Raw genomic sequence first — 55,097 nt, 5'->3', positions numbered from 1 at the left:
CACAGTTTTTATCCCACCTAGAGTAACTGGCAAACCCCCACTTGTCCCTTTGTGGGGTGGGGCACGGGGGAAGCGGCCGCTTGCTACTTGCGCAGGCGGGGAAGGAAGCCGACCTTTTCATAAACGGCGTCGACAAGCGGCTGCGCAATCTCTTGCGCCGTCTCCGCGCCCTGCGCCAGGATGCGCTCGAGCTCGCCGCGGTCCGCCATCAACTCGTCATAGCGCGCCTTGAGCGGAGTGGTAAATTCCTGCAGCGCGTCGGCGGTATCGACCTTGAGGTGGCCGTAGCCCTGGCCGGCGTACTTTTCCACCAAGGAATCGATGGATTCACCGGTGAGCGCAGACTGGATGACCAGCAAATTGGAGACACCCGGCTGCTTGTTGCGGTCGAAGGCCACCGAGCCCAAGTCATCCGTCACGGCGGACTTGATGCGCTTAGCCGAGGTCTTCGGCGCATCAAGCAGGTTGACCAGGCCCTTCGGGTTGGCGCCGGACTTAGACATCTTGGAGGTCGGCTCCTGCAGGTCATAAATCTTTGCCGCACCTTCCGGGATGAACGGCTCCGGTACCTTGAAGGTCTCGCCGTACTTATTGTTGAAGCGCTCGGCCAGATTACGGGTCAGCTCCAGGTGCTGGCGCTGATCCTCACCCACCGGCACATAATCCGGCGAGTAGAGCAAGATATCGGAGGCCATGAGGATCGGGTAGGTAAATAGGCCCACCGAGGTGCGATCCGAGCCCTGCTTGGCGGACTTATCCTTGAACTGGGTCATGCGGGAGGCCTCGCCAAAACCGGTGAGGCACTGCAGTACCCAGGTCAGCTCCGCGTGGGCGGGCACGTGCGACTGCACGAAGAGCGTGGACTTTTCCGGATCAATGCCCAAGGCAATGAGCTGTGCGGCACCCGCGATGGTGCGGTTGCGCAGCTCCTCCGGATTTTGCTCCACGGTGATCGCGTGCAGGTCAGGGATGAAGTAGAAGGCGTCATAGCCGTCCTGCAGGTCAATCCACTGCTTGAGCGCTCCTAGGTAATTACCCAGGTGATAGGAATCAGCGGTGGGTTGGATACCGGACAGGACGCGGGAAACGGTGGAATTGTCTGCAGTCATGGTGCCTTATCCTACCCCCTAGCCTCGCCGCGCGGTTCACATCCTTCCCCGGCGCCGCCTGAGCGAGGGATCGAAAAAATCCCCTACCCGTAGGGCAGGGGAAGCGGCGCAAGAACTTAAATCTTGCGGGAGGTGGGGCTGACAACATCCATAAAGATGGCAAAGCCCGCAACCATCAGCGCGCCGCCCACGCCCATCAGCACGATGGGGCCGAGGAAAGCGAAGGACGGACCAACAACGGTCCACCACCAGATGCTCAGGCCGAGGATTACAGCGCCGAGGACGAAAGAAATAATTGCGCGAGCCATGAACTTTCTCCGTTGCAGATTACTGAATTTTTTGACTTACCTATACTAGCACTACTGCTTGTGTTTGGGTGCCTTGCGCTTGCCGACGTCCCCCTTATTGAAGCTCCACTGCTGCTCCACGTTTACTCCCCGTGCCCCTGGCGAGTGCCGGCCGCTCGGCCGCGTAATCGACTGCTGCTTCGGCCGGCGCGCGATGCGGTTGCTCGACATATCGCTGTAGTCCGTTCCTTCGGTCGCGGTAAAAAACGCTCGAGACTTTTTCCTAAACGTCCGGCTCAAGGGGCGGCTTAGCGGCCGAGTCAGCGGGCGCGTGATCGGGCTGGCATAGCGCGTGGCCGCACCCGCCTTGCGCTTGGCCTTGCGGGCGCCATCGCGCACGATGCGCGCGGACAAACGCAGTCGCGGGTCCATCTGCTGCTCGGCATCGCGATATTCAAAGACGGGCAGGCCTTTCTTGAAGTAGATCGCGGCCAAGCGGGCAATAAAGCACACGGAGGCGGTGATAATCGCGGTCGGTTCCTCGGCCAGGCCACTGTGGTACAGCGCCATAAATAGCGCCGCGGCGAGCACCGAAATCGCGGCGTAAAACTCGCCGGAAAAGACCAGCGGGATGCGATCCGAAAGCAGGTCACGCAGCACGCCGCCAAAGACGCCAGAAATCACCGCGGAAACCGAGGCAATGATGAACCCGTGACCTAAATGGACCGCAATTTGGGTGCCGAGCACCGAAAAGACCGCAAGCCCCAGGGCATCCAAGATGAGGAAGAGGTGGCGGAAATAGTGCATGAGGAAGGACATGCCCACCGTCACCACGGCCGCCACGATGACGATCACCAAATAGATGGGGTGCTCAACCCAGGTAAAGGGAGGATCATCGAGGATCATATCGCGCACCGTGCCGCCGCCCAGCGCCGTCATGGAGGCGATCATGGTGACGCCAAAAAGGTCGAGCTTTTGGCGGCCGGCGGACAATGCGGCGGTCATGGACTCAGCCGTAATACCAACTACATACAGGACGCTAAATAGCGGCGTCATCAGCGGTACTCCACCAGCAGTGGGGAATGGTCGGACCAACGCTGCTCCACGGTAGGGGCCTTATCCACCCAGGTGCGCTGCGCGCGCTCCAGCATCGGGCGGGTGGCCGCCTGGTAATCAATGCGCCACCCAGCGTTGTTATTAAACGCCTGACCACGGTAAGTCCACCAGGTATAAGGACCATCTTCGTCCGGGTGCAGGCGGCGGGCGACGTCGAACCACTGCGGATCCGCGGCCGGGGACCACGGCTCGCCGCCGGCGTACTCGACAACACCCTGCCACTGCCCCAGGTTCTTCTTCTCCTGCGGCTCATCATCCGGGAACGAACCAAAGACGTGGTCCATGAAGGCGCGCTCCTCCGGCAGGTGGCCGGCCTTCTTTTCATTGGCCTTATTATTTTTCAGGTCCTGGGCGCGGTGGCAGATATTCCAGTCGCCGCCGATGACCATATCGGCCGGGCTGCCATCAGAATTCTTGCGCGCCGCGTTCTCCGCCAGCACCTCCTGGAACTCATCCAAGAAGCGGTACTTTTCATCCAACTTCGGCGAACCGGTATCGCCGGAAGGCAGGTATAGGGAGGCGACGCGAATGTCGCGGGTGGTAGCGGCGATCCATCGGCCGGCGTCGGTAAAGGAGCCGAAGCCCACTTCGACGTCGGCAAGCGGGGTGCGGGACAAGATGCCGACGCCGGCGCGGCCCTTTGCGGCGGCGTCGGCAAGAGCTAAGTGCCAGCCCGCCTCGAGGGCTGGGGCCAGGGCCTTTTCGGCTTGCTCCGGGGTTGCGCGCACTTCTTGCATGAGCACGATATCGGCCGGAGTCTCCTCTAGCCAGGCGTTCATTCCGGGGTTATTTTCATTGCGCTGCTTGCACGCAGCGCGGATTCCATTGACGTTTACGCTCGCGATGGTAAGGGTCATGCCAACAGCATATCGGTATGCCTAGGCGCGGCGAGCAAGGCGCTTTTTATCCCACATCGTCGCAGCCCATACCAGGCACCCCGCCGCCGCCAGGCCGGCACCCGCCAGCGCCGGAGCGGAGTAGCCCAAGCCGGCACCCACCACGGCGCCGCCAATGGTCGCACCGGCCGCGTTTGCGATGTTCAACGCGGACTGGTTAAGGGCTGCGGCCAAAGTCTGGGCGTCGCCGGCCACATGCACCAAGCGCAGCTGCAGCGAAGGCACCAGGGTAGAGCCCATAAACGCCACGCAGCCAAAGCACAAGGTAGCGGGGATGGCATGGCCGGAGAGGAAGTAGAAGGCCGTCAAGATAACGATGAGACAGGCCAAGGCAAAGATAATGCCAAACTCCAGGTTGCGATCAGCCAGCCAGCCGCCAAAGGCATTGCCGATGGTCATGCCGATGCCATAGGCCATGAGCACCACCCAGATGAGGCTCTGGTCCATGCCGGCGACCTCGGTCATGGTCCACGAAATATAGGTATAGACGGAGAACATGCCGCCAAAGCCGACCACGCCCATGATGACGGTGAACCACACCTGGCTGTTTTTGAACGCACCGAATTCGGTGCGAATATCGGTCTGCTTCATCTCCGTCATGTGCGGCATCAGGAAGAACAACGCAATGGCGGTGACAATACCCAAAGCCACGACCACTAGGTAGGCCGCCTGCCAACCCAGCGCGGAGCCGAGGGCTTGGGCGGCCGGCACACCAATAACCGTGGCGATGGCTAGGCCCATGCCCACATAAGCCATGGCCTTGCCGCGGCCGCCTGGGGGCGCCATGGATGCGGCAGAAAGGTTAGCCACGGAGAAATAAGCACCGTGGGGCATGCCCGCGATGAAGCGCGCAATCATGAGGATGGCGTAATTCGGGGCCAAGACCGAGAGGAGGTTGCCCACCACGAGGAAGCCGATGAGCAGCAGGATTAGCCGGCGGCGCGGCAGCTTGCCGGTAAAAGCCGCAATCAACGGGGCACCGACCACCACGCCCATGGCATAGATGGTGATGAGCGTGGAGGCGTTTTCTTCCGAAACGCCAAAATCATCCGCGATAAGCGGCAGCAGGCCCATAGACACGAACTCCGTCGTGCCGATGGCAAACGCGCCCAGGGCCATGGCCACCATGACGATGGCGCGGCGGCGGGCAGTAATCTCCGTTTGCAACGGCAGCGGGCGGCGGCGAACGCGGTGCTCGTGCGCGCTGCGCGGGCTTAGCTCATCGATGATTTTCATGGAGAGTGAGGGTACACCCCGTCTGCGCCGGTGGCATGCCCGCAGCGGGGGCTCGTGAATATCTCCACCCCTCCCGCGCATGGGTGACAGCGGCCACGCAACCCTTTTCAAGGGGCGGCAAATGGGGGATCACTTTCAGCAAACTGGCCCACATGCCGCCCACAAAATCGGTAATCTGGGCACTTGAACAATTTTCCAACGTTAATTAGGAGAATCATGGCAAAGATTACGTGGACCCGTACCGATGAGGCGCCGCTGCTGGCGACCTACTCCCTCAAGCCCATCGTGGAGGCCTTCGCTTCCACCGCTGGCATCGACGTGGAAACCCGCGATATCTCGCTGGCCGCCCGCATCGCCGCGCAGTTCCCGGAGCGCCTGACCGAGGAGCAGAAGGTCGAAGACGCCCTGGCCGAGCTGGGCAAGATGGCCAAGACCCCGGAAGCAAATATCATCAAGCTGCCGAATATTTCCGCTTCCCTGGTGCAGCTGAAGAAGGCCATCGCCGAGCTGCAGGCCGCAGGTTACGATCTGCCTGATTACCCGGATAATCCTTCCACCGAGGAAGAAAAGGACATCGCCGCCCGCTACGACTCCGTCAAGGGCTCCGCTGTTAACCCGGTGCTGCGCGAGGGCAATTCCGACCGCCGCGCACCGGAGGCCGTGAAGAACTTTGTGAAGAAGCACCCGCACCGCATGGGCGAGTGGTCCAAGGACTCCAAGACCAACGTTGCCACCATGGCGGACAACGACTTCCGCCACAATGAGAAGTCCGTCATTCTGGAAAACGAGGACACCCTGTCCATCGTCCTCAAGACCGCCGATGGCGAGCAGACCCTGCTGCCGGAGCTTCCGGTTCTCAAGGGTGAGGTCATCGACGGCACCTTCATGTCCGCCAAGGCCCTGGATGAGTTCCTCCTCGCACAGGTCAAGCGCGCCAAGGAAGAGGGCGTGCTCTTCTCCACCCACCTGAAGGCCACCATGATGAAGGTCTCTGACCCCATCCTCTTCGGCCACGTCGTCCGCGCCTTCTTCGCCGATGTTTATGACAAGTACGGCGAGGAGCTGCTGGCTGCCGGCCTCAACGGCGAGAACGGCCTGGGTGCTATCTACGAGGGCTTGAAGAACCTGGACAAGGGCGAAGAAATCAAGGCTGCTTTCGACGCCGCGCTTTCCGACGGCCCCGACCTCGCCATGGTCAACTCCCACAAGGGCATCACCAACCTGCACGTGCCTTCTGACGTCATTATTGACGCCTCCATGCCTGCCATGATCCGCACCTCTGGCCACATGTGGAATAAGAACGACGAGGAGCAGGACACCCTCGCCGTTATCCCGGATTCCTCCTACGCCGGCGTTTACCAGGCCGTTATCGAGGATTGCAAGGAAAACGGCGCCTTCGACCCGACCACCATGGGTACCGTGCCGAACGTTGGCCTCATGGCGCAGAAGGCCGAGGAGTACGGCTCCCACAACAAGACCTTCAAGATCCCGGCTGCGGGCACCGTTGAGGTTCGCAACTCCCAGGGCGAGGTTCTCATCTCCCACGACGTGGAGGAAGGCGATATCTGGCGCGCCTGCCAGACCAAGGACGCCCCGATCCAGGACTGGGTCAAGCTCGCCGTCAACCGCGCTCGCCTGTCCGGCATGAAGACCATCTTCTGGCTCGACCCAGAGCGCGGCCACGACCGCAACATCAAGTCCTTGGTGGAGAAGTACCTTAAGGACCACGACACCGAGGGCCTGGATATCTCCATCGAGGATCCGGTCACCGCTACCAAGACCTCCATCGAGCGCATCCGCCGCGGCGAGGACACCATCTCCGTGACCGGCAACGTGCTGCGTGACTACAACACGGACCTCTTCCCCATCCTCGAGCTGGGCACCTCCGCCAAGATGCTGTCTGTGGTTCCGCTCATGGCCGGCGGCGGCCTCTTCGAGACCGGTGCAGGCGGCTCCGCCCCGAAGCACGTCCAGCAGGTCGAGGAAGAAAACCACCTGCGTTGGGATTCCCTCGGCGAGTTCCTGGCCCTGGCTGAGTCCTTCCGCCACGAGAAGCAGACCAATGGCAACGAGAAGGCCGGCGTCCTGGCCGCCACCCTGGACAAGGCCACCGAGCGTCTGCTCAATGAGGGCAAGTCCCCGTCCCGCAAGGCCGGCGAAATCGACAACCGCGGTTCCCACTTCTTCCTGGCCACCTTCTGGGCCGAGGAGCTGGCTAACCAGACCGACGATGCCGATCTCGCCGCTGCGTTCAAGGCCGTAGCTTCCCAGCTGTCCTCCCAGGCAGACGAGATTGCCCAGGCGCTTGTCGACGCCCAGGGCAACCCCGCCGACCTCGGCGGCTACTACTGGCCGAATGACGAGAAGACCTCTGCCGTCATGCGCCCAGTTGCTCAGTTCAACGAGATTATCGACGGCCTGAAGAAGTAAGTCTTCACAGGCGAATGCCGCCCCGCAGCGTTCATTGCTTCGCTGCGGGGCGGCTTTGGTGTGTCTGCATGCTTAGAAGCTGTCGAGCCAGGCGGCGTGCACGCGGTCGTCGCCGTTTTCTTCTGGGTGGAAGCTCAGCGCCGTCACGCGGCCCTGGCGCACGCCGACCACCGCGTCGCCGTCCGCGCCCGGCACCGTCGCGATGACCTCGACGCCCTCGCCCACGCGGGTGACCAGCGGGGCACGAATGAAACTCGCCGCAATGTCGAGCGTTTCCTCGCCCGCCGTCACAGGAACCGTGCGCTCTTCGGAAAAGCGCTGGTTGCCAAAGGCATTACGCCGCACGGTCACGTCTAACAGCCCCAGGGTTTGCTGCCCCGGCGCGGGGTTTTCCAGCTCGCGGGCGCAATAAATGAGCCCCGCGCAGGTCGCGAGCACCGGCAATCCTGCGGCCGCGGCATCGCGCAGCGGCTCGGCCAGCCCGAAGCTGCGCGCCAGCTTGTCGATGACACTCGACTCGCCGCCCGGAATCACCAACCCGTCGAGCCCGTCCAAGTCGCGCGGCACCCGCACCCGGCGCGTCGCCACACCGAGCACGTCCAGAATGCGCAGGTGCTCCTCGACGCCGCCCTGCAGCGCCAGCACCCCGACGGTGGCTACCATCCGCGCTCGGCCAGACGGTGCGGTGCAGGCACGTCGTTGACGTTGATGCCCACCATCGCCTCGCCCAGGCCGCGGGAAAGCTTAGCGAGCTCAGCAGGGTCGTCGTAAAGCGTGGCGGCCTTCACGATAGCCTCCGCGCGGGCCGCCGGGTTGCCGGACTTGAAGATGCCGGAGCCGACGAAGACGCCTTCGGCGCCCATCTGGCGGACAAGGGCGGCGTCGGCAGGCGTGGCCACGCCACCGGCAACGAAGAGCACAACCGGAAGCTTGCCGGTCTCCGCAACCTCTGCAACCAAATCGTACGGCGCCTGCAGCTCCTTGGCCGCGACATAGAGCTCGTCTCGGTCCAGGTGGCGCAGGCGGGCAATCTCCGCCTTAATGGTGCGCAGGTGCTTCACGGCCTCGGAGACATCGCCGGTGCCGGCCTCGCCCTTGGAGCGAATCATGGCCGCGCCCTCGGTGATGCGGCGCAACGCCTCACCCAGGTTGGTGGCACCGCACACGAACGGCACGTCGAAGTCCCACTTATTGATGTGGTTGACGTAATCGGCCGGGCTGAGCACCTCGGACTCATCAATGAAGTCCACACCCAGCTCGCCCAGGATCTGCGCCTCTACAAAGTGGCCGATGCGGGCCTTGGCCATGACCGGGATATCCACGGCCTCGACGATGCCCTCAATAAGCTCCGGGTCAGACATGCGGGCCACGCCGCCCTGCGCGCGGATATCGGCCGGCACGCGCTCCAGCGCCATCACGGCCGACGCGCCCGCGTCCTCCGCAATGCGCGCCTGCTCCGGCGTGACGACGTCCATGATGACGCCGCCCTTCAACATATCGGCTAGTCCTCGCTTCACACGCGTGGTAGCGCGTCCTTGTTCATTTACCTGTTCAGTCATAGGTGCCATAGTGGCCCACATAATTGGTACAAGACAAGAGCCATTTTCAGCGTGTTGGATTAGACCACTTATGATGGGCCCGTGCCCCTTCGCCTCGATCCCTCTGATACGCGGCCGCTGCCCGTGCAAATCGCCGCCGCCTTGCGTGCCCAGGTCGCCGCCGGCGTCCTCCTGCCCGGCGAGCGCGTTCCTTCGACCCGCCACCTGGCTTCGCAGCTCGGCATTTCCCGAGGCAGCGTGGTCACCGCCTACGACCAACTCACGGCCGAGGGCTACCTCACCGCCGCGGTTGGCTCCGGCACCGTCATCAACCCACTGCTCCCCCACGCGCGTGCCCCACGGCCGGAGCCAGCCCCCGAACCGGCCGCTGAGCCCGAACTGGTGTCGCTGACACCCGGCCTGCCCGACACCGCCGGCATCCTCACCCCTGAATGGAGGGCCGCGTGGCGTGCGGCGGCCGTCGACCCCTCCGGCGATCTGCCCCGCGAGGTCGCCGCGCACCTGCGCCACATGCGCGGGCTCACCGTGGACCCAGCCTGCGTGCTGATCACGGCCGGCGCCCGCGACGGCCTCTCCGTTCTCCTGCGCTCCCTCAGCCGCCACCTGCGTGTGGGCGTGGAATCCCCCGGCTACCCCAGCCTTCGCCGCGTACCCCAGGCTCTCGGCCACACGTTGGTGGAAATCCCCACCGACCCCGACGGCGTCACCGTGCCTGCGGCCGATCTCGACGCCCTCATCGTCACCCCCAGCCACCAATACCCCTACGGCGGCTCGCTGCCCGCAGCCCGGCGCGCCGAACTCGTCGAATGGGCCCGCGCACACGACGCCCTCCTCATCGAGGACGACTTCGACTCCGAACTGCGCTACGTCGGCCAGCCACTGCCCGCCCTAGCCGCGCTCGCCCCGGAACACACCGTGCTGCTGGGTACCTTCTCCTCGGTCATCTCCCCCTCGATTGCCTGCGGCTACCTCGTCGTTCCACCGCGCCTGCGCCCGGCCGTTGACCGCGTACGCGATATCTTCGGCCAACCCGTCGGTGCCATTCCCCAGGCCGCGCTCGCCCACTACCTTGCCAGCGGCGCTTTACGGCGCCACACCGGCCGCATGCGCCGCACCTATAAACGCCGCCGCAACCTAGTGGCCGAAACGCTCGGCACCATCGAAGGCGCACAACTCCTCCCCATCCACGGTGGCCTCCACGCGGTATTGCTGTGCGACCCGGCTGTGGTCCCCCGCGCCGCCGCCCGCGGCATTAAGCTCACCCCGCTGCGCGACTATTGGGGCGGCGCCGACGCCGAAGACGGCGTCGTCCTCGGCTTCGGCCACCTCAGCGACTCCGAGCTGCGCACGAGCCTCACCGCGGTCGCGGCCGCATTAGGCGAGTGATACCGTAGCCCCAAAGACCATAAAAGAAAGGTGATAAATGTCCCTCGGCCCGCTTGAATTTCTACTCATACTCATTCCGTTCCTCATCCTCGCCGGAATCATCGCCATCGTGGTCAAGCTCGTGCGCAATAGCAACGAAACTCGTGCAAACACCCGCCGCATTGCCGATCAGCTCGAGGAACAAAATCACCACCCGTAGAAACTCTTAGCCACGAGGCCACGTGCGCTGCCGCGAAAGCCCCGCCGTGCGCCTTCCGACGCCCACATAAAACTCGAGACTGACCGCTTAGTCTATTTTTATTCTCGCTCCTGCCAGCAGGTTTCACTAAACCCGCTCGCAAGACATACCGCTTGGTCTAGTCTTGCCAAGCATGACGACGAAATACGATAACTCCAATTCCGACTGGTCCTTCGCTACCCGCTCCGTACACGCGGGCCAAAACCTCGATGGGCACCACAATGCCCGCAACGTGCCGATTTACCAGACCACCTCCTACGTCTTTAACGACGCCGAGCACGCGGCCAACCGCTTCAATCTTTCCGACGCCGGCCCCATCTACACCCGCCTGACCAACCCCACCCAGGACGCGCTGGAAGAGCGCCTCGCTTCCCTCGAGGGCGGCGTCGCGGCCGTCGCCTTCGCTTCGGGACAAGCTGCCGAAACCGCGGCCATTTTGAACCTCGCCTCGGCCGGCGACCACATCGTGACCTCCCCGCGCCTCTACGGCGGCACCTCCACCCTCTTTACCGTCACGCTCAAGCGCCTAGGCATCGACGTCACCCTCGTCGAGGACCCGGACGACCCGCAGTCCTGGCAGGACGCCGTCCAGCCAAATACCAAGGCCTTCTACGGCGAGACCTTTGGCAACCCCGTGGCCGATGTCCTCGATATCCCGGCCATAGCCGAGGTCGCCCACAACAACCAGGTCCCGCTCATCGTGGATAACACCATCGCCACCGCCGCCCTCGCCCGGCCGCTGGACCTCGGCGCGGACATCGTCGTGGTGTCCACCACCAAGTTCTACACCGGAAATGGCTCGGCCATCGGCGGCGCGATTATCGACGGCGGCTCCTTCGACTGGACCGTCACCCGCGACGACGAGCCCGTCTTCCCCTACTTCGTCACCCCGGATGAGGCCTACCACGGCCTGAAGTACGCCGATCTTGGAGCCCCAGCCTTCGCGCTCAAGGCCCGCGCCGGCCTGCTGCGCGATACCGGCGCCGCCATCTCCCCCTTCAACGCCTGGCTGACGCTGAATGGAATCGAGACGGTGGGGCTGCGCGTCGAAAAGCACAATGCCAATGCCCAGGCCGTTGCCGAGTACCTGGAAGGCCACGCCAAGGTCACCAAGGTCAACTACGCCGGCCTGGATTCTTCGCCGTATAAGGCCACCAAGGAAAAGCTCGGCTACGCCTACACCGGCTCCGTGCTCTCCTTCGACATCGACGGCGGCCGCGAGGAAGCCTGGGCGTTTATCGACGCCCTCAAGCTCCACTCCAACCTCGCCAATATCGGCGATACCCGCTCCCTGGCCGTGCACCCGGCAACCACTACGCACTCCCAGTCCGACGAGCCTGCGCTTGCCGCGGCCGGCATCACCCAGTCCACCATCCGTCTGTCCGTTGGCATCGAGCACATCGATGACATCATCGCGGACCTCGAGCTGGGCTTTAGCGCGCTGGCATGAAGCTAGTTAGCATCGGCGACTTCCACACCGAAGCCGGCGCCACGCTTGCCGACGCCCACATTGCCTACCACCGCTTCGGCCACCTCCTCGGCGATCCCCACGGCCGCAATAACGTCATTGTGGTTGAACACGCCTTGACCGGTGATTCGAATGTGGCCGAGTGGTGGGCCGATCTGGTCGGCCCCGGCAAGGCGCTAGATACGACGAAGTGGTGCGTTATCGCCACCAACGCACTGGGCGGCTGCGGCGGCTCCACCGGCCCTGCCTCCCCGCACCCAGACGACGGCCGCGCCTGGGGCTCGCGCTTCCCCGCGCTGTCGGTGCGCGACCTCGTTGCGGCCGAGCGCGCCGCGCTCCGCGAGCTCGGCATCACCCACGTCCACGCCATCATTGGCGGTTCGATGGGCGGCGCGCGCACGCTGGAGTGGACGCTGATGTACCCCGAGGCCGTTGATGCGGCCTGCGTCATTGCCGTATCGGCCCGCGCTTCCGCCTGGCAGATTGGCATCCAGTCGGCGCAAATCGCGGCCATCGAGCAGGATTCCTTCTGGCATGGCGGAGACTACTACGCCTCCGCGCAGCGCCCGCGCGAGGGGCTGGCGGCCGCGCGTCGCATTGCACACCTGACGTATCGCGGCGAGCAGGAAATCGACGAGCGCTTCGGCGTCCAGGCCCAGACCGGCGAGAATCCGCTCGGGCCCTACCGGCGCCGCAATGAGCGCTTTGCCGTCAACTCCTACCTCGACTATCAGGGCATCAAGCTGGCCGATCGCTTTGACGCCGGCTCCTACGTCACCCTCACCGAGGCGCTCAACCGCCACGATATCGGCCGCGGCCGCGGCGGCCTCAACCGCGCGCTGGGCTCATCGGAGGTGCCGACCATGGTCGTCGGCGTGGACACGGATATCTTGTACCCGTATCACCAGCAAGAACACATCTCGCGCAACCTCGGCAACCTGCTGGCAATGGCGAAGGTTGTCTCCCCGGTAGGACACGACGCCTTCCTCACCGAGTCACGCCAGATGGATCGCATCCTCCGAAACTTCCTCACGCTTTCCCAACCGGACCCGAGCATCGATTCTGCGACAGGCGATCCCACCGAGTACTCGATTTAAAGGCTAGCTGCATCTGCGATCGCCAAAACCGCGCAGCGCGCACTAGCTATAAGCGGTGCGGCACGCTGCGCTGGTCCTATGGCCAGTCGTGGCGAGCAGAGACGGGACGGGGCTCAGCCGTCTTCGGGCGGTGAGGCCCAGGGCGGGCGCCAGACGATACCTTCGCCGGGGCGGCGCTCGAGCCGACCGCGGCGCGGCGGCGCATTGGGGTCATCATCATTGACCCCGTTGTGATACTTGCAGGCCATGGTGAGGTTCTCGGGATTCGTGTCCCCGCCGAGCAGCCACGGGGTGAGGTGGTGGACTTGGCAGTCATCCGCCGGCGTATGGCAATCGGGCCACGGACATACAGGATTTTCCGCCATTGCCATCTGGCGTTGCTTCCACGTAGCCCGGCGCCGCGATTGATAAAGGTTTACGGGGCCGGTGACGGGGTGGATGAAGGTGATAAGGCCGACGTCGGCAAGCGCGCGACGGGCAAGGTCCGCACCAGAAATCTGTGCGCCATTGGTCAGCTGCAGGGTGACGTCCTCGCCGTGGATGACCTTGACCATCTCATTGAGGGTGAGCACCACATTGGTGGTGATTGTGGAGGCGGCGGCACCCTGAGCAAAGACGCGGCGAGCATCGGCGACGGTGGAGACATGGTTGTTAATCTCTGCCACCAGTTCGGACTCGGCGGTAATGGTCAGCGTCCACAGGTCGTCGCGGCGGCGGGTTAGGCGCACGCCCTCAGAGCGCTTGGTGGTACGTTCTTCGCGCACAAGGCGACGGGCGCGCTTTTCAATCTCGCTGGTAGCAACGCGCAGGGCGCAGAGTTCCTCGCGCAGCGCCCAGGCCGCACGCTGAGTTTTCATCTTCTGGGCGTAGTGCTCGATGATTTTTAGCGCGTCGAGCGGCAGCGTGGTGCGGCGGGCGGCGCGTTGTTTGGCGCGAAAGGAGGTGCGGCCGAAGTAGGTATCGGCAAGGCGGGCGAACTCGGCGGCCTCGCGATCGCTAAAGCCCTTATCGACGAGCTCTTCTACCGACAGCCCAGCACACTCCTCGATGAGCACCATCGGGGAGTTCACGGCTGTCAGGTAGGTCGAAATCATGGCCCTGAGCCTAAGCGGGCCGCGTAACCCGACGCGCGGTGGCGGGCGCTGGCCTGTGGATAACCGCCGGAACTACACCTTTTAGGACCGAGATGGGTGATGGTTCTACAAAAAGCCTGTGGACAACTAGCTGCCGAGCGAGTCCACCGAAAAGGCCAGGAAGGCCATCACGGCGCCGAGCAGGCCGGTAAAGCAGGCATCAAAGCGGCGCGAGCGCACGGCCAGCACGCCGACGCGGCTGGAATCGCAGGTAAGGCGAACCACGGTGAGCCACAGCAGGGCGAGGCCAAGGAGGAATGTGGCCCGGCGCCAGTACTCGAATGCCGCGTAGCCGCCAGAGACGACCACGCCGGCCACGAAGATGCCGATGGCTGCCCACTGCGCGGCGGGCGGCAGCGGGGAGGGCGCGAGGCCGGCGTCGTGCGGATTGTCTAGATTCACGCCAACTTTTCCGCGCGCTCGACGATATTGCGCACCAAGAAGGCGCGGGTCAGCGGGCCGACGCCGCCCGGGTTCGGCGAGACGAATCCGGCCTTGTCCCAGCAGTCTGGGTGGATGTCGCCGGTGAGCTTGCCGTCGACGCGGGAGACTCCGACGTCGAGAAGCGCGGCGCCTTCCTTAATCATGTCCGCGGTGAGCATGTGGGGCTGGCCGGCGGCGGCGATGACGATATCGGCCTCGCGGGTCTCGGCGGCCAGGTCCTTGGTGCCGGTGTGGCACAGGGTGACGGTGGAGTTCTCGCTGCGGCGGGTAAGCATCAGGCCAATAGGGCGACCCACGGTCACGCCGCGGCCGATGACCACGGTTTTGGCGCCGTCAAGTTCAACGCCGAAGCGGCGCAGCAGGTGCAGGCAGCCGTTCGGGGTGCAGGGCAGGGGTGCATCCTCGTTGAGCACGAGCTTGCCCAGGTTGACGGGGTGCAGGCCGTCGGCATCCTTTTCGGGGTCGATGCGCTCGAGGATGGCGTTTTCATCCAGGTGCTTCGGCAGCGGGAGCTGGACGATGTAGCCGGTGCAGGCGTCATCGGCGTTGAGCTCATCGATGACGGCCTCGAGTTCTTCCTGCGTGATATCGGCCGGCAGGTCCTTGCGGATGGAATTGATGCCGAGCTTTTCGCAGTCGCGGTGCTTCATCTTCACATAGGACTGGGAACCGGGGTCCTCGCCCACAAGAACAGTGGCGAGGCCGGGCGTAATCCCCTTGTCCTTCAGCGCGGCCACGCGCTGGGCGAGGTCGGCGAAAATCTCGTCGCGGTACAGTGTGCCATCTAGTTTGGTAGCGCTCATAGCCACCATCCTAGACTGAAGGCATGAGCCAGCTGCACATTGTCTTTGATAACCCGGTCATTCCTACTAATACGGGCAACGCCATCCGTACGGCCGCGGTGACGGGCGCGAGCCTGCACCTGATTGAGCCGCTGGGCTTTAATTTCGACGATAAGCACTTAAAGCGCGCCGGACTGGATTATCACGATCTGGCCGATGTGCAGATTCACAAGGATTTTCAGGCCTGCATGGACGCGCTGCCGGGGGCGCGCGTCTTCGCGTTTACCACGCATACGGATAAGTGGTTTACGGATATCGAATACCAGGAGGGCGATGTCTTGCTCTTCGGCACGGAGCCGACTGGCCTGCCGGAGGAGCATATTAACCATCCGCGCGTGACGGATCGCGTGCGCATTCCGATGGTGCCGGCTAGGCGCTCGATGAACCTGTCGAATTCGGCGTCGACGGCCGTATTCGAGGCGTGGCGCCAGCTGGGATTTAACGGGGCGGTTTAAGCCCTGGCAGCTGGCGGGAGCGCAGGCGGGCAAGGAGTGCGGTGGCGTCGGCAAGCGTGAGGTTGCGCGCGGCCATGCGCACGGGCCCCTGGACTAGGTCGAGGTCGACGGTGGCTAGGCCGAGCGCCTGGGAAATCGGCCCGCGGCGGTAGGTGAGCTCCTGGATATGGGAGGCGTGGATGGCCTTGACCCGGCGGTTGAGCCGGCCGTTGCGCACGATGACGTAGTCGCCGATGAGCGCGACGGTTTGCTGGCGGTAGTCCAGCGGGGAGACCCACTTGGCGCGGGCCGGCGAGGCGTAGGTGGGGGCGGCGTCGGCCGGGAGGAATTGCCGAGCTTGGGCGAGGGTGCCCACCGGCAGGATGCGGGTGGAGCCAGAAGCCTTGCCGCTTGCCGACGCCCCATATCCCGCCACCGAAACCCTCACCTCGTACCAGCCCAGCGGCCGCCAGAGGAAGGGCTGAGTAATTTGTACGGCGTGGATGCGGTCGAGGCGGATGCTTTGGCGGCGGCGATCGGCCAGGCCGTAGGTGATATTGAGTACCTCGCCGTCGGTGCGGGCGGTATAACGCCAGGAAGAATCGAGCACGTTCCAGGCGTTGGGCAGCGCGCCGACGAGGATGGGCAGCGCGGCCGAGAGCGGCAGCCGCGTAACCACAACGAGGATAAGGAAGCCGACGAGGAAAAGCGTGGAGGTGCGCAGCGCGGCCGCCACAAGGGAACGGGCGATCGGAATTTCGGGCACGAGGGTCGGTTCTTCGGCCGGCGGGGCGGGTGTTGGGGCGCTGGTCAAGTCGGCTGCGGTTGCGTCGATGTCAGTGTCCGCGGCCGGTGCGGGTGCGCCGTGGACGCGGGCGAGGATGTCCTCGCGCAGGGCTTCGGCGTCGGCCTTTTTGAGGTAGGCGATTTCGATGACTGATGATTGGCCGCCGGCTGTTTCTACACGGACGGCCGCTAGCCGGAAAAGGCGAGCGATGACAGGCTCGACGACGTCGACGGCCTGGGTGCGGTCATAGCGCGCGGTGCGCAGTTGGGTGGAAAAGAGTCCGCGGCGCAGGGATAGCTCGTCCGCGCCGAGCTGGTAGCCCATGCGGCGCCACCACAGGCCGGAGGCGAGCCACACGACCGCGCAGACCGCAACGAACCCGGCGAGCGCAAGGGCGGTATCGCGCAGGGCCTCGCCGCGGTGCTCGCCCGTGATGAAGGCGAAGATATCGCGCAAGGCCTCCAGGTTGACGTTGAGGGCGAAGGCCGCGATGAGAGCCAGGATCACTGACCACAGGCGCAGCAGCGGGGTAAGTCGGTGGACGCGGCGGAAACTTGGCTGGGTGCTCATAGGCCGCTCATCCGTTCGCGGGCTTGGTGGGCAAGGCGGGTGCGGAGGGCGTCGGCAAGCGGGGCTTCTAGGCCCTTGATGGTGGCGTCCGTGCTGGCCGAGGCCGTGTGGAGCTGCAGCTTTTTCAGCCCAAGGGCGCGGTCGATGGGCCCGGAGGTCACGTCGACGAATTGGATGCGGCCGTAAGGCACCACGGTGAAGGAATGCCAGAGCTTGCCGCGAGTGATAAGCAGCTCATCGTCGGTCTCGAGCCAGCCCATGTTGCGCACCTGGGCGGGGATGAGCCAGAGCAGCCAGAAGAATAGGGCGACGAAGACGCCGGCCGCCCAGTAGAACCACGGGGTCCACCAGAAACCTGCCGCACCGGCGGCCGAGGCGAGGACGATCATCCAGCTCAGGTGGTGAATATAGCGCGAGGTCACCAGGCGTGGCGAGACGGGATTCATTTCTTCGCTCATAGTTATTGACAGTATCAATCGGGCCATACCCTTGCGTCACTTATCGTTAATCGATATTATCGAATTACGACAACATCGAGAGTCGATAAACAATCGGCGGAAAGGATTGTCATGACCACCCCACAACCCACCTCCAAGGCCGAGCGCCGCGAAATTAACACAGCGGCCACCATCAGCCTCTTTACCATCATCATCCTGGGCCCCACCTATCTGCGCGACCTTGCCACCGGACGCTTTTCCACCGCACTGAGTGCGGCCATCCCGGAAGGCCTAAGCAAACACAACCTCGACGGCGGACCATTCTGGATGCTCACCGCAGCGCTCGTCGTTAAGATTGCGGCCATTTTGATCATCGCGTTCTTTACCTACCGCTTGGTCAAGCCCATGCTTCGCGGGCAGGTCTTCACTACGAAAAATATTCGCTTTCTCAATGGAATGACCATCGGAATCCTAATCTGGTTTATCGGACGCTTCCCGCTCGAAGGTATGGGCAATAACTGGGCTTCCTCACAGCTAGGGATCGACTGGTGGTCCAGCCAGAGCGGAACGTCATTTGGCGAGCTCACACTGCTCTACCTCTTTGTCTGCGCCCTACAGCTCTTCTCAGCCGCCATCAAGCGCGGCTGCAAGCTAGAAGAGGAGGTCGAAGGACTTGTCTGAGCCACAAGGACCCCAGGTAGTCTGCCACCTCGACCAAATAATGGAAGAGCGCGGCATAACCGGAGCGGCACTCGCTAAAGAAGTAGGCATCACCCCAGTCAACCTCTCTGTCCTCAAGAATAATCGCGCCAAAGCCGTACGCTTTAGCACTCTCGCGGCGCTGTGTGCGGCGCTGGACTGCCAGCCGGGCGACATTTTCGGCGTCGAATAGCAACCCTTGCCAGGACGTTGGGTTTATGCAATACTTTGACTTATGTCCCCAAAGAAGAAGCCTTCCGCACCCATTTATAACCGGGTACGCGTGCTGCGCGCCGAGCGGGACATGTCGCGCGCGCAGCTGGCTGAGGCCATCGATGTTAACCCCCAGACCGTCGGAGCCCTCGAGCGCGGGGACCACTCCCCCAGCCTGGACCTAGCCTTCCGCGTCTGCGAGGTCTTTGACCTTCCGGTGGAGGCTATCTTTTCCCGCCAGGAATTTGCCCCTATGTCCACTGAAATCTATAGGAAGAATTCCTAATGGCTACCACAATTCCCGCCTCTGTTTCCCGCCGCAAGCGCTTGATCCTAGCCGGCGATATTTTTCTCGGCCTGGCCATCGTGGCGGCGGCCCTGCACTTTTTCGCGCTTGGCTTGTCTAATCTGCTGTGGCCGATAGCTGGCATTGCGGCGACCACGTGCACCACGTGGCTGCGCCAGTCCATTCGGCACCTCGACGTTCCCACTACGGAGATGGATGAGTACGAGCTGCGCCTGCATACCGACGCCCGCGACAAAGGCCTGAAAACCGCATTGGCCACGGCCATAGTGCTCTTCCTCGTCGCCGGCGCCACCGCATTTGGGCTGCGCTTCTCCGGCGCGGAGCAGGTTGCGGTGGAGGAAGCGACCTCGGGGGCTAATATCGCCATCTTCTTTGCCAAGCTCATCTATATCCAGCTGCTGTGGATTCCGTTTGCGGTAGCCAAGGAATTGGCCAATAAGCTCAACGCGGACGAGCTGCGCAGCGGCGGCAACTAGCGGAAGTCACGGGAGCCGCGGGAGAGGAATTCACCAAAGTCCAGCGGCTCGAGCTTATCTGCGACCACGCTGACCGCGCCGGTGGCATTTTGCACAATGCCACGGATGATCATCGCGCGGGCGGTGCGGGCCAGCACCTTATGTCGCGACCACAATCCGGGTGAGACCATCACGTTCATCAGGCCGGTTTCATCCTCGACCCCCAAAAAGGTCAGACCAGAAGCAGTGCGCGGGCGCTGGCGGTGAGTAATAATGCCGGCGATGCGCACGCGGGTGCCATCGGGGACATGGGGGAGCCGGGAGGCAGGGAGGACGTCGGCAAGCGAGGCACGCACCAGCTCCATCGGCTGCTGGTTATGGGTCACGCCGGTGGCGGCGACGTCGGTAGCCATGAGCTCAAACGCGGACATGCCGGGCAGGTGCGGCGAGGCCAGGGCGGATGTACCGGGCAGCATGCCCTCACGCTCGGTGGCGGCGACGCCGGCCTGCCACAGCGCTTGGCGACGATCCAGCCCCAGGCACTCCAGCGCCCCGGCCGTAGCCAGCGCCTCCACCTGCTCCACGCTGAGATCCGCCCGGCGCGAAAGATCAGACACGCTAGTAAAAGGCGCGGCCGCCTCCACGCGCTCGGCAGCAGACTCCCCCAGCCCCTTGATGAGGTTAAGGCCCAAGCGAATCTCGGCCGAGCCCGTCGCGCGGGCCTGGGCGCCGGAGTCATTAATGCTTACCGGCAGCACCTGCACGCCGTGGCGCCGAGCATCCTGGATGAGCGACTGCGGGGAATAGAACCCCATCGGCTGCGCGCGCAGCAACCCCACGCAGAATTCCGCCGGGTAGTGGTACTTAAACCACGCGGAAAAATACACCAGCGAGGCAAAGGACTGCGAGTGGGATTCCGGGAAGCCATAGGCGGCGAAGGCCACGATTTTTGCCCAAAGCTTATCCGCTACCTCACCCTCGATACCGTTGGTCTCGCGCAGGCCGGCAAAGAAGCGGCTGCGCAGCGCGGCCATCTTTTCCGGGGAGCGCTTCGAGCCCATGGCGCGGCGCAGGTCATCGGCCTCGGCACCGGAGAAGCCGGCGGCGTCGACCGCGATCTGCATCAGCTGTTCCTGGAAGAGCGGAATGCCTAACGTCTTGCCCAGGGATTTTTCCAGCACCGGATGGTCATAGGTCACCTCCTCAAGGCCATCGCGGCGGCGCAGGTAGGGGTGCACGGACCCGCCCTGGATAGGACCGGGGCGAATGAGCGCGACCTCGACCACCAGGTCAAAGAAGCGGCGCGGCTTCAGACGCGGCAGCGTGGCTAGCTGTGCGCGGGATTCCACTTGGAAGACGCCCACCGCATCGGCGCGGCAGAGCATGTCATAGACCTCCGGCTCGGCAAGGTCGAGCTCCCAGAGGTGCACCTCGCGGCCGGTGGTGGCGCGCACGGCATCGATCATATGATGCAGCGCCTCCAGCATGCCGAGGCCCAAGAGGTCGAATTTCACCAGGCCGGCGGCCGCGCAATCGTCCTTATCCCACTGGAGCACGGAGCGATTTTCCATGCGCGCCCATTCCATAGGAACGACGTCTGCAATGGGCCGGTCACATAGCACCATGCCACCGGAGTGGATGCCTAGGTGACGGGGTTGGCCGAGGAATTGCTCGGCTAAAGAGGAGACGTCGGCAGGCGGCTCGGAGGTACCTTTCGACCACGCATCGGCCGAGCCCTGCGGGTAGCCCAACGCGCGGGCCGCATCGCGGGTAGCTCCCTTGCGGCGATAGGTAATGACATTGGCCACCTGCGCGGCACGATCGCGGCCGTGGGTGCGGTAGACATACTGGATGACTTCCTCGCGGCGGCTGGACTCGATATCGATATCAATATCGGGCGGGCCATCGCGGTCCGGGGAGAGAAAGCGCTCGAAAAGCAGCTGCGCGGAGATGGGCTCGGCGTTGGTAATGCCCAGCGCAAAGCACACCGCGGAGTTGGCGGCCGAGCCGCGACCTTGGCACAGAATATTCTCGCGGCGGCAAAAGTCCACCAGGTCGCACACGATCAGGAAGTAGCCGGGGAAGCCCAGCTGCTTGATGACGCCCAGCTCATGCCGAATCTGTTTCCTTGCCGCCTGCCTGATCTCGGCCGGGCGCGAAGCATAGCGGTCCTTGGCGCGGCGCCAGACCTCATGCTCCAGCCAGCTCATTTCGGTATACCCCTCCGGCACCGGAAAATGCGGCAGGTTGGGAGCGAGCGCGTCCCAGGTAAAGGAACACTCTCGGGCGAGCGCCACGGTTTCGGCGATGAGCTCCGGCCGATCCGGCAAGAGTTGCGCCATCTGCTCGCCGGATCGCAGCCAGCCAGCACCCATGGGGTGGGCGTGCGGCGCGGCGGCCGCAAGGGATTCGCGCCGGGCTAGGGCACGCTTGGCGGCGGCGAGCCGAGCTTGGTCGCGGGTCGCGGCCGCGGGCCGTGCGGTTGCGATGGCCCGCAGGTTATTGTATTTATCGAGGAAACGGTGCTGATCCGCATCCTCGGGGGACATGCTGCACGAATATTCGAGAACTATGCTGTCTATTTTTATTCTTTCGAGCAGGTTATCGATTTCTGCTAGCGCCTCCGACCCCACCAGAAAGAAGCACTCCCCTTCCAGTTCGCGCGCCACCTCATCCAAGGACGGATAAGCCACGCGATCCTTCTCCCCCGCCTCCATCCGGGCGCGCGCGATGAGTCGCGACAGGCGGCGATAGCCCTCCGGGGTGCGCGCCAGCACGGTCACTGGGGCCTCCGCGAGCGATAGCTCCGCGCCATATACGGCCGGAAGCCCTGCTTTAGCAGCGGCTTCGGCAAATTTCATGAGTCCATAAAAACCATCGCGGTCCACGATGGCCAACCCCTCAAGCCCCAGCTCCACGGCCCGATTCACCAACTCTTCCGGCTCGGCGGCGCCGTCGAGAAAGCTATAGGAACTTACCGCGTGCAGCTCCGCAAAGGGCACGGCAGACTGGCCGCGCTGGGCCGGAGCAGTTGGTCCGGGAAGGTGATCCACCGGCACGGGCGCAGTAGATTCGCGGCCAGAGAGGATGCGCTCCACCCGCGACCACGACAGCGCCCTTCCACCATTAAATTCCACCCCACACAGCGTAATATCGAATTATTGTTCTAGACAAGCCGGTGGGACGTGATGCCCACAATAGACAAAGCGGTTCGCTGATTGCTAAGTTGCTAAACAAGCAAATTATTTCAACTCCTACAAGAAGGGGATTCCCCATGCAGATCCGTCGCGTAGTGGCTGCTACCGCCGCCGTAACCATCGCCGCCACCAGCCTGGTGGCATGCTCTTCCGACTCCGATGACTCCAAGGCCATCAAAGTCGGCACCACCGATGACGCAAAGAAGGCTTGGGTAGCGTTCGAGCAGGAAGCAAAGAACGCAGGCTATGACATCGATATCCAGCCTTTCGCGGATTACAACACCCCGAACCAGGCTCTGGACCAGGGCGAGCTGGACACCAATAACTTCCAGCACCTGAAGTTCTTGGCGGAGTATAACCACGGCAACGGCACCAACCTGGTGCCTATCGTGGCTACCGAGATCGTGCCGCTGGCACTGTTCTGGAAGGACCACGACTCCCTCGACGGCATCGAGGGCGAAGAGGTCGCCATCCCGAATGACTCCACCAACCAGGCTCGCGCCATCAACGTGCTGGTTCAGGCCGGCCTTCTCACCCTGAAGGACAAGGACAACCTGGAGCCCACCCCACTGGACATCGATGAGAAGAAGTCCAAGGTCAAGGTCACCCCGGTAGACGCGGCACAGACCACGTCCGCACACGGCGAGGCCACCCCGGCGATTATCAATAACTCCTTCCTGGAGCGCGCCGGCATCGACCCAGCCACCGCCATCTTCCAGGACGACCCAAACTCTGAAGAGGCAGAGCCGTACATCAACGTCTTCGCCGTCCGCGAGGAAGACGCCGATAACGAGGACATCAAGAAGCTCGCCGAGCTATGGCACAGCGACGCCGTCCAGGAGGGCGTTGACGAAGACTCCGCCGGCACCTCCGTCGAGGTAGAGCGCAGCCAGGAGGATCTGCAGAAGATCCTGGATAAGCTCGAAGCAGATCTGGACTAATCACCCTTGCTTTTACCCCGCCGGAGACCCCGGCGGGGTTTGGCACTTTCCTAGCTAAGGACGCAAACACGTGGCAGATTCCACCCACCGCGGCACCCGCATTGAGTTCCGCGAGATCACCAAGATCTTTAAGCAGAAAAAGGCGCGAATTAAGGCGCTCGACCATGTCTCCATGACCATCGAGCCTGGCGAAATCGTCGGCATCATTGGTTATTCCGGCGCCGGCAAGTCCACCCTCGTGCGCATGATCAACGGCCTGGACACCCCATCCTCTGGCGAGCTACTGCTCGACGAGACCAATATCGTTGGCATGTCCGAGCGGAAACTGCGTGGCATTCGCCGCAATATCGGCATGATCTTCCAGCAGTTCAACCTGATGAGCTCGCGCACCGCGGCCGGCAATATTGAATACCCGCTGCAGCTGCAGGGCGTCGGCAAGCAGGAGCGCGCCCAGCGCGTGCAAGAACTGCTGGACTTCGTCGGTCTGGGAGACAAAGGCAAGAGCTACCCGGAGCAGCTCTCCGGCGGCCAGAAGCAGCGCGTTGGCATTGCCCGTGCGCTGGCCACCAACCCTTCGCTGCTGCTTGCCGACGAAGCCACTTCCGCCCTCGACCCCACCACCACGCAGGAAGTCCTCGACCTGCTGCGCCGGGTAAACAAGGAATTCGGCATCACCATCGTCGTTATTACCCACGAGATGGAAGTCGTTCGCTCCATCGCCGATAAGGTCGCCGTGATGGAAAACGGCCGCGTAGTAGAACAAGGCAGCGTCTACGAAGTCTTCTCCAACCCGCAGACCTCCGTGGCCGCCAAGTTCGTGGCCACCTCGCTGCGCAACGAACCCGACGTCGTCGAAACCGACGACCTGCTTGCACACGAAGGCCGCCTGTTTACCATCAACCTCACCGAGGAATCCGGCTTCTTCACCGCCGCCGCCCGCCTCAAGGAAGCCGGCGTGTCCATCGCCGTCGTGCACGGCGGTATCACCACGCTGCAACAGCATTCCTTTGGCAAGCTGACCGTGCGGCTTAGCGGCGACAATAACGCCATCGAAGAGTTCTACCGCACGCTTTCTACCACCACCCAGATTGAGGAGATTGCACGATGACCGTCACCACCCTCGCCCAAGCCAACTGGGACCGCCTCGGCCCTTCACTAGCCGAGGCCATCGTCGATACCCTCATCATGGTCTCGACCACCCTCATCATCTCCGGCATCCTCGGCCTTGGCCTGGGCATGCTGCTCTATACCACCCGCACGGGCGGCATCCTGCAAAACCGGTTTGTCTATTTCATAGTCAACCTGCTGGTGAACTTCGTCCGCCCCATCCCGTTCATCATCTTGCTGGCCTTTGCTCAGCCACTGACCGTCATGGTGATGGGCGGTTCCATCGGCCGCGGCCCGGCGACCTTCGTCATGGTCATCGCCGCGACCTTCTCCGTAGCCCGCGTGGTGGAACAAAACCTCGTGTCCATCGATCCCGGAGTTATCGAGGCCGCCCGCTCCATGGGCGCCTCGCCGTGGAAGATCATTACCTCCGTCATCGTTCCGGAGGCCCTCGGCCCGCTGATTCTGGGCTACACCTTCTTGTTCATCGCCATCGTGGATATGTCCGCCATGGCCGGCTACGTCGGCGGCGGCGGCTTGGGCGACTTCGCCATCGTCTACGGCTACCGCGCCTTCGAGTGGGAAGTCACCGTCGTGGCCACACTCATCATCATCGTGCTGGTGCAGGCCGCCCAGTTCTTCGGCAACTGGCTATCCTCCAAGGTCATGCGCCGCTAGCCCCCCGCTTGCCGACGCCGCCCCGCTCCGCGCGGCCTACCCCGCGACCGGCTCCACGCCGGTCGCTACGATGGCTTGGTCTTTCTTCGGCACATCGCCGCACGAAGAGACCACGCCTTCTACCTCGCGCTCCTCGAGCGCCACGCGCCAGCGCCGGCCGTCAGCGTGGCTGACCTCGCCGCCGTCGGTGACAGTGAGCTGGCCGTAGGAGAGGTCCTCGCCGGCGTCGATAAGCGAGCGGGCCACCGCCAACTCCGCCACCTGGCCGCGCGGGCCGAAAATACCGCGCCCGCGATTTACTGGGTAGAAATACTTCCCCTTCGCCGCCGCCGCAATCATTTGCGCGGCGGCTTCTTTATTCATGCGGCCAAAGGAATAGGCCCATGGCATGAGCATGACCGACGGCGCGAATCGGTGCCCCTTCGTGTGCGAGGTCTCCCACACCATATCCGGATAATCCGCCACCAGCTCCGCGGCCAGCGGCCGGCCCTTGACCGCACAGCACGTATCGCGCTTCGCATGCGTGCACACCAGCACCAGCGGCGTATCCAAAGCGCCACCCCCATTGCGGCCAGGCCCGGTCAGGTCCAGATCGAGGATCTTCTCCGGGCCCGTCAGCAGCACGAGTTCCATCACGCCCTGCTCGGCCCACACCAGGTAGCAGCGGTGCATCTTGCCTACTTGGCGGCCATCGCGGCCCGGCCGGCGAATAAGCTGCAGCCCTGCCGCGCCCTTCAGCTTGGAGTTAAGCTGCGCCGTGAGCTCCGGCCCAAAGGTATCGCCGTCAAGCACGTCTCGCGACCATCCGCCCGGCCACTCGAAAAGCACATAGACGGATTCCTTCTTTGCCGTGCCTGGCAGCGGCTCTACCTGGATATCTGAACAGAACTCGGTCATATACCTAAGCCTAACCTTTCTGCTTTTCAGCTCACACCCTTGGCAACAATTCGGCCACGAAGTACCCCCTCAGCTATACAGTTCACGGCCGAAAATATAACCTAGGGGACATGTTGAAAGTCCGTCTCGCCGCAACGCTTCTCGTCGCTGCTTCTCTCAGCGGCTGCGCCGCCCACGAGACGGACCGCACCACCATGGCTGCATCTGCGGATAACTCCCGGCTCAATCCGCTAGGCCAGGCCAATATGGAGATGAAAACCCTCCGGCCGCAGGCCCCCTCCGAGCTCATGGTGACCGACGTGCGCATCGGCCAGCACGAAGGCTTCGAGCGCGTCGTCTTCGAACTCGACGGCGGCGGCACCCCCGGTTGGTTTGTGGACTACGCTGACACGCCTACGCAGCAAGGCTCCGGCAAGACCATTGATTACTCCGGCGAGACCGCACTCAATGTCAATATCGACGGCGTGGTCTATCCCTTCGAGGCAGGCAAGGACGATCCCCGCATCGGCGTGGTGGATGCCCCTACGGAAGGAATTGTCACCCAAGTGGTCAATGGCGGCACCTACGAGGGCCGCTGCCAATTTGTCATCGGCATGACCTCTCGCAAGCCTTATTCCGTGCAGGTGCTCGATAACCCCACTCGCCTCGTGGTCGATATTCGCGATTAATAGGTCGCCTCAACCCGCCAGCGGCCGCCGGACCATACCAAGAGCCAGGCCCGTTGATGCTCTTCGTACTCGGCTTGGCCCACCACCTGCAGGCGCGCTACGTGCTGTGGAGTATCGGTCCACCACTGCGTATCCACCGGCCAGGGTCCGGCCCAGCCCAGCACACGGAAACGATGCGCACCCCAGCCCAAGGCCACCGGCACGCTGGAGAGGAGGGCTTCGGCGGTAACGAAGACGGGTCGCTCGGCGGCGTCGATAAGCCGAATGCGCGCGGCCGGGTGGTTCGGCCCACCGCCCAGCCGTGCAGGCAGGGGCGCGGGAATGCGGCCGGGCCACTCGCCCCGCGGCGGTGCGTCACGCTGCTCGCCATAGGGCACGTACTCGATGCGCTCGGCCACCCCACGGCCGCCCACCGCCCGCGGCTGCAGCACACGATCCACCCCCAGCTGCGATTGCACGCGGGCGATCACGCGTTTGACCTGCTCCTGCGAGCCTTCCCCACCCCAGAGGCCGGTGGCGGACGGGGCGGCAACCTCCACCGGCTCCAGCGCTAGGCGGCGGATGGCCGCGCCCTCACCAGTAGCGCGCGTGAGCCAGCCATCGAGCTGCCAGCGCACCCGGTCCGCGGTGGCCTGCTCCGTCAGCGCTTCCTGCGTGCGCCATACCCGCGCCAGCTCCTCACCGGTGTCAAACTCCGCCACCACGCGCAGCCGCAGGCACACCTTGCCGGCCTCCTCCAAGCGGGCATGCAGCCGAGCCGCGAGTTGGCGAGCCGCGAACGCCGCCGCATCCACGCGCTCGATGCGCTCTTCCATTTCCACGGCCAGGTCTGGACGCGCCAGCTCTGGGGCCACGCGCCTATCCGCACGGGCTTGGGCCAGTTCGTGCGCACGCCGGCCCGACTCACCAAACCGGGTAGCTACCTGCTTAAACGGCAGCGCGGCTAAGTCGCCCAGGCGTCGCACACCCAGCTTATCCAGCTGTGCGATAAACCCAGCCTCAAAGCCCAAGGCCTCATCGGCCGCCAGCACACCTACGGGCTGGGTGGCCAAAAACTCCCGCGAGCCGCCCTCCGGCACCACTGCGCCCACACCACGGTGCCGGGCCGCGATGACGGCCGTGGCAATCTCATCGGCGACGCCGAGGGTGGAGTCGAAGCCGGCGTACGAAGAGGCGTCGACAAGCATCTCTAATGCCTTCTCTCCGTGGTAGCGCAGAGCCGCGCCCGCATCCACAATCGCCAGGCCCGGGCGCAACACCTCCACCGAGGACGCCACCGCATCTAAGCCGGCCGCGACCTCCGCAAACGCCGCACCATCCCGATCCGGATTGGCCTCCACCACTGCAGCCTCGGGGCACAGCGCTTGGGCCTGGCGCAGGCGCATCCCGCGCCGCACGCCCGCCCGGCGCGCCCTCCTATCGCACACCGCCACCGCGTGATTGCGCTCAATTACCATAGGACCCTGCCCGCCGGCAGCCTGGATGGGCCAATCCGGAAACCACACGGCCGCTACCCTCATACGGCCTCCAACCGGCGGCGCTGCCCCACCGTGAGCACCCCGCGCGAGGCCCCCTGCTTCGAGGTCACCTCCACGTCCATGTCCACGCCGCGAATGCGCCCGCTGCCCTTGCCGACGCCCCGATAGGCACTCACCCGCGCTCCTATCCCCACCGCCGTGCCGGGCAGCCGGGTTCCTATCGTGAGTACCGCCGCACGCCCGCCGCGCACCTTCGCCAGCACCGGCCGAGCCTTGGTAGGGCTCACCTCGCCGGGCGGCCCATGGTGGACAACAAGGTCTAGCCCTTCCGCCAATACTCCTGCCACCATCCAGGATTCCAAGCCCGGATCCGGCACGGTTACCACGCGTTCAATAGCACCCTCCTCGGCCACTTGTGCGAGTAGCAAATCCGGCCACCCCACCACGCCTACATGCCCGCCACGGGCGGTGAGGTGGCAGATAAGCTCCACCACCAGCGCCGGACAGTTCGCACAGTGCACCACCTGCCGGCGCGCCAGCCCACCTGCAGGAAGCAAGCGGGCCAGGCCAGGGAGCGTATCTACCAGCCCTTCTTCCGGGCCGCGCTCCATAGCGCGCATGCGGCTACGCAGCATCGCCACGCGGTCCGACCTACTTAGCCCGGCCACCGCTTTTTCTAGGCGAACGCTCGTTTGACTCACCCGAATAGTATGAACCCTCACCCGGACACATGCAAGTGTATGTTCGAATGGTAGCCTTAGCGGCATGAACTTCAACGCTGCCTACGGCGCCATGCGCGAGCACACCACACCCATTCCTACCCCGCCTTGGGTGCGTTTGGGCTCGTCCATCCTCATCGGTGCGGCCGTGGCACTCTTGGCTAGCCGCGCGCATATCTTTGCCGCACTGGTTGGGGCGCTCGTATGCCTCGTGGCGGCCTTCGTTCTCGTCTTTGCCCACCCCTACCGCCGCGCGATGCGCGCTTATGCCGACAAGCGCAACGTCACTCTGGTTCCCACCATCGCACAGCTCGTGCCGCTTATGGTCTTGTGGCTTATGGTGATGCTCGCGCCCATCGTGGCCCTGCCCGCATGGGGCGCCGGTCTGGTGTGGCTAGTGGTCTTTGGGCTGAGCTTTTTCGTCTTCCCCCATGTGGATGGCACGCGCCGGCTCGCGTTTGCCTAATCTATACGACACTTTTCGGGGTTATCCACAGCTTTTCCGGCCCACGGCGGGTATGCAGGGCGGGTTATCCACAGAATCGGCCGTAGCGATTGCGCCGGCCCTGCGCCGGTGCAGGCGCGCACCGTAGCGTTGCAGGCATGAACGCACTCGAGACCTACCTCACCGCCTTGGGCCCTGGCATGGATATCATCGCCGGGTGCCAAGGCATGTCCGGGTCCGAGCTCATGGACCGCGGCGCGCCCGATGCCATCGCCGCCGACCTGCTGCTTTTGTGCGAAAGCTACTTCGGCCGCACCAAATTTACGCGCCTGCAGCGCCGCGCTATTGCCGACGCCCGCCGCAACACCCACTCCATCGCCACCCTTACGGCCCTCGAGCGCATTGTTAACCGCGCGCCCAGCAAAAAGCAGGCCTGGCAGCTGCGCGCGGAATGCTGCGCGATGACCGGCTCGATGAGCCGCATCCTTAAACACGCCCGACGGCGCCTGCGTGAGATGAAAGACGACACCGTAAGCCCAGGCGTGCGCACTTACCGACGCCCCAATGATTACTGGACGCTTGCCATCACCGGAACCTCTAGTTTCATCGCGGATCTCAACGCAGCGCTGGCCGCGACCGGAAAGCAATCGCTCGAGGCGGTAGAAAAGATCTTCTTTGACCAAGCTGCGGCCGCGCGGGCAGAAGTGGTGACCAATGCCATCGTGCCGTTAGACAAATTCATCCGCATCCGCGACGGCCGCGGCGATGATATCGAGCTCGATCTGACCAATGGCGCCACCATCACCGGCACCGAATATCTACGCCGCGTGCTCAACGACGTCGGCTTTGCTGGCGACAAAGAAACCGGCTACGTCACGCTCGTGCACCCCGAAGAAGGTCCAGTCAATCTCTACCGCACGGCGCGCGTGGCCAATGACAAGCAGCGCATTATGGCCGCTGCAGAAAATCCACGCTGCGCCTGGCCGGGCTGCAACCAACCGGCCGACCTCTCCCAAGTTCACCACCTCAAGGCGTGGAGCAATGGCGGGGAGACGAATATGAAAAACCTGGTCATGTGCTGCGCTTACCATAATGGTGTCAACGACGATGACCCCAACGCCCCACCTCGGCGCGGCCGCCTCGAGCGGGTGGGCGGGCGCATTGTGTGGCGGCCACCGTTTACCCCGCGTGAGTAAACGCCGGCGCCAAAACGAGCGAAAGGCGCTCAGCACTAGACTGAGCGCCTTCTACGCATGCCGTTTTACTCCCACTCGATGGTTCCCGGTGGCTTGGAGGTGCAGTCCAAGACCACGCGGTTGACGTCCTTAACCTCGTTGGTGATGCGGGTAGAAATCTTCTCCAGCACCTCGTACGGCAAGCGAGTCCAGTCCGCGGTCATGGCGTCCTCCGAGGACACTGGGCGCAGCACGATCGGGTGGCCGTAAGTGCGGCCGTCGCCCTGCACGCCAACGGAGCGGACATCGGCCAGCAGTACTACCGGGCACTGCCAAATCTGGTCATCCAGGCCGGCATTGGTCAGCTCGGTGCGGGCAATGAGGTCTGCCTCGCGCAGGGTTTCCAAGCGCTCCTCGGTTACCTCACCGATGATGCGGATACCCAATCCCGGGCCTGGGAATGGCTGGCGGCTAACGATCTCTTCCGGCAGACCCAGCTCGCGGCCGACGGCACGCACCTCGTCCTTAAACAGCAGGCGCAACGGCTCAACCAGTTCGAACTCCACGTCATCTGGCAGACCGCCGACATTGTGGTGAGACTTAATATTCGCCGTGCCATCGCCGCCGCCAGACTCGACGACGTCCGGGTACAGAGTGCCCTGAACGAGGTAGTCGATGGTGGAGCCTGCAGGGGCGTCGTCAAGCACGCCTGCAACCGCGCGCTCAAAGGAACGGATAAACTCCGCACCGATGGCCTTGCGCTTGGCTTCTGGGTCGCTAACGCCTGCCAACTTATCTAGAAAGGCGGCGCGCTCATCCGCAGTCACCAGCTTCGCGCCGGTGGAGGCAACGAAGTCCTTTTCTACCTGCTCGCGCTCGCCGGCACGCAGCAAGCCGTGGTCAACAAAGACACAGGTGAGGCGATCACCAATGGCACGCTGCACCAGTGCGGCCGCCACAGCGGAATCTACACCGCCGGACAGACCACAAATAGCGCGGCCTTCCTCGCCCACCTGCGCGCGGACATCCGCGATGAGCTGCTCGGCGATATTATCGGCCGTCCAATTCTGCTCTAGGCCAGCGATCTCGGTAAGGAAACGGGTAAGCACCTCTTGGCCGTGCGGCGAGTGGAGCACCTCAGGGTGGTACTGCACGCCGGCCATCTGCTTGGCTGGGCACTCCATAGCGGCAACGGGAGCACCGGCCGAAGTAGCAGTAACCTCAAAGCCTTCGGGAGCGGCAGATACGGCATCGCCGTGGGACATCCACACTTTGTGGGTAGCCTCCAGGCCTTCGTGAAGTACACCGCCCTTAACATTCATATCGGTACGGCCGTACTCACGCTCGCCGGTGGAAGAGACAGTGCCACCAAGCGCATGGTTCATGGCCTGGAAGCCGTAGCAAATGCCGAAAACCGGAATGCCGAGCTCAAGTAGCTCCGGCTTGAGGGCCGGGGCGCCATCGGCATATACGGAAGAAGGTCCACCCGACAAAATGAGAGCGGCTGGATCCTTTGCTTTAATTTCCTCTACAGAAGCGGAGTTGGGGACAACCTCGGAGTAAATCTTGGCCTCGCGCACGCGACGGGCAATAAGCTGCGCGTACTGAGCGCCAAAGTCCACAACGAGGACGGGGCGCGGGGTAGTATTTGGCTTAGTCACGCCCCATAGTCTAACCCACTAAACTGATAGCTTATGAAGCGCTTGACTATTGTGCTCGCCGCGGGGCTGTTGTTGTGCGGTTGTGACGCCACCCCAACTACGGCCGAGGTGGCGTCTGCGCTGGATGAACAAGGCCCGCAACAGGTGACGCTTCCGGCCGCGGAAGTCTTTGGAAGCGAGTGGGATGAGTGGGTTCCATTGTGCGGCACGCAGCAGGCAGAGCGCGTGGGGCATCCAGAAGTAGCGCAAAATTCGGTGGTTCTACGCGCGAGCGGCGAAGAAAAGGTTGTAGAGCTCAATCCCGCGGGAGTACGTGTGTGCCCAGTCCACAACGCAGGGCAATGGCGGCCGATGACGGGCAAGACCACGTGGAGGCGTGAGGGCGGCTGGCAATTGGTTTCCTAACCACTCTCCTACCTCGCCAACTGGTATCTGTTCGGCGGCGAAGGAAGCCCTGAGACAAAGAAACGCGGCTGCGCCAAGAAGGCACAGCCGCGTCGGGGACTCTCGCGCGGATTAGTAGCGCACGGCGAGTTCGACCTTCTGGAAGGACTTCAAGTCGGTGTAGCCGCACTTGGCCATGGAACGGCGCAGCGCGCCGACCAGGTTGGTGCGGCCGAAGGGCTCGCTGGAGGGACCGTGCAGCACGGTTTCCAGCGACGGGGCGGCCGACTCTTCGGCGGCTTCGGCCGGGGTACCGGTGGTGAGGAAATCAACGTCCAAGTCGGTATCGGCCCCGGAGAACTGAACGAAACCGCGTGGGAAACGCGGGTGGCCGGCCGTGGCGGGCCAGTACCAGCCCTTGCCGCCGGCCTCGCGGGCCTGGGCAAGCAGTGGGCCGAGAGCAACACCGTCAGCGCCGCAGGCAAAAGCCTTGGCAATATTGCCGGAGTTTTCGAACTCGGTATCGGCGATGATGTGGACATAACGGCCGCCGGTCTCGTCGAGGTAGTCGCGGCGGGCTGCGGCGGCGTCGGCAATCGCAGTGCCCATGGCCGAGTCGATGCCCACGGTCTCGGCGTTGGTGGTCACCCCCGCGCCTACGATGACGCCGGCCGCGCCGGTACGCATCAGGTGTAGCGCGGTGGTGTAGTCGGTAACTCCGCCGGCAATGACGGGAACGTCCAGCGAGCCAATGAACTCCTTGAGGTTCAGCGGCTCACCGCCGGTAGCCACGTGCTCGGCCGAGACCAGGGTGCCCTGGATAAACAGCAACTCGGCACCGGCCGCGATGACCTTCGGGGCCATCTCGCGAGCATTTTGCGGAGAAACGCGCACAGCAACGGTAACTCCGGAGTCGCGGACTTGGGAGATGCGCTCGGTAAGGAGGGCGTCGTCAAGCGGGGCGGCGTGCAGCTCCTGGATGATGGAGTTATCGCCCGGCTGCGAGTAAATGCGGGCCAGGGCGCCCTCGAGGTCCTTGTGGCGACCCCACAGGCCCTCGGCATTGATGACGCCGAGGCCACCTTGCTTGCCCATCTCGATGATGAACTCAGGGGTGGCGAGCGCATCGGTGGGGTGGGACACGAAGGGGATGTCGAAGGTATAGGCGTCGATGTGCCAGGTGGTGTCCACGTCCTTGGAGGAACGGGTGCGGCGCTGCGGCACGATGGATAGTTGCTCTAGATCGAAGGTGCGGCGGGCCTCGCGGCCGATGCCGATTTCGGCGTATTCACGCATGATATTCCTAGCGGTAGTTTGGTGCTTCTGCGATTTGCTGCAAGTGGTGCGGGTGGGATTCCTTTAGGCCCGCGGCGGTGATTTGGACGAAGCGCTTGGTCTTCAACTCGGCCAGGGTGGCGGAGCCGGTATAGCCCATGGAAGCGCGCAATCCGCCGATAATCTGGTGCACGATGGCATCGATATCGCCGCGGAAGGGCACGCGGCCCTCGACGCCTTCCGGAACCAGCTTGTCCTCGCTGCGCACATCGGCCTGGAAGTAGCGGTCCTTGGAGTAGGAGCGCTTCTCGCCGGAAAGTCCGCGGCCCTGCATGGCGCCCATGGAGCCCATGCCGCGGTAGCGCTTGTACTGCTTGCCCTGGTAGACCACGATGTCACCGGGGGCTTCGGTGGTACCGGCAAACATGGAGCCCAGCATGACGGTATCGGCGCCAGCCGCCAGAGCCTTGGCGACGTCGCCCGAGTACTGCATGCCACCATCGCCGATAACCGGTACACCGGCCGGGCCAGCTACTGCGGCGGCCTCCATCAGGGCCGTAATCTGCGGCGCGCCCACGCCGGCGACGACGCGGGTGGTGCAAATGGAACCCGGGCCGATGCCGACCTTGATGGCGTCGGCGCCGGCATCGATCATTGCCTGTGCGGCCTCGCGGGTGGCGAGGTTACCGCCGATGACATCGACCTTGGAACCGAAATCCTTTTGTACGCGGGAGACCATTTCCAGCACGCGGTTGTTGTGGGCGTGGGCGGAGTCGACGACGAGGGCGTCCACGCCGGCGTCGACAAGCGCGGCGGCGCGCTGGTAGGACTCCTCGCCGGTACCGATGCCGGCCGCAACCAACAGGCGGCCGGCCGAGTCCTTGGACGCGTTGGGATACTGCTCGGTCTTGACAAAGTCCTTGACGGTGATCAGACCGGTGAGCTTATTATCCGCATCGACGATGGGCAGCTTTTCCACCTTATTGGCCGAAAGCAGTTCGAGGGCTTCCTTCTTAGATACACCCTCGCGCGCAACAACAAGCGGCATGGCCGTCATGACCTCGCTGACCTTGCGGTCAAAGTCAGGCTCGAAGCGCATATCGCGGTTGGTGCAAATGCCCATCAGGGTGCCGTCCTCGTCTACCACCGGCAGGCCGGAAATACGGAAGCGGGCGCACAGCGCGTCTACTTCCCCGATGGTCATATCCGGGCGCGCAGTGATGGGGTCGGTGACCATGCCGGACTCGGAGCGCTTCACAATCTCGACCTGCTCGGCCTGGTCCTCGGTAGAAAGGTTGCGGTGCAGCACGCCGATGCCACCCTGGCGGGCCATGGCAATGGCCATGCGGGCCTCGGTCACGGTATCCATGGCGGCCGAGGCAAGCGGAACGCCGAGGCGGATATTGCGGGTAAATTGCGCGCCGGTATCGACCTCGGAGGGCACGATATTGGATTCGGCGGGCAAAAGGAGCACATCGTCAAAGGTCAGGCCGCGCAGGGCTACCTTGTTCGGGTCATCTCCACCAGTATGAATACGGTTCTCGCTCATCGAGGTCTCTCCTTAACAGGTTTAGCGGCTAACCCAACTGTAGTGCGTTGCCGGCCGAAGACACCATTTGGGCAGGGGTAAATTGCCTCGGGCGAGCAAGTTCAATAGGCTCGCAGGCGTGAACTTCTTCGCCAATATGCCCCGCGATCCTTTCGCCGACGACCCGAATGACCCAGCCTCCTTCTTGGAGGAGGACGAGCAGGTCATGCCGCTTACCGACGACGACCGGATCGCCATCATCCACGACCTCGCGCTGGTGCAGAAATTCGCCTCCATCCTCGGCCCACGCGGCATCGATGGCATCTTCTTCCTGTGCGAGGATTGCCAGGAGAACCACTTCTATGAGTGGGATATTATGGCCGCTAATATGCGCGCTACGCTCGAAGGGGAGCTAGCGCCCGTGCATGAGCCGGGCGCCGAGCCAGATCCCTCCCGCTACGTGCCCTGGGACTATGCCTTGGGCTACTTGGATGGCCTGGAGGGCCGCTAGCTACTACTGCTGTTGCTGGCCCAGTTCGATGGTGGTCGTAGGCTCGTCCTCAACGTTGGGATTAGGCTGCGGGTTTTGCTGGGCCTGCTCAGTGACTACCACGGTTTCGGTGGCGTACTGCGTTTCGGTCACGGTGGCCGGTTCCGGCCGCTGCTCCGGCTGAGAGGCTTCTTCCGCCACGGTTTCGGTGGCGGTCTCCGTAACGGTGTGCGGGGTGGGCTTCGGGTGCGCAGAGCGCTTTTGTTCGGCCTCACGGTTAGCGGCGATGGCCTTTTCTTCCTTACCTTCGGCTTCATCCAGCTTGGCGCGGGCGTCCTTCATTAGTTCGCGGGCGCCTTCAATATCGCCTTCGGCCGCGCGAGATTCCATCTCTTCCAGCGTGCCGGCCAGCTCTACATTGCGGGTCTTATCGCCCTTATCAAAGGTTCCGGCGTGCAGCATGGCTCCACCGGCTCCAGCGATGACTAGAGTTGCGGCCGCCGCACCGATGAGCCCATGTACGAACGGGCCGCCACGGCGGCGCTTGCGGGCCTGGCCTAGGTCGATGACCTCAGGCTCAGCATCGGCGCCTTCTACCAGCGGGGCTGGAGGCATCTGCTTGTCGACGTCCCCCTTTAACTCCAGCAGCAGCTCCGCCAGGTCATCCTGGCCGTCGGAAGGGTTAGTTCCCTTCGAAAGCTCGGTGAGGAATGCATCATCATCTACCAAGGGCTGGAGCTGGTCTGCTAGGCCGGCATTATCGCCGTGGTGCTTCGGTGCCATGATGGTGTCTCTCCCCCTTCCTTTCTATTAAGAGATATCTGCTGTAAGAGTCGGCCTCTAGGCCCTTAGCGCGCAGTTTCCTGGGCGGCTTGGAGAGCCTTTCGCAATTGAGCGAGTGCTCGGTGTTGTGCGACACGAACCGCACCTGGGGTGGAACCCACAATTTCCGCGGTCTCTTCTGCCGACAAACCGTTGAACACACGCAGAATAACGATGTTTTTCGCCTTGTCACTTAACGTATCGAGCAAGGCGCGCATTCTGTTACTACCGTCGGCCTCCAATGCCCACTCTTCAGGGGTTGCGTCATGCGCGGAGTCTTCCGGAATTTCTTCGGTAGGGGTGGACTTATCGCGCCCCATGGCGCGGTGGGCATCGGTGACCTTATTGAACGCGATGCCGTAGACATAGGCCATAAACGGGCGGCCTTTGTCCTCGTAGGAGCCAATAGAGGTGGCCACTGCAAGACAGATCTCTTGGGCTACATCCTCCGCGGTAGGTTGGCGGCCGCCGCCGATGCGGGCGCGGCAGTAGCGCAGCACCTGCGGGTGAATGATCCGCAGGACTTTTTGCAGCGCTCGACGGCTGCCGTCGACGGCATGCGGGACGAGATCCGCTAGCTCCTGTTCCTTATCACTCACGTATGCACCCTCTGACATGTTTTAAACCGGTAACTAACCATATTGGCACACGGGAAGTTTATGCAAAGGCGACGCGCGGCCCCAGCGCCTGCGCAACCCGAGCGGCAGAAAATTCACAAACCGTTAACCTTTGTTGTTTCCGCTGGTAAACAGCAGTGCCGGAGGGGTGAGCTGGGGAAGAATACCTAAAAGTCAAAAATAGGTAACCCATCGTTAACCCACGCGCGAAACACTACGTGAGGTTGCTTCCCGTAACGCTGCGGAAGCCCCACAAGAATTCTCGCCCTTACAAAGGAGCTAAGTAACGTGTCTCAGCCTCATTTGCTTCCCGGTCCCACCGCTGACCTGTGGGATTGGCAGCTACAAGGCGCCTGCCGCGGAGAAAACTCAGACGTATTTTATCACCCAGATGGCGAGCGCGGCCGTGCCCGCGCCCAGCGCGAGAACCGTGCCAAGGCCATCTGCAATTCCTGCCCGGTCATTGATCTGTGCCGCGAGCATGCCCTGCAATCCGCCGAGCCTTACGGCGTCTGGGGCGGCATGAGCGAATCCGAGCGTGTCGTTGCACTGCGCCAACGCCGCCGCGCCGCCGCGCCGGTCAACGCTTAAGGCAGAAGGTTAGGAGGAGACGAGGGCGTCGGCAAGAAAGCGCCCCGTCACTGAGTCTTGCTGCTCGGCTAAATCGGCCGGGGTGCCGCTAAAGACAAGCTGGCCGCCGGCCGAACCGGCGCCGGGGCCCAAGTCGAGGGCGTGATCCGCATGCGCGAGAACGGCCAGATTGTGGTCGATGCAGACGACGGTATGTCCGGAGTCCACCAGCTCATCCAGCAGCGCCAGAATCCGCGCGGTATCCGCTGGGTGCAGGCCGGTGGTGGGCTCATCGAGGATCAGCACATCAGCGGTGGATTTCTTATCGCTCAGGTGCGCCGCAAGTTTGAGGCGCTGACGCTCGCCGCCGGACAAAGTAGATAGCGGCTGGCCTAGGGTGGCATACCCTAGGCCGACAGTGCACAGAGTATCGCAGATTTTCGCCGCGGCCGGTGCCCTCGCATTCGGGGCACATGCCGCCGGTGCGCTCGAACCGGCGCACCTCCTTGGTGCCGTTGACCTCGATGGTGCCCTGGCCGGAGGCGGAGGGCACATTAAAGGAGTAGGCCGCCGGGCCGCCGGCGCGCGGGGTGGCCATGCGCGAGTACAGCACGCGCAGCATGGCAGTGATATCGGTAGCGGTGCCAAAGGTAGAGCGGGATGAGGCGGCCATAGGCTCCTGGCCCACCACGATCGCGGCCGTGAGATGCTCTAGCTTATCGACGTCCGGCCGGGCCAACGATGGCATAAACCCCTGCACGAAGCCAGGGTAGGTCTCGTTGATAAGCCGCTGGGACTCGGCCGCGATGGTGTCGAAGACCAAGGAGGATTTGCCGGAGCCGGATACACCGGTGAAGACGGTGAGCCGGCGCTTGGGGATAGACAGGGAGATATCGCGCAGGTTGTTTTCGCGCGCGCCGGTGACCTTGATGTATTCCACGGCCCTAGTCTAGGCACAACAAAACCCGCCACGCGGCAAGCGGGGCGGGCGTTGTTGGGAAGGTTTAATGCTGGTGACCGTGACCGGCGTCAGCAGGCTGCTCTTCCTGTGGCTTTTCCACCACGGAGGCCTCGGTGGTAAGAACCATACGGGCCACGGAGGTGGCATTGACCACGGCCGAGTGGGTGACCTTGACTGGGTCGATAATGCCGTTATCGATGAGGTTGCCGTACTCCAGGGTATTGGCGTTGAAGCCCTCACCGTTGGACATCTCGGCAACGCGGGAGACGACGACGGCGCCGTCGAGGCCAGCGTTTTCGGCGATCCAGTAGGCCGGGCGGGTCAGGGCGCGGGCGACGGCGAGAACGCCGACCTTAGCCTCGCCCTCGAAGCCCTCAGCGAAGGACTCGAGTTCCTTAGAAATCTGGACCAGCACGGAGCCGCCGCCGGCGATGACACCCTCTTCAACGGCCGCGCGGGCAGCGTTGATGGCGTCTTCGACGCGCAGCTTGCGCTCGTTGACCTCGGTCTCGGTAGCCGCACCAACGCGGATGACGGCCACGCCGCCGGAGAGCTTAGCCAGGCGCTCCTCGAGCTTTTCCTTGTCCCAGGTGGAATCGGTGCGCTCGATGTCGCGTCGGATGTGCTCGCGGCGTTCTTCTACTGCCTCAGCGGTGCCGCCGCCATCGACGATGACGGTGTCATCCTTGGTGATGGTCACGCGGCGGGCAGAACCGAGCACGTCAAGGCCAGCCTCGTTGAGGTTGACGCCCACCTCTGGGTCGATGACGGTGGCGCCGGTAACGACGGCCAGGTCATCCATGAATCCCTTGCGACGCTCGCCAAAGTACGGAGCCTTCACGGCCGCGACCTTGAGCACCTTGCGGATGGAGTTGACGACGAGCGCCTGCAGCGGCTCGCCCTCGATGTCCTCCGCGATGATGAGGGTCGGGCGGTTGGTCTCGGCGATCTTCTCCAGCAGCGGCAGGAAGTCCGGCAGGGAGGAGATCTTGTTGCGGACGAGCAATACTGCGGCGTCATCCAGCACGGCGTGGCAGGTCTCTTCCTCCGTAGCGAAGTACGGGGAAAGGTAGCCCTTGTCAAAGGAAATACCCTCGGTGACGTCGACGGCGGAGTCGATGGTCTGGGATTCCTCGACGGTGACAACGCCGTCCTTGCCCACCTTGTCCATGGCGCCGGCAACCATCTCGCCAACCTCCGGGTCGCGGGAGGAGACGGTGGCTACCTGGGCGATTTCAGAGGAGGAGTTGACCGCGGTGGCGCGGGCCTTGAGCTCCTCGACGGCCTTTTCGGCCGCCGCCGCGATGCCACGGTTGAGCTCGATGGGGTTGGCACCGGCCGCTACGTTGCGCAGGCCCTCGAAGATAAGCGCCTGGGCCAGCAAGGTAGCGGTGGTGGTGCCGTCACCTGCGGTGTCATTGGTCTTGACCGCAACGGACTTGACCAGCTGCGCGCCGAGGTTCTCGAAGGGCTCCTCGATGTCAATATCACGGGCGATGGTCACGCCGTCATTGGTGACGGTGGGGCCACCGAAAGCCTTGGACAGCACGACGTTGCGGCCGCGCGGGCCGAGGGTGACCTTGACGGCATCAGCCAGCGTATCGACGCCACGCTGGATTCCCTCGCGGGCTTCTTGGTCGAATGCAATAAGCTTTGCCATAAGTGGGCCTACTTCTCGATGACGGCGAGCAGGTCACGGGAGGACAGCAGCAGGTACTCCTCACCGTTGTACTTCAGCTCGGTGCCGCCGTACTTGGAAAAGACCACGGTATCGCCCTCGTTGACGCCTACCGGGGTGACCTCACCCTTGTCGTTGGTGCGGCCTGGGCCTACTGCAACGACGGTAGCTTCCTGCGGCTTTTCCTTGGCGGAATCCGGGATAACCAGGCCGGAAGCGGTGGTGGTTTCAGCTTCTACGATCTGTACGAGGACGCGGTCCTCGAGAGGCTTAATGTTTGCCATGATGTTTCCTCCGTAGTGTTCGTATGCGCGCCGGTATGGCGCGCGCGTGCCGGTTGTGGATGTCCAGCACAGCCGTCGTCGCGGGTGAACAACTGTGGGTCAAACAACCTGATTAGCACTCTACCCTCGTGACTGCTAACCCTCAACAATGACCCGGCCCACATTCCTACGCCCTCAGCGATCCTTTCAGCGCTCTCGTTGCCCGGCGTGGACAAAGCCGGCCAGCGCCAGCTTGACGACGCCCACGGCGATAAACATGGCACCAAAAATCACGGCGAAAGCCGACCACCACAGCTCGTCTACCAGCGTTCGGCCGAAGGAAACCTGTGGGGTGAGCAGGTGGTGGAGAGGGAGGAGCGTCGCCAAGCACAGCGCCCAGACCACGCCGGCCGCAGTCAGGGTGAGGCACGCCGCCTCCCCCACTTGCACGCGCGCCCAGGCCAAGGGGGTGGCGCCGGCCAGGGTGAGGCCGCGAATATCGGAGTCGATGCGCCCGCGCATGAGCAGTGAGGTAAGCACGGCGCCCACGATGCTGGGGGCAAAGACCGGCCCTAAAAGGGCGACGAAGACCTGCCACGAGGACAAGGTGCCGCCGGCGCCTGCGTCGTTTCCAAAGCGCAGGCCCGAGCCGACGGCGACGATAAAGCCGCCGATGAGCACCCACGGCACGATGTGTGGGGTAGAAAAGTGCCGGCGCACCCGCACGTTGGCCCCAGCGATGCCGGCCGCGCGGGTCCATTGGTCGATGCCGGGCATGAGCCAAGGTAAGAAGACGACAACGAGGATGACAAGCCCCATCTCGGCCGAGAGGAGGTCGCCGGGGTCATCGATGTGCAGGCACCCGTAGACCGTGCCGCCGATGGCCGCGGCCGCAAGCGCGAATTTCACCAGAAGCCACGCCGGATGTGCGGGAGTACGCGGCCGGAACACGCGGCGCAGTGGAGGCAGCGCCCCCACCACGGCCGCGGACGTGCAGACGGCTACCGCAATGGCGGTGACCTGACCGGTAATGGCGATATCCGGCATGGGGATACTGTCGCTGCGCAGAGCACGCACGCACGGCGCAAGCAGAGGTCGGGCCGGCAGCACGCCGAGAAAACCGGCAGTCGCGCTGACCGCAGCGACTTGGCCCAGAATGAAGGCAATAATCATCCATCCGGGCATGCCCACCATGCGCCAAGAACGGTAGACCGGCTCGCGCTCAGCGATGATAAGGCGCATCTGCGATAGCGTCACCAACACCACCACGCACAGGGCCATGCCGAGCACCGTGCCACCCAGCGGGCCGGCGGGGTTCTCTTCGGCCCCGGAGGAAGCCACCAGCATGGCCAGCGCCAGGGTGCACGAAGCGGAGGACACCACCAGGGTCAGCGCCACGGCCAGCCACGATAGCCAATTGGACTGTAAGTCCTTAAGCCACACCAGCATGGGCCACCTCCTCTAAGGAGATGATCCTGTCGGCCGCCTCAGCAGCGAGGTGCGAGTGAGTCACCATAACCACGCTGGCTCCATCGCGGGCGGCGGCGCGCAGGTGGGAAAGGACGGTGGTTGCGGTGGCGTCGTCAAGCGCGCCCGTAGGCTCGTCGGCGAAGATATAGGGCGCCTGGGCCAGCAGTGCCCGGGCGACGGCCACGCGTTGCTGCTGCCCGCCGGAAAGCTGCGCGGGCAGGCGGCGCTCCAACCCGCTAAGGCCGAGCGAGTCAAAGACCTCCGCCACCTGGCCGCGTGCAGGGCGCCGGCCGGAAAAGCGCGCGGTCAAGGTGGCATTGCGCTGCGCGTTGAGGGATTCCAGCAGGTTATAGTCCTGAAACACAAAGGCTCGCTGCTTGCGCCCCGGCGCATTGACTCGGCCGGAGGTGGGCTTATCCAGCCCGGATAGCAGGTTCAACAGCGTGGTTTTTCCGCTGCCGGAAGGCCCCATGATGGCGACGAATTCCCCTGGGGCGATGGACACATTCACGCGATTGAGCACGGTGCGGCGGCCGTAGCGCTTGCTGAGGTTATCTGCTTTTAACATGCCTTTGATTCCACTCGGCCGCGCAGAAGAAAGACATGGAGTGGGCCGCCCAGAAAATGGTAGAGCTAGCTCTACTGCCCCACCCTGGGTAAGGCGGCTAGGCTCATGGGTTATGCGAACCCTCAAAGCCTGCGCGTGGAGCCTCGTCCTCGGCGCGCTATTTATCCCGGCGTTGGTGGTTTCGGTGCTGATGCTGCCGTGGATTCCCCTGGTGGGACGCGCCGCGGAATTTGTCGGCCGGTTGGGTGCGCGGTGGATGGGCGTGGAGATCCCACCTCGGCGCGCAGGCCGGTGGTTTGATTGGCAGCAGTTTTATCACCTTATTGTGCAGCTATTGATTTCGGCTGCCTGCTTTGCCGCGTGGACTGCCGTGGGCTTTTCGGCGGGCGTGCTGGCAATTGCGCCGTTCGTGCCAAATACCGAATTCTTCTTTGGTGGGTGGTCTACCTCCAACCGGCCGCTCATTTTCTTTACCTGCTGGCTCACCGCGGCGCTGCTGGTGGCTTTATTGGTAGGGCTTAACCGCCTGTTGGTCTTGGCCTCTACCTCGCTGACTCGGCTGGCTTTGAGCCCCTCGGCCGAGGAGTTGGCGGCCTCGCGTGCCACGCTTATCGATGCCTTCTCCGGCGAGCGCCGCCGCATCGAGCGCGAGCTGCACGATGGCCCGCAACAGTACCTCACTGCGCTCAAGCTCAACTTGGCCGCGGCGAAATTGCAGGCACCTCCCGAGGCGCAACCGGCCTTGGCCGATGCGGAGCATAATGCCTCTTTGGCCTTGGCCTCCCTGCGGGCGACGGTGCGTGGCATTGCCCCGCAGGTGCTTTTCGACGCCGGACTTATCCCCGCCCTCGACGAACTCCTCGCCCACTCCGGGCTGGAGACCGAACTACTCGTGGAAGGCACCGAGCGCTCCGTGGATGAGACCACTGCCCTGCTGGCTTACCACGCGGTGGCCGAGGCGCTTACTAATGCTTCCAAGCATGGCGCGGCCACCCAGGCGATAGTAACGGTTGCTTTCGGGCAGACGTTGCGCCTAGACATCGTTGATAATGGCACCGGACCCTGCCCCGGCCCCGGAGCTGACCTCGGTCCCACGGCCAAGGAGCCAGCTGAGACGGGCACCGGTCTCGCCGGGCTGCGCGAGCGCGCCGCCGCACTGGGCGGCACGGTGAGCTTTGCCGCGGCTCATGACGCTGCTGCGGGTGAGCGCGGTGGTCGGCTGCAGGTCGAATTACCGCTGAAGGAGGCGGAATGAAACTACTACTGGCGGAAGACTCCGCGCTGCTACGCGCGGGGCTCGAGCAGCTACTCAGCGCTTTGGGGCATAGCGTTACGGTGGCCACGGATGCCGAAGAACTGCGCACTATTGCCGGGCAGGAAGATTTTGACCTGATTATCAGCGATGTGCGCATGCCACCGACCATGACCGACGATGGTCTGCGCGCCGTGCATGACCTGCGTGCCGCCAATCCCACCCAGCCGGTGGTGGTGCTGAGCCAATACGTAGCGGCAAGCTACCTCGACCAGCTCTTGGAGCACGGCGGCTTTGGCTACCTGCTCAAGGAGCGCGTTTCTGATGTAGAAGAATTCGTGCGCACGCTAGACGAGGTCGCCCGCGGCGGCACCGTGGTGGACCCAGAGGTCGTAACTGCGCTGCTGTCGGCGCGGCGTACTGGTTTAGCCCAGCTCACCGCCCGCGAGCGGGAGGTGCTGGGGCTTATGGCCCAAGGATTGAGCAATAAAGAAATTGAAGACACGCTCGTTCTTACCGCCGGAGCGGTAAGCAAGCATGTCTCCAATGTGTTTATGAAACTCGGGTTTCGGCCCGAGGACGCCAACCGACGGGTCAAGGCCGTATTGGCGTGGCTGCGCCATACGGAGCGCTAGCCACACCCGCCACACCCAGGCGCGATGCTAGTTACTTCTTCGAGCTGAGCCCACCGAAAATATCGCTGGAGCTCAGGGAGCTGCCTCCCTCCGGATCCTTAGGCACCTCTGGGGTGTCTGGGTCGGTGGACTCGGTAGAGTCGGCGGGGTCAGTGGCGTCGTCGGCAGGCGCAGCGCCGCGATCCTTCTTCTTGAGGGAAACCTTGTCCACCAGCGTGTTATCGCCTTCGTTGAAGGTGGTGAAGGTGAGCTTGTCATCGGAGACGTCCACGCGCATGTAGTCCTCGGAGTAGTCCTGGCGCCACATGGCGGTGGATTCGTGGGCAAGCTTTGGATCGATGGTCTCCATGCGCGCGCCCTTGTGCTTTTTGTTATTCACGTCGGTGAAGTCGTAGTACTTGCCACCGCCCGCGGTGGTGGTGGTCAGGTACAGCGCCTCGCCATCCTTGGGCTCGAGCACGTCGCCGCGCTGCGGCTTCTTTTCAGGCAGGACCGGCTTATTGTTCTTCATCAAGTGGCTGCGGGTGTAGATGTGGTCGTGGCCGGAGAGCACGGCATCGACATTGAGTTCAGACAGCACCGGGGTGAGCTTCTCGCGCAGGTTGGTGACGTCCTTATCAAAGTGATGCGAGCCCTGGGAGTACGGGCCGTGGTGCATGCCGACGACGATCCAGTCATTATCCGCGCCGCGGGATTCGATGGCCTCGCGCAGGAACTGCTCGTGTCGGGCGATATCGGCGTCGGAAGAAGCATTGGAGTCCAGGCCGATGAAGAGTACGTTATTGCGCTCGAAGTAGTGGTCCCGGATATCGTCCGCCTGATGCGGGTTGGAGAAATGCTCATCATGATGCTTCATGGTGAGGTTATAAGTCTCGTGATTGCCCGGGACCGTGTTGGTGGGGATGTGACGAATCTCCGGGGCGGAGAAGTACGCATCGTACTGCGGTACCTGCGCACCCCAGCCCTCAACCTGGTCACCCAGGGACCAGATCATGCTGGCATTCGGCACGTGGGAGGCCGCGTGACCAATGGTCTTGCGCCACTGTTCGGCTTGGTCATCCACCTTGAGGTCCACGCCGATCTGCGGGTCGGCGACGGTAAGGAAGGACCAGTCATCGCCATTGGAGCCGGTGTTAAAAGTCTCTGGCTCGGACCAGCCGCCTTCCTCGGAACCAACGCGGTAGGAATATTCGGTATCCGGCTGCAGGTCGGTAGCGGTGGCGAACTGGGACTTGTACAGCAAGGCGCCAAAGTCGCGCTCGTCGGCCTGGAAGGTGGTGGTGCCTTCTGGGCCGGTAACCTCGAGGACCTCGTCTTCCTTGGACTTGGTGCGCCAGGTGACCATGACCTGGGATTCATCCTCGCCCGGCTGCAGGATGGTGCGGTAGATGGGCGAGTCAGCAGCCAGCGCCGGGGTGGCGGGCACGATGGCGGTAGCGCCACCTACTGCGAGGGCGGTGGCGAAAGAAGCGACGAAGCGCGACGAACGGAGCATACAGTTTTCACCTTTGGAGTCTTAGAAGAAGCGGTACGGCTCCCTAGAACACCATAAGAATGTGAACACCGTATTACGAGCGCGCGAAAAGCGCTTGAACCCTACCTGTGAGGGGCTGGGGTTTAGAGGCTCTTATCGGAGTTGATAACGGCCGCGCGCCAGAGGGTGTACTCGTCCGGGTTGTCTTCGCGGTAGTTCTTCACTGCCCGAATGCCCTGCTCCACGGACTCGATAACGGCATCGATGGTAGTGTCTTCGCCCTCAGCATCGACGAAAATGACGGGGCCGCAGATGGAGCGGATGGGATCCTGCAGGAAAGCAGCGTTGCCGGTGGCAGCCGCGTTGCGCGCCAGGGAGGCTACCGGGTTCGGCTCGGCGCCTTCGGCCTTGGCTTCGGGGTTGTAGAGCGCGGCATAGGTGGTGCCATCTTCCTGGAAAACAACGGAGACGCGGTCCTCGGTGGTGCCGCCCAGGAACTGGTTGGCGTGCTCCAGCTCGAATTCAAGCTTGCGGCGGGTGAGATCAGGGTTGACAAGGAAACCGACGGTCATGAGAGAAAGCTCCTTCAGAAAGCCAAGAGGGCATGAACGCTCTTTAGAGTACCGGCCCCCTGCCCCGCCTGCAGCGCGAGCGAGAAGAACTTTAGGTTAACTGCGGCTCTTCCACATCCAGCTGGGTATCGGTGCCAACGCCGAGACCAGAGGGCTGGGCGCCTTCGTGGATGAGTTGCGCGCCGATAGCCGCGATCATCACGCCGTTATCGGTGCACAGGGAAAAGCGCGGCACGCGCAGCTCTACTCCAGCGGCGGCGCAGCGCTCGGCAGCCAGCTCGCGCAGGCGGGAATTAGCGGCCACGCCGCCTCCCAGTAGCAGCACCCGGGCGCCGGTGTCCTCGCAGGCACGCACGGCCTTGGCAGTCAGGACATCGGCCACTGCTTCTTGAAAGCTGGCGCAGACATTCTCCACGCTGATGGTCTCCCCTGCCTTTTCGGCGCGCTCCACATAGCGGGCCACGGAGGTCTTGAGCCCAGAGAAGGAAAAGTCGTGGCGGTGCGGGCCGCGCAGATCCTCGGCGCGGGACATGCCGCGCGGGAAATCGATGGTGGCTTCGCCGCGGGCAGCGAGCTTATCGATCACCGGGCCGCCCGGGTAGCCCAGGCCGAGGAGGCGGGAGACTTTGTCGTAGGCTTCACCGGCGGCGTCGTCAAGCGTAGAGCCCAGCTCGCGCATGGGCTTGCCGACGGCCTCTACTTCCAACAGCTGCGTATGCCCGCCCGAGACCAAGAGGGCCACCGAGTGCGGCAGCTCTTCGCCTTCCAGGTTGGCCACGGCAACGTGGCCGCCGAGGTGGTTAACGCCGTAGAAAGGCACGCCCCAAGCCGCGGCATAGGACTTGGCGGCCGAGGCACCCACCAGCAAGGCACCGGCTAGACCCGGCCCCACGGTGGCGGCGATGGCATCCGGCTTTTCGATGCCCGCCTCATTCAGCGCCGCCTGCATGACCTGCGGCATGGCCTCAAGGTGGGCACGGGAGGCGATTTCCGGGACGACGCCACCGAAGCGCGCATGCTGCTCCATGGAGGAAGCAACGGCATTGGCGATGATTTCCATGTGGCCGTCCTCGCGCAGCTCGACGATGCCCACGCCGGTTTCATCGCAGGAGGACTCGATGCCCATGATCTTCATGACTGCTCCTTAATCTTCTTGGCTATCTTCTGGGCGCTCGGACTGGCGCGATCGCACCATGACGTGCGCATCTGCCCCGGAGGGTTGGTAATAGTTCTTGCGGATCCCCTGCTTGGCAAAGCCGTAGCGCTCATACAGGCCAATAGCGGGATCATTGCCCACGCGAACCTCAAGGAAGACCGGGGCATCCTTGAAATCCGCGATATGGCAGATATTGTCCATCATCATCCGCGCGATGCCGCGGCGCTGCGCGGTGGGATCGACGCCGATGGTGTGGATTTCAAACTCCGGGTCCGCGGCCGGCCCCATCATGCCGATGCCCGCATAGCCTAGGAGTTCCAAGGGTTCCGGTTCCTCGATCGCACCCTCCACCCCGAAATAGAAGTTGAAGGGCTGGGCCATTTCTTCCCGGAAAATCCGGCTGGACCACGGAGTTTCGCCTGGGAAAAGGACCTCTTCCAGCTCGGCGCACCGAGGTGCATCGGCCGGGGTCAGCTCGCGCAGCTTCACAGCTCGACCTTGGGGATGGCGGCAGAGAGCTGCTGCTGCTTTGGCGGGACCGCATCTGGGCGGCGTAGGTACAGCGGTACGACGGGAACCGGTTCTGCCTCTAGGTCGGCCGTGGCAACGAGGGCCGCTGCGGTTGGATGGGCCGCGCGGTGCGGCAGGGCGGCGAGCTTCTCGGGGAGCTGCTCAGCAAGGCGGTCGGGAATAATGACCTGCGCGGTGGAGGCAAGTTCCACCTCGAGTTCGGCCGGTTTCGTCACCGCGGGGCCAGAAATGCGCTGCACACCGGAGTCGGTGGCGCGGTAAGTGGCCCAGTAGATCTCTTTGCGGCGGGCGTCGGTGGCCACCAAGGCGGTCGCCTCGTCGGCCGCGGCGGCAGGATCTAGGTGGAGCTCGGCGGCGGCCGCGATGGCATCGTGCGTGCAGATGCCGTGGAGGGGGATAGAAAGGGCGTCGGCAAGCGCGGAGGCAGTCGCCATACCCACACGCAACCCGGTAAATGGACCCGGGCCCACGCCGGTGACCACCGCTTCGAGGTCGGAATACTCCATGCTCGCCTCTGCGAGGACCTCAGTGATGGTAGGAATGAGCAGCTCATTATGCGCGCGGGTATCCTCCAACACGCGCTCGGTGCTCTGCCCAGTTGCGGTATCCACTACCCCGGTAACCAGGGCGGTGGTAGCCGTATCGATCGCGAGGACGCGCATTAGGCAACCATCTTCCAGGTGCCATCCTCGCGCTGGAAGCCCAGCGGCTGGGTGCCCTGGATCATGGGTACGCCGCCATCAAGGCTCTGGCCCTGCTGCTCCATGGCCTTGACCTGCATGTCAATCATCTCGCACACCTCGACCTTTTCCGGATCCAGCTCTTCGATGAAGGGCTTAGTGCTCTGGGAAATGGCTACCGCGTAGCTCTTGCCTTCCGGCACCGCACCGTCTTCAAAGGTGATGTTCTCGGTATCGATCTGTGCCTCTTTAACCTTGTCTTCGCGCATGCCCGGGCAGATGAAACCAATCGCGGGGTATTCCTCGCCATAGACATCGGTGGGCATGACGGTCATGACCTCCAAGTTATTTGGTGCCTTGGACAACGTGGAGGAGAGGTTTCCCTCCAAGTGGTTTTCCTCGCGCAGTGTGGAGGAAGCAAGAAGAACCATCATGACAACGATAAAGATGGCGATGATGGCGGCGGTGAGGTTGCGAGCGAAATTAGTCATGGGATGAGTATGGCTCCTTGAAAAAATGTTTAAGTTTCAGGCGGGCGGCGGTAGTTCTGGCAACCGATGCTACCTGGTTAACCGCAACACAAAACCCACAGGGTAGTGCCTGCCAGTGTAGGCGGGCGACCCTGTGGGTGAGTAATTAACGCGCGATATTGCCGCTATAGCAACAGCAAGAGCAATACCTGCGAGGCAATAATCTTGCCGATAATTGTGGTGGGATAGACCGTGGCCCATCCGCGGCCGGCCAGCTCGGTGCCGGTTTGATCACGAATATAGGCAAAGACTGCGGGGTTGGTGGTCATACCGGCCGCACAGCCCATGGCCTCGTCCCACTTCAGCTTCAGCACCAGCATGCCGATGACGCCGATCAGGATGGCGGAGACCAGGGTGATGATAAGGCCCACGCCCATGATGGTCAGGGAAGATGGATCCGTCAGGGCATCGCGGAAGGAGGCGCCGGCCGAGGTGCCCACGCCGGCCAGGAACAAGGTAAGGCCCATATTGGACAAGGTCTCACGGGTGTGGAATGGCATCTGCCAGTTCAACGGCCCGGTACGGTTGAGGTAGCCCAAGAGCAGGCCGACGACGACGGGGCCGCCGCCGAAACCCAGCTGCAGGGTGGAACCGCCCGGCATCGGAATAGGAATGAGGCCAAGCAGCATACCCAAGGACAGGCCGATGGCCATGGACAACAGGTCCGCGTTACCCAAAGCGGCCTCAGAGTCACCGAGGTACTTGCGCACGTACGGCAGGCGGTCCGGGCTGGTGACCACGCGAACTCGGTCCGAGTAGTTGAGCACAGTGTCCGGGTGCGGCACGAGGTCCTTATCACCCTTACGGATACGAGCGATGATAAAGCCGTGGTCGAGGGCCTTGATCTCGCGGACAGACTTACCGGCAATTTCCGGGTTAGACACGGTAACGCGACTGTACTTGAGACCGGCTTCCTCGGTCAGCTCCACTGGGTGTTCCTCACCCAAGACCTCAATGGCCTTATCGACGGCCTCTTCGGAGCCATTGAGCAGGTAAGCCTCCCCCTCGCACAGTGGCATTTCCGGGACGGCGAGGCGATGGCGTTCCTCATCGGAGATGATACGAGTAGCCACTACGGTCTGGCCGGTAACGCGGTAGATATGGCCAGCGGTGTCATTGAAGTTCTTGGTCAGGCGCACGCCTTTGGCCACGAGCTCGGCGGGAATCATTCCTTCTGCGCGGGCATCTTCCTCATGGTTGGCTTTGACAACCTTGGCGCCGATGGCGGCGACAAGGATCGCGCCGATTACCGCACCTGGGTAGGCCAAGGAGTAGCCAACGACCGGGGTAGAATCGCCCACCATTTCCACCACGGCGGCCATGCCCGGCGTGGAGGAGAGCGAACCGGCGAACATGCCGACGGCCTCTGGCACGCTCAGGCCAAAGCCACGGATGAGGCCATAGCCAACTGCAACCAAGACAACCAACATGCCCAGCATAAAGACGGTGAGCTTCCAGCCGCGGGTTTTAAACTCGCGGACAAAGGAAGGCCCGAAGCTGAGGCCAATGGCATAAACGAAGATCGCCAGACCAAATTGATAGACCAGCGGTGGAATTTGGATATCCGGATTGGCAGTAGATAGACCCAGTGCCACAAACATCGCAGCCGCGGCACCGAGAGAGATGCCGAAGATCTTGATCTTGCCAATCGCTAGACCCACCGCCATGATGACGAAGAGAGATAGCAAAGGACTTGAGGCGAGAAAATTCAACACCTTTATAGAATTACGTAGTGGTTATACCCGGATCAAGTTTGCTTTCTGGGATATTCATCACTTAACCCCCTATAAGGCGGAACGATGTACTATGCACCATTTTTCCAAGACCATGTGAAGCGGCGAACATCCTCTACTGCGCCGGCATATTCTGCCGGCTCGCGGTCGATGCTGATAAATAGGTAGCGCTCCGCAATCTGCTCTACTAGTCCCCCGCCCCACTCGGCGATAATCACGGCATCTTCCAACTCCGTGTCCAAATCCAGCGCGTCGAGCTCCCCTAGCGGGTCCCCGGAATTAGCACCGCCTTCATCGAGCAGGCGGTAGGCATCCACGTGCACAAGGTCCGGCCCGCCCACCGTGGAGCGGTGCACGCGGGCGATCACAAAGGTCGGCGAGGTAACGCGGCCTTTAACTTGCATGCCCTTGGCGACGCCCTGCGTCAGCGTCGTCTTTCCAGCCCCCAACGGACCATCCAAAATCACTACATCGCCGGCTTCAAGCACCGCACCTAGCTCTTCACCAAAGGCATAGGTTTCTTCCACCGTGGATAGGTCGCGGCTGCCAGATTCCGGAAAGCTACTGCGCATCTTCTTCTCCTATATATTCGCGTTCGGTGCGGCCATCGGGCAGGCAGACAACCTCGTAGTTAATGGTGCCTGCTGCCGCGGCGAGATCCGTGGCCGATACTCCCCCGTTGCCAAAGATCACGGCTTCTTGGCCTGGCTCTACGCCATGCGGGTTATCACCCAAGTCCACCACGATCTGATCCATACAGATTCTTCCTACCTGTGGGTAGAGGTGCCCACCAATGCCCACGCGCAGGTCGCCCTGATAGCCGCGCGGCAGGCCATCGGCATAACCACAGTCCACTGTGGCCAAAAATCCCGGCTTATCCGCCTTCCAGGTCAGTCCATAGCACGTGCCCTCACCCGCTTGAATGGGCTTGACGTTAAAAATCTGACCGGACCAGGTCATGGCCGGGCGCAGGCCATGCTCGCGCCCCTCGATGGGCTCCAAGCCATAGCAAGCGGCGCCGACGCGCACCTGCTCGAAATAAGAGGACGGACGTGTCAGCACTGCGGGCGAATTGGCCAGGTGATTGACCGGGCATTCCAAGCCAATCTCACGCGCGAGCTGCAGGGCCGTGCGGAACGCCTCCTCTTGGGCGTCATTGTGCGGATTATCCGGCTCATCGGCACACGCAAAGTGGGACATGAGCCCGAGCACCTTGATGTGCGGGGCATCGCGCAACACCTTAAAGGTCTCTGCCCAATCCTCTTCATCCACACCGGAGCGGTGCATGCCGGTTTCCACCTTGACGTATACCTCAGCAGGAAAATCGGCCTTGACCAGCTTATGCGCCTGCTCCAGGGAGTTGACCGCTACCTCGATTCCATTGGCCAAGGCTTCTTCGAGGATTTCATCTGTTTGCCAGATCCAGGCCACGATGGGCGCATCCACGCCTGCGCGGCGCAGGTCCACCGCTTCCCGCAGGGTGGCCACGCCAAAGCAATCCCCACCGGCGCGCGCCATCACCGGCACAACCTTGGCCGCGCCGTGCCCGTAGGCATCGGCCTTGACCACGCACATGAGCTTGACCTCAGGCCCCACCTTTTCCTTGATGAGGCGGACGTTGTGCGCAATGGCGGAGAGATCAATCGTGGTTTTCAGCATGCCCACCATTGTGCCACTGCTCACCCTTGTGCTGAATTCGGGCGGGGTGTGGCGCACTGACTCGCGATACCTCCACCTTGGAATCGGCTCATCCAATGTCTTCTATCGAAACTTGCCTCGTAAGTTCTATCCGCGAACAGAAATCTTCATCATGGCTCACCACTAGCAATGCGCCCCGATAGTTTTTCAAGACCGAGACCAACCAATCAACAGTTGAAATATCAATGTTATTAGTCGGCTCATCGAGCATTAGCAATTGCGGCGCCGGATCCGCTAAGAGCACTCTGGCGAATTCCGCCCTAAATCTTTCGCCTCCCGAGAGGGTCCCAGTCAATGCATGAACCGAGTCAGATTGAAACAACAACTGAGCAAGCTGATCACGGATGAACTGCGGATCCTCTCGTGGATTCGCGTTAGTAACCACGTCCCATACGCTTAGAGAAGGATCTAATCCAATTCGTTGACGCAAATACCCCGAATTGCCGATCACGTAGCCCGCCTCACCGGAGTTAATTCGGTTTAAGAGCGTGGTCTTGCCACTTCCATTTGGTCCTGACAAGCGCACCCGTTCCGGGCCGACAATCGTCAGCCCAGGAATCGAAATAACCCGCTTTCCTTCCGGCAGCTCAGTTTGTGGCAGCTCGATATAGACCGAATCATCATCTCGTATGTTTCGCTCAGCTCGAGCTAAAGAGCGTTGGGCCGCTTCAACTGCGCCTGAATGGATTTGCGCTCTGCGTGATGCCGTCTTTTCGGATCGCTGCTTATCAAGCTTCATCGTCATGCCTGGTTTGCGCTTCGACTCCGCGAACTTCTTTCCACGGCGCGCATCACGCGCAATTCGTGTTTGCATTGCTTGTTGTTCGCGGAGTTGCTGCTTATAAGTCGCCTTGGCGGTAGATACTGCTTTCTGAGCTACTTCCTGTTCTGCATTAATCGTGGCTAGGTAGTCGGAATAGTTGCCTTGGAAGAAGCGTAGGTTCCCATCCCTTAATTCCGCTACCTCGGAAACTACATCCAACAGGTCTTTGTCATGGCTTACCACTAGCACCGGCGCCGCGGCATTTACCAACATATCTTTCAGATGCTTCTTAGCAGTTCCGTCGAGGTTATTGGTCGGTTCATCGAGGATAATGAAATCCGGCTCGGACAAGAAAACCGCCACCAAAGCGACGCGGACCGCTTCGCCTCCAGAGAGGCTTTTGATAGGGCGGTCCAACGGGATATCCAATCCGGCGGCGGAAAGGGCAGCGGCAATGCGCTCACCGACGTCCCATTGCTCCCCAATTAACTCATAGAGTTCTGGTTCATACTCACCGGCTTCGACTGCGGAAATCGCCGTGAGCACTTGGGTGACACCGAAGATGTCTGCTACTACATCATTTTCATTCCAAGCAAGGTCTTGTGGCAGGTACGCTATCGATTCCGGCTTTTCCACCGTTCCAGCAGTAGGCAAGATTTTGCCAAGGATGACGTTTAACAGAGTTGTCTTTCCTGCACCATTATCCCCAATGAGCGCAGTTAAAGGGCCAGAAAAGGCACCGTTTAGGCCGCTGAAGCAGGTTGTGCCATCGGGCCATACTAGGGAAAGGTCGTTCAATAAAATAGGCATGCTTAAATCCGTTCTTCCTTTAGTGTTTTACGCAAAAACACGACGGATGAGCACTGCCTACTCCTTTCACCGACAACAATTGCTCCCAATAGCATAACAGTTTCAAGCCTTGAGTTCAGAGGGTCGTTGCAACACTTTCCCTTAGGAGGGTGTTGTTGTGTCTGGGGTTGTCGGCCCGTTTCATTCGTTGTCTGAGTCGGATCGTCGTGGCTTAGTTGCCTTGGTTGGCAGTGGGCGTAGTGTCCGTTCGGCGGCTGGTGAGCTTGGTTGTCATTACGGGCATGCTTTGAATTCTTGCCATGCCTTTGGATTGCCAGTCGTGTTTAAAGCCAAACGAGTTGATCGCCGCGGCAGCCAGGCTTTCCAGCTTGTGGAGCTAGTCCGAAGCGGACTGTCAGTACACCAAGCCGCCAAAAGATGTGGGATGCATCTGACTGCGGCTTATGCCGTAGCTACGGAAGCTGGGTGCCATATCCGGTTAAGTGAGAGTGTCCGATTGTTTGTGTGCGGGGGGTGGTTTACAAGTAG

The 55,097-nt window shown here is 62.8% G+C and carries 56 protein-coding genes and 1 pseudogene; 21 read left to right on the top strand and 36 right to left on the bottom strand.

Annotation, left to right across the window (positions count from 1 at the left end; genetic code table 11):
- Positions 1 to 83 precede the first annotated feature (83 nt).
- The 5 genes from trpS to QKD99_RS07355 all read right to left on the bottom strand — a co-directional run bounded on the left by trpS (position 84) and on the right by QKD99_RS07355 (position 4,644).
- Positions 84 to 1,109: a tryptophan--tRNA ligase gene (trpS, locus tag QKD99_RS07375; RefSeq protein ID WP_347951121.1), complete on the bottom strand. Its 1,026-nt coding sequence runs from the start codon at positions 1,107 to 1,109 to the stop codon at positions 84 to 86.
- Between the two features lie 116 nt (positions 1,110 to 1,225).
- Complete coding sequence (locus QKD99_RS07370) at positions 1,226 to 1,417, bottom strand: hypothetical protein (protein WP_049378073.1); 192 nt, start codon at positions 1,415 to 1,417, stop codon at positions 1,226 to 1,228.
- Positions 1,418 to 1,468: 51 nt separating this feature from the next.
- The gene (locus tag QKD99_RS07365) at positions 1,469 to 2,452 is read right to left on the bottom strand and encodes a trimeric intracellular cation channel family protein (RefSeq protein ID WP_284815281.1); all 984 of its coding nucleotides are present in this window, start codon (positions 2,450 to 2,452) and stop codon (positions 1,469 to 1,471) included.
- Complete coding sequence (locus QKD99_RS07360) at positions 2,452 to 3,369, bottom strand: exodeoxyribonuclease III (RefSeq protein ID WP_347951120.1); 918 nt, start codon at positions 3,367 to 3,369, stop codon at positions 2,452 to 2,454. The genes QKD99_RS07365 and QKD99_RS07360 overlap by 1 nt, the downstream gene beginning before the upstream one ends.
- 21 nt (positions 3,370 to 3,390) lie before the next feature.
- Entirely contained in the window at positions 3,391 to 4,644 is a 1,254-nt protein-coding gene (locus QKD99_RS07355) for an MFS transporter (RefSeq protein WP_284821991.1), read from the bottom strand.
- 216 nt (positions 4,645 to 4,860) lie between these two features.
- Between QKD99_RS07355 and QKD99_RS07350 the strand changes: the two genes are divergently transcribed.
- Positions 4,861 to 7,074: an NADP-dependent isocitrate dehydrogenase gene (locus QKD99_RS07350; protein ID WP_347951119.1), complete on the top strand. Its 2,214-nt coding sequence runs from the start codon at positions 4,861 to 4,863 to the stop codon at positions 7,072 to 7,074.
- A 72-nt stretch (positions 7,075 to 7,146) separates the two neighbouring features.
- Here the strand turns inward: QKD99_RS07350 and pdxT are convergent, their stop codons facing one another.
- Both pdxT and pdxS read right to left on the bottom strand, forming a co-directional pair.
- Complete coding sequence (gene pdxT / locus QKD99_RS07345; protein ID WP_347951118.1) at positions 7,147 to 7,737, bottom strand: pyridoxal 5'-phosphate synthase glutaminase subunit PdxT; 591 nt, start codon at positions 7,735 to 7,737, stop codon at positions 7,147 to 7,149.
- Positions 7,731 to 8,633: a pyridoxal 5'-phosphate synthase lyase subunit PdxS gene (gene pdxS / locus QKD99_RS07340; protein WP_040424867.1), complete on the bottom strand. Its 903-nt coding sequence runs from the start codon at positions 8,631 to 8,633 to the stop codon at positions 7,731 to 7,733. Before pdxS ends, pdxT begins: the two co-directional genes overlap by 7 nt.
- Positions 8,634 to 8,714: 81 nt before the next feature.
- On the opposite strand from pdxS, the gene QKD99_RS07335 reads away from it, so the two are divergent.
- From QKD99_RS07335 to QKD99_RS07320, 4 genes are all read left to right on the top strand, one after another.
- Positions 8,715 to 10,019: a PLP-dependent aminotransferase family protein gene (locus QKD99_RS07335; protein ID WP_239278051.1), complete on the top strand. Its 1,305-nt coding sequence runs from the start codon at positions 8,715 to 8,717 to the stop codon at positions 10,017 to 10,019.
- Between the two features lie 37 nt (positions 10,020 to 10,056).
- On the top strand, positions 10,057 to 10,218 hold the full coding sequence (locus tag QKD99_RS07330; protein ID WP_239278052.1) for a hypothetical protein: 162 nt from the start codon (positions 10,057 to 10,059) through the stop codon (positions 10,216 to 10,218).
- Positions 10,219 to 10,390: 172 nt separating this feature from the next.
- Positions 10,391 to 11,707, top strand: coding sequence for an O-acetylhomoserine/O-acetylserine sulfhydrylase (locus QKD99_RS07325; protein WP_347951117.1), 1,317 nt, complete (start codon positions 10,391 to 10,393; stop codon positions 11,705 to 11,707).
- A complete protein-coding gene (locus QKD99_RS07320; protein WP_347951116.1) occupies positions 11,704 to 12,822 on the top strand; it encodes a homoserine O-acetyltransferase in 1,119 nt (372 codons plus the stop codon). The genes QKD99_RS07325 and QKD99_RS07320 overlap by 4 nt, the downstream gene beginning before the upstream one ends.
- A gap of 113 nt (positions 12,823 to 12,935) precedes the next feature.
- Here QKD99_RS07320 and QKD99_RS07315 read toward each other — a convergent pair whose 3' ends face one another.
- The 3 genes from QKD99_RS07315 to QKD99_RS07305 all read right to left on the bottom strand — a co-directional run bounded on the left by QKD99_RS07315 (position 12,936) and on the right by QKD99_RS07305 (position 15,202).
- Complete coding sequence (locus QKD99_RS07315; RefSeq protein WP_347951115.1) at positions 12,936 to 13,916, bottom strand: HNH endonuclease signature motif containing protein; 981 nt, start codon at positions 13,914 to 13,916, stop codon at positions 12,936 to 12,938.
- A 126-nt stretch (positions 13,917 to 14,042) separates the two neighbouring features.
- On the bottom strand, positions 14,043 to 14,357 hold the full coding sequence (locus QKD99_RS07310; protein WP_250408787.1) for a DUF3017 domain-containing protein: 315 nt from the start codon (positions 14,355 to 14,357) through the stop codon (positions 14,043 to 14,045).
- Positions 14,354 to 15,202, bottom strand: a complete 849-nt coding sequence (locus QKD99_RS07305) for a bifunctional methylenetetrahydrofolate dehydrogenase/methenyltetrahydrofolate cyclohydrolase (RefSeq protein ID WP_150850691.1) — start codon at positions 15,200 to 15,202, stop codon at positions 14,354 to 14,356. The genes QKD99_RS07310 and QKD99_RS07305 overlap by 4 nt, the downstream gene beginning before the upstream one ends.
- 23 nt (positions 15,203 to 15,225) lie before the next feature.
- On the opposite strand from QKD99_RS07305, the gene QKD99_RS07300 reads away from it, so the two are divergent.
- The gene (locus tag QKD99_RS07300) at positions 15,226 to 15,696 is read left to right on the top strand and encodes a tRNA (cytidine(34)-2'-O)-methyltransferase (protein WP_005322648.1); all 471 of its coding nucleotides are present in this window, start codon (positions 15,226 to 15,228) and stop codon (positions 15,694 to 15,696) included.
- Here QKD99_RS07300 and QKD99_RS07295 read toward each other — a convergent pair.
- Both QKD99_RS07295 and QKD99_RS07290 read right to left on the bottom strand, forming a co-directional pair.
- Positions 15,680 to 17,032: a PH domain-containing protein gene (locus tag QKD99_RS07295; RefSeq protein WP_347951114.1), complete on the bottom strand. Its 1,353-nt coding sequence runs from the start codon at positions 17,030 to 17,032 to the stop codon at positions 15,680 to 15,682. The genes QKD99_RS07300 and QKD99_RS07295 overlap by 17 nt on opposite strands.
- Entirely contained in the window at positions 17,029 to 17,490 is a 462-nt protein-coding gene (locus tag QKD99_RS07290; RefSeq protein ID WP_347951113.1) for a PH domain-containing protein, read from the bottom strand. Before QKD99_RS07290 ends, QKD99_RS07295 begins: the two co-directional genes overlap by 4 nt.
- A 111-nt stretch (positions 17,491 to 17,601) precedes the next feature.
- Here QKD99_RS07290 and QKD99_RS07285 point away from each other — a divergent pair, with 111 nt between their 5' ends.
- The 4 genes from QKD99_RS07285 to QKD99_RS07270 are packed head-to-tail and all read left to right on the top strand — an operon-like array spanning position 17,602 to position 19,164.
- Positions 17,602 to 18,150 carry a hypothetical protein gene (locus QKD99_RS07285; RefSeq protein WP_239278060.1) on the top strand — a complete coding sequence of 183 codons (549 nt, stop codon included), beginning with the start codon at positions 17,602 to 17,604 and terminating at the stop codon, positions 18,148 to 18,150.
- Positions 18,143 to 18,361, top strand: a complete 219-nt coding sequence (locus QKD99_RS07280) for a helix-turn-helix transcriptional regulator (RefSeq protein ID WP_255632123.1) — start codon at positions 18,143 to 18,145, stop codon at positions 18,359 to 18,361. The genes QKD99_RS07285 and QKD99_RS07280 overlap by 8 nt, the downstream gene beginning before the upstream one ends.
- 42 nt (positions 18,362 to 18,403) lie before the next feature.
- Positions 18,404 to 18,667, top strand: coding sequence for a helix-turn-helix transcriptional regulator (locus tag QKD99_RS07275; protein WP_005322660.1), 264 nt, complete (start codon positions 18,404 to 18,406; stop codon positions 18,665 to 18,667).
- A complete protein-coding gene (locus QKD99_RS07270) occupies positions 18,667 to 19,164 on the top strand; it encodes a hypothetical protein (RefSeq protein WP_225745927.1) in 498 nt (165 codons plus the stop codon). Before QKD99_RS07275 ends, QKD99_RS07270 begins: the two co-directional genes overlap by 1 nt.
- Here the strand turns inward: QKD99_RS07270 and QKD99_RS07265 are convergent.
- A complete protein-coding gene (locus QKD99_RS07265) occupies positions 19,161 to 22,280 on the bottom strand; it encodes an error-prone DNA polymerase (RefSeq protein ID WP_347951112.1) in 3,120 nt (1,039 codons plus the stop codon). The genes QKD99_RS07270 and QKD99_RS07265 overlap by 4 nt on opposite strands.
- 137 nt (positions 22,281 to 22,417) lie before the next feature.
- On the opposite strand from QKD99_RS07265, the gene QKD99_RS07260 reads away from it, so the two are divergent.
- The 3 genes from QKD99_RS07260 (at position 22,418) to QKD99_RS07250 (ending at position 25,066) form a co-directional block, all read left to right on the top strand.
- On the top strand, positions 22,418 to 23,281 hold the full coding sequence (locus tag QKD99_RS07260) for a MetQ/NlpA family ABC transporter substrate-binding protein (protein WP_347951111.1): 864 nt from the start codon (positions 22,418 to 22,420) through the stop codon (positions 23,279 to 23,281).
- 70 nt (positions 23,282 to 23,351) lie between these two features.
- A complete protein-coding gene (locus QKD99_RS07255; protein WP_005322668.1) occupies positions 23,352 to 24,389 on the top strand; it encodes a methionine ABC transporter ATP-binding protein in 1,038 nt (345 codons plus the stop codon).
- Positions 24,386 to 25,066 carry a methionine ABC transporter permease gene (locus QKD99_RS07250; RefSeq protein ID WP_049378924.1) on the top strand — a complete coding sequence of 227 codons (681 nt, stop codon included), beginning with the start codon at positions 24,386 to 24,388 and terminating at the stop codon, positions 25,064 to 25,066. Before QKD99_RS07255 ends, QKD99_RS07250 begins: the two co-directional genes overlap by 4 nt.
- Before the next feature lie 36 nt (positions 25,067 to 25,102).
- Here the strand turns inward: QKD99_RS07250 and QKD99_RS07245 are convergent, their stop codons facing one another.
- Entirely contained in the window at positions 25,103 to 25,963 is an 861-nt protein-coding gene (locus QKD99_RS07245; protein WP_347951110.1) for a sucrase ferredoxin, read from the bottom strand.
- Between the two features lie 110 nt (positions 25,964 to 26,073).
- Here QKD99_RS07245 and QKD99_RS07240 point away from each other — a divergent pair, with 110 nt between their 5' ends.
- Positions 26,074 to 26,631, top strand: coding sequence for a hypothetical protein (locus QKD99_RS07240; RefSeq protein ID WP_347951109.1), 558 nt, complete (start codon positions 26,074 to 26,076; stop codon positions 26,629 to 26,631).
- Here QKD99_RS07240 and QKD99_RS07235 read toward each other — a convergent pair.
- Together QKD99_RS07235 and QKD99_RS07230 are read right to left on the bottom strand one after the other, a co-directional pair.
- Positions 26,628 to 28,151: a DNA polymerase Y family protein gene (locus QKD99_RS07235; RefSeq protein WP_347951108.1), complete on the bottom strand. Its 1,524-nt coding sequence runs from the start codon at positions 28,149 to 28,151 to the stop codon at positions 26,628 to 26,630. The two genes, QKD99_RS07240 and QKD99_RS07235, sit on opposite strands and share 4 nt — an antisense overlap.
- Positions 28,148 to 28,744, bottom strand: a complete 597-nt coding sequence (locus tag QKD99_RS07230) for a hypothetical protein (protein WP_347951138.1) — start codon at positions 28,742 to 28,744, stop codon at positions 28,148 to 28,150. Before QKD99_RS07230 ends, QKD99_RS07235 begins: the two co-directional genes overlap by 4 nt.
- Before the next feature lie 130 nt (positions 28,745 to 28,874).
- Between QKD99_RS07230 and QKD99_RS07225 the strand changes: the two genes are divergently transcribed.
- Positions 28,875 to 29,294, top strand: coding sequence for a hypothetical protein (locus QKD99_RS07225; RefSeq protein ID WP_294165576.1), 420 nt, complete (start codon positions 28,875 to 28,877; stop codon positions 29,292 to 29,294).
- Between the two features lie 137 nt (positions 29,295 to 29,431).
- Positions 29,432 to 30,469 (top strand): HNH endonuclease signature motif containing protein, encoded by a 1,038-nt coding sequence (locus QKD99_RS07220; RefSeq protein WP_347951107.1) that lies wholly within the window; start codon positions 29,432 to 29,434, stop codon positions 30,467 to 30,469.
- Positions 30,470 to 30,534: 65 nt separating this feature from the next.
- On the opposite strand, the gene guaA is transcribed toward QKD99_RS07220, so the two are convergent.
- On the bottom strand, positions 30,535 to 32,109 hold the full coding sequence (guaA, locus tag QKD99_RS07215; RefSeq protein ID WP_294165581.1) for a glutamine-hydrolyzing GMP synthase: 1,575 nt from the start codon (positions 32,107 to 32,109) through the stop codon (positions 30,535 to 30,537).
- A gap of 33 nt (positions 32,110 to 32,142) precedes the next feature.
- On the opposite strand from guaA, the gene QKD99_RS07210 reads away from it, so the two are divergent.
- Positions 32,143 to 32,514 carry a hypothetical protein gene (locus QKD99_RS07210; protein ID WP_347951106.1) on the top strand — a complete coding sequence of 124 codons (372 nt, stop codon included), beginning with the start codon at positions 32,143 to 32,145 and terminating at the stop codon, positions 32,512 to 32,514.
- A gap of 111 nt (positions 32,515 to 32,625) precedes the next feature.
- On the opposite strand, the gene QKD99_RS07205 is transcribed toward QKD99_RS07210, so the two are convergent.
- Together QKD99_RS07205 and guaB are read right to left on the bottom strand one after the other, a co-directional pair.
- Complete coding sequence (locus tag QKD99_RS07205; protein WP_284767788.1) at positions 32,626 to 33,789, bottom strand: GuaB3 family IMP dehydrogenase-related protein; 1,164 nt, start codon at positions 33,787 to 33,789, stop codon at positions 32,626 to 32,628.
- A 7-nt stretch (positions 33,790 to 33,796) separates the two neighbouring features.
- Positions 33,797 to 35,317, bottom strand: coding sequence for an IMP dehydrogenase (gene guaB / locus QKD99_RS07200; RefSeq protein WP_086587817.1), 1,521 nt, complete (start codon positions 35,315 to 35,317; stop codon positions 33,797 to 33,799).
- Between the two features lie 118 nt (positions 35,318 to 35,435).
- Here guaB and QKD99_RS07195 point away from each other — a divergent pair, with 118 nt between their 5' ends.
- Complete coding sequence (locus QKD99_RS07195; protein ID WP_005326826.1) at positions 35,436 to 35,807, top strand: DUF5319 domain-containing protein; 372 nt, start codon at positions 35,436 to 35,438, stop codon at positions 35,805 to 35,807.
- A gap of 3 nt (positions 35,808 to 35,810) precedes the next feature.
- On the opposite strand, the gene QKD99_RS07190 is transcribed toward QKD99_RS07195, so the two are convergent.
- Positions 35,811 to 36,569, bottom strand: a complete 759-nt coding sequence (locus QKD99_RS07190) for a hypothetical protein (protein WP_284767786.1) — start codon at positions 36,567 to 36,569, stop codon at positions 35,811 to 35,813.
- A gap of 65 nt (positions 36,570 to 36,634) precedes the next feature.
- Positions 36,635 to 37,207, bottom strand: a complete 573-nt coding sequence (locus QKD99_RS07185; RefSeq protein ID WP_347951105.1) for a sigma-70 family RNA polymerase sigma factor — start codon at positions 37,205 to 37,207, stop codon at positions 36,635 to 36,637.
- 306 nt (positions 37,208 to 37,513) lie between these two features.
- On the opposite strand from QKD99_RS07185, the gene QKD99_RS07180 reads away from it, so the two are divergent.
- Positions 37,514 to 37,816: a WhiB family transcriptional regulator gene (locus QKD99_RS07180; protein ID WP_005326832.1), complete on the top strand. Its 303-nt coding sequence runs from the start codon at positions 37,514 to 37,516 to the stop codon at positions 37,814 to 37,816.
- Positions 37,817 to 37,843: 27 nt separating this feature from the next.
- Here the strand turns inward: QKD99_RS07180 and QKD99_RS07175 are convergent.
- The 5 genes and pseudogenes from QKD99_RS07175 to QKD99_RS07155 all read right to left on the bottom strand — a co-directional run.
- A pseudogene (locus tag QKD99_RS07175) lies at positions 37,844 to 38,735 on the bottom strand (ATP-binding cassette domain-containing protein); the annotation flags it as partial.
- 64 nt (positions 38,736 to 38,799) lie between these two features.
- A complete protein-coding gene (gene groL, locus QKD99_RS07170) occupies positions 38,800 to 40,416 on the bottom strand; it encodes a chaperonin GroEL (RefSeq protein WP_347951104.1) in 1,617 nt (538 codons plus the stop codon).
- 8 nt (positions 40,417 to 40,424) lie between these two features.
- Entirely contained in the window at positions 40,425 to 40,718 is a 294-nt protein-coding gene (gene groES, locus QKD99_RS07165; protein WP_005322702.1) for a co-chaperone GroES, read from the bottom strand.
- A gap of 186 nt (positions 40,719 to 40,904) precedes the next feature.
- Positions 40,905 to 42,146, bottom strand: coding sequence for an FtsX-like permease family protein (locus tag QKD99_RS07160; RefSeq protein ID WP_347951103.1), 1,242 nt, complete (start codon positions 42,144 to 42,146; stop codon positions 40,905 to 40,907).
- Positions 42,130 to 42,735, bottom strand: a complete 606-nt coding sequence (locus QKD99_RS07155) for an ABC transporter ATP-binding protein (RefSeq protein ID WP_179387407.1) — start codon at positions 42,733 to 42,735, stop codon at positions 42,130 to 42,132. Before QKD99_RS07155 ends, QKD99_RS07160 begins: the two co-directional genes overlap by 17 nt.
- A gap of 112 nt (positions 42,736 to 42,847) precedes the next feature.
- Here QKD99_RS07155 and QKD99_RS07150 point away from each other — a divergent pair, with 112 nt between their 5' ends.
- Positions 42,848 to 43,990 (top strand): histidine kinase, encoded by a 1,143-nt coding sequence (locus tag QKD99_RS07150; protein WP_347951102.1) that lies wholly within the window; start codon positions 42,848 to 42,850, stop codon positions 43,988 to 43,990.
- Positions 43,987 to 44,622, top strand: coding sequence for a response regulator transcription factor (locus QKD99_RS07145; protein ID WP_347951101.1), 636 nt, complete (start codon positions 43,987 to 43,989; stop codon positions 44,620 to 44,622). Before QKD99_RS07150 ends, QKD99_RS07145 begins: the two co-directional genes overlap by 4 nt.
- 31 nt (positions 44,623 to 44,653) lie before the next feature.
- On the opposite strand, the gene QKD99_RS07140 is transcribed toward QKD99_RS07145, so the two are convergent.
- From QKD99_RS07140 to QKD99_RS07095, 10 genes are all read right to left on the bottom strand, one after another.
- Positions 44,654 to 46,117 (bottom strand): metallophosphoesterase family protein, encoded by a 1,464-nt coding sequence (locus tag QKD99_RS07140; RefSeq protein WP_347951100.1) that lies wholly within the window; start codon positions 46,115 to 46,117, stop codon positions 44,654 to 44,656.
- A 122-nt stretch (positions 46,118 to 46,239) separates the two neighbouring features.
- Positions 46,240 to 46,668: a hypothetical protein gene (locus QKD99_RS07135; protein WP_204610180.1), complete on the bottom strand. Its 429-nt coding sequence runs from the start codon at positions 46,666 to 46,668 to the stop codon at positions 46,240 to 46,242.
- A 91-nt stretch (positions 46,669 to 46,759) separates the two neighbouring features.
- Positions 46,760 to 47,803: a tRNA (adenosine(37)-N6)-threonylcarbamoyltransferase complex transferase subunit TsaD gene (gene tsaD, locus QKD99_RS07130; RefSeq protein ID WP_347951099.1), complete on the bottom strand. Its 1,044-nt coding sequence runs from the start codon at positions 47,801 to 47,803 to the stop codon at positions 46,760 to 46,762.
- A gap of 9 nt (positions 47,804 to 47,812) precedes the next feature.
- The gene (rimI, locus tag QKD99_RS07125; RefSeq protein ID WP_347951098.1) at positions 47,813 to 48,313 is read right to left on the bottom strand and encodes a ribosomal protein S18-alanine N-acetyltransferase; all 501 of its coding nucleotides are present in this window, start codon (positions 48,311 to 48,313) and stop codon (positions 47,813 to 47,815) included.
- Complete coding sequence (gene tsaB / locus QKD99_RS07120; RefSeq protein ID WP_347951097.1) at positions 48,310 to 49,017, bottom strand: tRNA (adenosine(37)-N6)-threonylcarbamoyltransferase complex dimerization subunit type 1 TsaB; 708 nt, start codon at positions 49,015 to 49,017, stop codon at positions 48,310 to 48,312. Before tsaB ends, rimI begins: the two co-directional genes overlap by 4 nt.
- On the bottom strand, positions 49,017 to 49,526 hold the full coding sequence (locus QKD99_RS07115; protein WP_347951096.1) for a hypothetical protein: 510 nt from the start codon (positions 49,524 to 49,526) through the stop codon (positions 49,017 to 49,019). Before QKD99_RS07115 ends, tsaB begins: the two co-directional genes overlap by 1 nt.
- A gap of 164 nt (positions 49,527 to 49,690) precedes the next feature.
- Complete coding sequence (locus QKD99_RS07110; protein WP_284868062.1) at positions 49,691 to 51,280, bottom strand: aspartate:alanine exchanger family transporter; 1,590 nt, start codon at positions 51,278 to 51,280, stop codon at positions 49,691 to 49,693.
- 89 nt (positions 51,281 to 51,369) lie between these two features.
- Positions 51,370 to 51,870: a tRNA (adenosine(37)-N6)-threonylcarbamoyltransferase complex ATPase subunit type 1 TsaE gene (tsaE, locus tag QKD99_RS07105; protein ID WP_347951095.1), complete on the bottom strand. Its 501-nt coding sequence runs from the start codon at positions 51,868 to 51,870 to the stop codon at positions 51,370 to 51,372.
- Entirely contained in the window at positions 51,860 to 52,963 is a 1,104-nt protein-coding gene (gene alr / locus QKD99_RS07100; protein ID WP_347951137.1) for an alanine racemase, read from the bottom strand. The genes tsaE and alr overlap by 11 nt, the downstream gene beginning before the upstream one ends.
- 82 nt (positions 52,964 to 53,045) lie before the next feature.
- Positions 53,046 to 54,569 (bottom strand): ABC-F family ATP-binding cassette domain-containing protein, encoded by a 1,524-nt coding sequence (locus QKD99_RS07095; RefSeq protein WP_297846897.1) that lies wholly within the window; start codon positions 54,567 to 54,569, stop codon positions 53,046 to 53,048.
- Between the last annotated feature and the right edge of the window lie 528 nt (positions 54,570 to 55,097).

Origin of the sequence: Corynebacterium sp. c3Ub_189 (assembly GCF_039907195.1) — a bacterium.
Classification (GTDB): domain Bacteria; phylum Actinomycetota; class Actinomycetes; order Mycobacteriales; family Mycobacteriaceae; genus Corynebacterium.
The sequence above is the reverse complement of the archived record's forward strand: the minus strand, read 5'-3'. Positions and strand labels throughout refer to the sequence as shown.

What these genes read in the sequence shown, in the direction of transcription:
- QKD99_RS07295 (WP_347951114.1), bottom strand. Translation starts at nt 17,032, where the DNA reads ATGAGCACCCAGCCAAGTTTCCGCCGCGTCCACCGACTTACCCCGCTG.
- groL (WP_347951104.1), bottom strand. Translation starts at nt 40,416, where the DNA reads ATGGCAAAGCTTATTGCATTCGACCAAGAAGCCCGCGAGGGAATCCAG.
- QKD99_RS07350 (WP_347951119.1), top strand. Translation starts at nt 4,861, where the DNA reads ATGGCAAAGATTACGTGGACCCGTACCGATGAGGCGCCGCTGCTGGCG.
- QKD99_RS07320 (WP_347951116.1), top strand. Translation starts at nt 11,704, where the DNA reads ATGAAGCTAGTTAGCATCGGCGACTTCCACACCGAAGCCGGCGCCACG.
- QKD99_RS07155 (WP_179387407.1), bottom strand. Translation starts at nt 42,735, where the DNA reads ATGTTAAAAGCAGATAACCTCAGCAAGCGCTACGGCCGCCGCACCGTG.
- trpS (WP_347951121.1), bottom strand. Translation starts at nt 1,109, where the DNA reads ATGACTGCAGACAATTCCACCGTTTCCCGCGTCCTGTCCGGTATCCAA.
- QKD99_RS07365 (WP_284815281.1), bottom strand. Translation starts at nt 2,452, where the DNA reads ATGACGCCGCTATTTAGCGTCCTGTATGTAGTTGGTATTACGGCTGAG.
- QKD99_RS07305 (WP_150850691.1), bottom strand. Translation starts at nt 15,202, where the DNA reads ATGAGCGCTACCAAACTAGATGGCACACTGTACCGCGACGAGATTTTC.
- QKD99_RS07330 (WP_239278052.1), top strand. Translation starts at nt 10,057, where the DNA reads ATGTCCCTCGGCCCGCTTGAATTTCTACTCATACTCATTCCGTTCCTC.
- QKD99_RS07210 (WP_347951106.1), top strand. Translation starts at nt 32,143, where the DNA reads ATGAAGCGCTTGACTATTGTGCTCGCCGCGGGGCTGTTGTTGTGCGGT.
- QKD99_RS07290 (WP_347951113.1), bottom strand. Translation starts at nt 17,490, where the DNA reads ATGAGCGAAGAAATGAATCCCGTCTCGCCACGCCTGGTGACCTCGCGC.
- QKD99_RS07220 (WP_347951107.1), top strand. Translation starts at nt 29,432, where the DNA reads ATGAACGCACTCGAGACCTACCTCACCGCCTTGGGCCCTGGCATGGAT.
- QKD99_RS07260 (WP_347951111.1), top strand. Translation starts at nt 22,418, where the DNA reads ATGCAGATCCGTCGCGTAGTGGCTGCTACCGCCGCCGTAACCATCGCC.
- QKD99_RS07115 (WP_347951096.1), bottom strand. Translation starts at nt 49,526, where the DNA reads ATGACTAATTTCGCTCGCAACCTCACCGCCGCCATCATCGCCATCTTT.
- QKD99_RS07230 (WP_347951138.1), bottom strand. Translation starts at nt 28,744, where the DNA reads ATGCTGCGTAGCCGCATGCGCGCTATGGAGCGCGGCCCGGAAGAAGGG.
- QKD99_RS07240 (WP_347951109.1), top strand. Translation starts at nt 26,074, where the DNA reads ATGTTGAAAGTCCGTCTCGCCGCAACGCTTCTCGTCGCTGCTTCTCTC.
- pdxT (WP_347951118.1), bottom strand. Translation starts at nt 7,737, where the DNA reads ATGGTAGCCACCGTCGGGGTGCTGGCGCTGCAGGGCGGCGTCGAGGAG.
- QKD99_RS07205 (WP_284767788.1), bottom strand. Translation starts at nt 33,789, where the DNA reads ATGCGTGAATACGCCGAAATCGGCATCGGCCGCGAGGCCCGCCGCACC.
- QKD99_RS07355 (WP_284821991.1), bottom strand. Translation starts at nt 4,644, where the DNA reads ATGAAAATCATCGATGAGCTAAGCCCGCGCAGCGCGCACGAGCACCGC.
- QKD99_RS07135 (WP_204610180.1), bottom strand. Translation starts at nt 46,668, where the DNA reads ATGACCGTCGGTTTCCTTGTCAACCCTGATCTCACCCGCCGCAAGCTT.
- QKD99_RS07140 (WP_347951100.1), bottom strand. Translation starts at nt 46,117, where the DNA reads ATGCTCCGTTCGTCGCGCTTCGTCGCTTCTTTCGCCACCGCCCTCGCA.
- guaB (WP_086587817.1), bottom strand. Translation starts at nt 35,317, where the DNA reads ATGAGCGAGAACCGTATTCATACTGGTGGAGATGACCCGAACAAGGTA.
- pdxS (WP_040424867.1), bottom strand. Translation starts at nt 8,633, where the DNA reads ATGACTGAACAGGTAAATGAACAAGGACGCGCTACCACGCGTGTGAAG.
- QKD99_RS07300 (WP_005322648.1), top strand. Translation starts at nt 15,226, where the DNA reads ATGAGCCAGCTGCACATTGTCTTTGATAACCCGGTCATTCCTACTAAT.
- QKD99_RS07150 (WP_347951102.1), top strand. Translation starts at nt 42,848, where the DNA reads ATGCGAACCCTCAAAGCCTGCGCGTGGAGCCTCGTCCTCGGCGCGCTA.
- QKD99_RS07095 (WP_297846897.1), bottom strand. Translation starts at nt 54,569, where the DNA reads ATGCCTATTTTATTGAACGACCTTTCCCTAGTATGGCCCGATGGCACA.
- QKD99_RS07315 (WP_347951115.1), bottom strand. Translation starts at nt 13,916, where the DNA reads ATGATTTCGACCTACCTGACAGCCGTGAACTCCCCGATGGTGCTCATC.
- QKD99_RS07270 (WP_225745927.1), top strand. Translation starts at nt 18,667, where the DNA reads ATGGCTACCACAATTCCCGCCTCTGTTTCCCGCCGCAAGCGCTTGATC.
- tsaB (WP_347951097.1), bottom strand. Translation starts at nt 49,017, where the DNA reads ATGCGCGTCCTCGCGATCGATACGGCTACCACCGCCCTGGTTACCGGG.
- QKD99_RS07275 (WP_005322660.1), top strand. Translation starts at nt 18,404, where the DNA reads ATGTCCCCAAAGAAGAAGCCTTCCGCACCCATTTATAACCGGGTACGC.
- QKD99_RS07370 (WP_049378073.1), bottom strand. Translation starts at nt 1,417, where the DNA reads ATGGCTCGCGCAATTATTTCTTTCGTCCTCGGCGCTGTAATCCTCGGC.
- QKD99_RS07145 (WP_347951101.1), top strand. Translation starts at nt 43,987, where the DNA reads ATGAAACTACTACTGGCGGAAGACTCCGCGCTGCTACGCGCGGGGCTC.
- QKD99_RS07360 (WP_347951120.1), bottom strand. Translation starts at nt 3,369, where the DNA reads ATGACCCTTACCATCGCGAGCGTAAACGTCAATGGAATCCGCGCTGCG.
- QKD99_RS07160 (WP_347951103.1), bottom strand. Translation starts at nt 42,146, where the DNA reads ATGCTGGTGTGGCTTAAGGACTTACAGTCCAATTGGCTATCGTGGCTG.
- QKD99_RS07190 (WP_284767786.1), bottom strand. Translation starts at nt 36,569, where the DNA reads ATGGCACCGAAGCACCACGGCGATAATGCCGGCCTAGCAGACCAGCTC.
- QKD99_RS07285 (WP_239278060.1), top strand. Translation starts at nt 17,602, where the DNA reads ATGACCACCCCACAACCCACCTCCAAGGCCGAGCGCCGCGAAATTAAC.
- QKD99_RS07235 (WP_347951108.1), bottom strand. Translation starts at nt 28,151, where the DNA reads ATGAGGGTAGCGGCCGTGTGGTTTCCGGATTGGCCCATCCAGGCTGCC.
- QKD99_RS07325 (WP_347951117.1), top strand. Translation starts at nt 10,391, where the DNA reads ATGACGACGAAATACGATAACTCCAATTCCGACTGGTCCTTCGCTACC.
- tsaD (WP_347951099.1), bottom strand. Translation starts at nt 47,803, where the DNA reads ATGAAGATCATGGGCATCGAGTCCTCCTGCGATGAAACCGGCGTGGGC.
- QKD99_RS07250 (WP_049378924.1), top strand. Translation starts at nt 24,386, where the DNA reads ATGACCGTCACCACCCTCGCCCAAGCCAACTGGGACCGCCTCGGCCCT.
- tsaE (WP_347951095.1), bottom strand. Translation starts at nt 51,870, where the DNA reads ATGCGCAGTAGCTTTCCGGAATCTGGCAGCCGCGACCTATCCACGGTG.
- QKD99_RS07245 (WP_347951110.1), bottom strand. Translation starts at nt 25,963, where the DNA reads ATGACCGAGTTCTGTTCAGATATCCAGGTAGAGCCGCTGCCAGGCACG.
- groES (WP_005322702.1), bottom strand. Translation starts at nt 40,718, where the DNA reads ATGGCAAACATTAAGCCTCTCGAGGACCGCGTCCTCGTACAGATCGTA.
- QKD99_RS07225 (WP_294165576.1), top strand. Translation starts at nt 28,875, where the DNA reads ATGAACTTCAACGCTGCCTACGGCGCCATGCGCGAGCACACCACACCC.